The 57,671-nt window shown below is 64.4% G+C and carries 36 protein-coding genes, 1 tRNA gene and 1 riboswitch (2 of these 38 cut by a window edge); of the genes, 16 read left to right on the top strand and 21 right to left on the bottom strand.

Annotation, left to right across the window (positions count from 1 at the left end):
• The 4 genes from ACPDIT_RS10620 to ACPDIT_RS10605 form a co-directional block, all read right to left on the bottom strand.
• Positions 1 to 2,384, bottom strand: partial view of an SBBP repeat-containing protein gene (locus ACPDIT_RS10620; protein WP_423443309.1) — the 5' portion only. It extends 70 nt beyond the left edge of the window; only the first 2,384 of its 2,454 coding nucleotides appear in the window; it begins with the start codon at positions 2,382 to 2,384; its stop codon lies beyond the left edge, outside the window.
• Between the two features lie 21 nt (positions 2,385 to 2,405).
• Entirely contained in the window at positions 2,406 to 4,937 is a 2,532-nt protein-coding gene (gene bamA / locus ACPDIT_RS10615) for an outer membrane protein assembly factor BamA (protein WP_423443307.1), read from the bottom strand.
• A gap of 2 nt (positions 4,938 to 4,939) precedes the next feature.
• The gene (dnaB, locus tag ACPDIT_RS10610) at positions 4,940 to 6,430 is read right to left on the bottom strand and encodes a replicative DNA helicase (RefSeq protein ID WP_423443305.1); all 1,491 of its coding nucleotides are present in this window, start codon (positions 6,428 to 6,430) and stop codon (positions 4,940 to 4,942) included.
• A gap of 140 nt (positions 6,431 to 6,570) precedes the next feature.
• Positions 6,571 to 6,867, bottom strand: a complete 297-nt coding sequence (locus tag ACPDIT_RS10605) for a hypothetical protein (RefSeq protein WP_423443303.1) — start codon at positions 6,865 to 6,867, stop codon at positions 6,571 to 6,573.
• A gap of 1,056 nt (positions 6,868 to 7,923) precedes the next feature.
• Between ACPDIT_RS10605 and ACPDIT_RS10600 the strand changes: the two genes are divergently transcribed.
• Both ACPDIT_RS10600 and xylB read left to right on the top strand, forming a co-directional pair.
• Positions 7,924 to 10,755: an HYR domain-containing protein gene (locus ACPDIT_RS10600; RefSeq protein WP_423443301.1), complete on the top strand. Its 2,832-nt coding sequence runs from the start codon at positions 7,924 to 7,926 to the stop codon at positions 10,753 to 10,755.
• Positions 10,756 to 11,682: 927 nt separating this feature from the next.
• The gene (gene xylB, locus ACPDIT_RS10595) at positions 11,683 to 13,245 is read left to right on the top strand and encodes a xylulokinase (protein ID WP_423443300.1); all 1,563 of its coding nucleotides are present in this window, start codon (positions 11,683 to 11,685) and stop codon (positions 13,243 to 13,245) included.
• 130 nt (positions 13,246 to 13,375) lie between these two features.
• Here xylB and ACPDIT_RS10590 read toward each other — a convergent pair.
• Positions 13,376 to 13,453: transfer RNA gene (locus tag ACPDIT_RS10590), tRNA-Pro, on the bottom strand.
• A 1,466-nt stretch (positions 13,454 to 14,919) separates the two neighbouring features.
• Between ACPDIT_RS10590 and ACPDIT_RS10585 the strand changes: the two genes are divergently transcribed.
• Positions 14,920 to 15,807, top strand: a complete 888-nt coding sequence (locus ACPDIT_RS10585; protein ID WP_423443298.1) for a DUF1559 domain-containing protein — start codon at positions 14,920 to 14,922, stop codon at positions 15,805 to 15,807.
• A gap of 238 nt (positions 15,808 to 16,045) precedes the next feature.
• Here the strand turns inward: ACPDIT_RS10585 and ACPDIT_RS10580 are convergent, their stop codons facing one another.
• On the bottom strand, positions 16,046 to 19,978 hold the full coding sequence (locus tag ACPDIT_RS10580; RefSeq protein ID WP_423443296.1) for an autotransporter-associated beta strand repeat-containing protein: 3,933 nt from the start codon (positions 19,976 to 19,978) through the stop codon (positions 16,046 to 16,048).
• 861 nt (positions 19,979 to 20,839) lie between these two features.
• Between ACPDIT_RS10580 and ACPDIT_RS10575 the strand changes: the two genes are divergently transcribed.
• Entirely contained in the window at positions 20,840 to 21,382 is a 543-nt protein-coding gene (locus tag ACPDIT_RS10575; RefSeq protein ID WP_423443294.1) for a hypothetical protein, read from the top strand.
• A gap of 839 nt (positions 21,383 to 22,221) precedes the next feature.
• On the opposite strand, the gene ACPDIT_RS10570 is transcribed toward ACPDIT_RS10575, so the two are convergent.
• The 4 genes from ACPDIT_RS10570 to ACPDIT_RS10555 form a co-directional block, all read right to left on the bottom strand.
• Entirely contained in the window at positions 22,222 to 22,641 is a 420-nt protein-coding gene (locus ACPDIT_RS10570) for an ExbD/TolR family protein (protein ID WP_423443292.1), read from the bottom strand.
• 49 nt (positions 22,642 to 22,690) lie between these two features.
• A complete protein-coding gene (locus ACPDIT_RS10565; protein ID WP_423443290.1) occupies positions 22,691 to 23,365 on the bottom strand; it encodes a MotA/TolQ/ExbB proton channel family protein in 675 nt (224 codons plus the stop codon).
• 110 nt (positions 23,366 to 23,475) lie between these two features.
• Positions 23,476 to 24,192 (bottom strand): energy transducer TonB, encoded by a 717-nt coding sequence (locus tag ACPDIT_RS10560; protein WP_423443288.1) that lies wholly within the window; start codon positions 24,190 to 24,192, stop codon positions 23,476 to 23,478.
• 592 nt (positions 24,193 to 24,784) lie between these two features.
• Positions 24,785 to 25,123 (bottom strand): DMT family transporter, encoded by a 339-nt coding sequence (locus tag ACPDIT_RS10555; RefSeq protein WP_423443286.1) that lies wholly within the window; start codon positions 25,121 to 25,123, stop codon positions 24,785 to 24,787.
• A 1,329-nt stretch (positions 25,124 to 26,452) separates the two neighbouring features.
• Between ACPDIT_RS10555 and ACPDIT_RS10550 the strand changes: the two genes are divergently transcribed.
• Positions 26,453 to 27,499: a serine hydrolase domain-containing protein gene (locus ACPDIT_RS10550; protein WP_423443284.1), complete on the top strand. Its 1,047-nt coding sequence runs from the start codon at positions 26,453 to 26,455 to the stop codon at positions 27,497 to 27,499.
• 26 nt (positions 27,500 to 27,525) lie between these two features.
• On the opposite strand, the gene ACPDIT_RS10545 is transcribed toward ACPDIT_RS10550, so the two are convergent.
• Positions 27,526 to 29,034, bottom strand: a complete 1,509-nt coding sequence (locus ACPDIT_RS10545; RefSeq protein ID WP_423443282.1) for a glycoside hydrolase family 10 protein — start codon at positions 29,032 to 29,034, stop codon at positions 27,526 to 27,528.
• 739 nt (positions 29,035 to 29,773) lie between these two features.
• On the opposite strand from ACPDIT_RS10545, the gene ACPDIT_RS10540 reads away from it, so the two are divergent.
• On the top strand, positions 29,774 to 31,471 hold the full coding sequence (locus ACPDIT_RS10540; protein ID WP_423443280.1) for a hypothetical protein: 1,698 nt from the start codon (positions 29,774 to 29,776) through the stop codon (positions 31,469 to 31,471).
• A 78-nt stretch (positions 31,472 to 31,549) separates the two neighbouring features.
• On the top strand, positions 31,550 to 32,560 hold the full coding sequence (locus tag ACPDIT_RS10535) for an AAA family ATPase (protein ID WP_423443278.1): 1,011 nt from the start codon (positions 31,550 to 31,552) through the stop codon (positions 32,558 to 32,560).
• A gap of 64 nt (positions 32,561 to 32,624) precedes the next feature.
• Here ACPDIT_RS10535 and ACPDIT_RS10530 read toward each other — a convergent pair whose 3' ends face one another.
• Positions 32,625 to 34,772 carry a tetratricopeptide repeat protein gene (locus ACPDIT_RS10530; RefSeq protein ID WP_423443276.1) on the bottom strand — a complete coding sequence of 716 codons (2,148 nt, stop codon included), beginning with the start codon at positions 34,770 to 34,772 and terminating at the stop codon, positions 32,625 to 32,627.
• A 464-nt stretch (positions 34,773 to 35,236) separates the two neighbouring features.
• On the opposite strand from ACPDIT_RS10530, the gene moaA reads away from it, so the two are divergent.
• Together moaA and ACPDIT_RS10520 are read left to right on the top strand one after the other, a co-directional pair.
• Positions 35,237 to 36,208: a GTP 3',8-cyclase MoaA gene (moaA, locus tag ACPDIT_RS10525; protein WP_423443274.1), complete on the top strand. Its 972-nt coding sequence runs from the start codon at positions 35,237 to 35,239 to the stop codon at positions 36,206 to 36,208.
• Positions 36,209 to 36,415: 207 nt separating this feature from the next.
• The gene (locus ACPDIT_RS10520) at positions 36,416 to 36,859 is read left to right on the top strand and encodes a rhodanese-like domain-containing protein (protein WP_423443272.1); all 444 of its coding nucleotides are present in this window, start codon (positions 36,416 to 36,418) and stop codon (positions 36,857 to 36,859) included.
• 261 nt (positions 36,860 to 37,120) lie between these two features.
• Here ACPDIT_RS10520 and purQ read toward each other — a convergent pair whose 3' ends face one another.
• Together purQ and purS are read right to left on the bottom strand one after the other, a co-directional pair.
• Positions 37,121 to 37,843, bottom strand: a complete 723-nt coding sequence (purQ, locus tag ACPDIT_RS10515; RefSeq protein ID WP_423443270.1) for a phosphoribosylformylglycinamidine synthase subunit PurQ — start codon at positions 37,841 to 37,843, stop codon at positions 37,121 to 37,123.
• A 63-nt stretch (positions 37,844 to 37,906) separates the two neighbouring features.
• On the bottom strand, positions 37,907 to 38,152 hold the full coding sequence (gene purS / locus ACPDIT_RS10510; RefSeq protein ID WP_423443268.1) for a phosphoribosylformylglycinamidine synthase subunit PurS: 246 nt from the start codon (positions 38,150 to 38,152) through the stop codon (positions 37,907 to 37,909).
• Positions 38,153 to 38,444: 292 nt separating this feature from the next.
• On the opposite strand from purS, the gene trpA reads away from it, so the two are divergent.
• Entirely contained in the window at positions 38,445 to 39,245 is an 801-nt protein-coding gene (trpA, locus tag ACPDIT_RS10505; protein WP_423443266.1) for a tryptophan synthase subunit alpha, read from the top strand.
• A gap of 42 nt (positions 39,246 to 39,287) precedes the next feature.
• Here trpA and ACPDIT_RS10500 read toward each other — a convergent pair whose 3' ends face one another.
• On the bottom strand, positions 39,288 to 40,595 hold the full coding sequence (locus ACPDIT_RS10500) for a bifunctional folylpolyglutamate synthase/dihydrofolate synthase (RefSeq protein WP_423443264.1): 1,308 nt from the start codon (positions 40,593 to 40,595) through the stop codon (positions 39,288 to 39,290).
• Between the two features lie 252 nt (positions 40,596 to 40,847).
• Positions 40,848 to 40,929: riboswitch (Fluoride riboswitch) on the top strand.
• Positions 40,930 to 41,497: 568 nt separating this feature from the next.
• Here ACPDIT_RS10500 and ACPDIT_RS10495 point away from each other — a divergent pair.
• Both ACPDIT_RS10495 and ACPDIT_RS10490 read left to right on the top strand, forming a co-directional pair.
• Entirely contained in the window at positions 41,498 to 41,950 is a 453-nt protein-coding gene (locus ACPDIT_RS10495) for a hypothetical protein (RefSeq protein WP_423443262.1), read from the top strand.
• Positions 41,947 to 43,644 carry a dynamin family protein gene (locus ACPDIT_RS10490; RefSeq protein WP_423443261.1) on the top strand — a complete coding sequence of 566 codons (1,698 nt, stop codon included), beginning with the start codon at positions 41,947 to 41,949 and terminating at the stop codon, positions 43,642 to 43,644. Before ACPDIT_RS10495 ends, ACPDIT_RS10490 begins: the two co-directional genes overlap by 4 nt.
• A gap of 1,417 nt (positions 43,645 to 45,061) precedes the next feature.
• Here ACPDIT_RS10490 and ACPDIT_RS10485 read toward each other — a convergent pair.
• From ACPDIT_RS10485 to ACPDIT_RS10470, 4 genes are all read right to left on the bottom strand, one after another.
• Positions 45,062 to 46,807 carry a S1C family serine protease gene (locus ACPDIT_RS10485; RefSeq protein ID WP_423443259.1) on the bottom strand — a complete coding sequence of 582 codons (1,746 nt, stop codon included), beginning with the start codon at positions 46,805 to 46,807 and terminating at the stop codon, positions 45,062 to 45,064.
• A gap of 126 nt (positions 46,808 to 46,933) precedes the next feature.
• Positions 46,934 to 47,227 (bottom strand): hypothetical protein, encoded by a 294-nt coding sequence (locus tag ACPDIT_RS10480; RefSeq protein ID WP_423443257.1) that lies wholly within the window; start codon positions 47,225 to 47,227, stop codon positions 46,934 to 46,936.
• Positions 47,228 to 47,902: 675 nt separating this feature from the next.
• The gene (locus ACPDIT_RS10475; protein ID WP_423443256.1) at positions 47,903 to 48,679 is read right to left on the bottom strand and encodes a hypothetical protein; all 777 of its coding nucleotides are present in this window, start codon (positions 48,677 to 48,679) and stop codon (positions 47,903 to 47,905) included.
• A gap of 335 nt (positions 48,680 to 49,014) precedes the next feature.
• Entirely contained in the window at positions 49,015 to 50,448 is a 1,434-nt protein-coding gene (locus tag ACPDIT_RS10470) for a cellulase family glycosylhydrolase (RefSeq protein WP_423443254.1), read from the bottom strand.
• 2,024 nt (positions 50,449 to 52,472) lie between these two features.
• On the opposite strand from ACPDIT_RS10470, the gene ACPDIT_RS10465 reads away from it, so the two are divergent.
• From ACPDIT_RS10465 to ACPDIT_RS10455, 3 genes are read left to right on the top strand one after another with little or no spacing between them, the layout of a single operon-like run.
• Positions 52,473 to 53,024 carry an ArsR/SmtB family transcription factor gene (locus ACPDIT_RS10465; protein WP_423443252.1) on the top strand — a complete coding sequence of 184 codons (552 nt, stop codon included), beginning with the start codon at positions 52,473 to 52,475 and terminating at the stop codon, positions 53,022 to 53,024.
• Positions 53,006 to 54,079 (top strand): permease, encoded by a 1,074-nt coding sequence (locus ACPDIT_RS10460; protein ID WP_423443250.1) that lies wholly within the window; start codon positions 53,006 to 53,008, stop codon positions 54,077 to 54,079. The genes ACPDIT_RS10465 and ACPDIT_RS10460 overlap by 19 nt, the downstream gene beginning before the upstream one ends.
• Positions 54,080 to 54,111: 32 nt before the next feature.
• Positions 54,112 to 54,345: a thioredoxin family protein gene (locus ACPDIT_RS10455; protein WP_423443248.1), complete on the top strand. Its 234-nt coding sequence runs from the start codon at positions 54,112 to 54,114 to the stop codon at positions 54,343 to 54,345.
• 681 nt (positions 54,346 to 55,026) lie between these two features.
• Here ACPDIT_RS10455 and ACPDIT_RS10450 read toward each other — a convergent pair.
• Together ACPDIT_RS10450 and ACPDIT_RS10445 are read right to left on the bottom strand one after the other, a co-directional pair.
• Complete coding sequence (locus ACPDIT_RS10450) at positions 55,027 to 55,821, bottom strand: sulfatase-like hydrolase/transferase (RefSeq protein ID WP_423443246.1); 795 nt, start codon at positions 55,819 to 55,821, stop codon at positions 55,027 to 55,029.
• Positions 55,822 to 56,238: 417 nt separating this feature from the next.
• Positions 56,239 to 56,925 (bottom strand): hypothetical protein, encoded by a 687-nt coding sequence (locus tag ACPDIT_RS10445; RefSeq protein ID WP_423443244.1) that lies wholly within the window; start codon positions 56,923 to 56,925, stop codon positions 56,239 to 56,241.
• A 317-nt stretch (positions 56,926 to 57,242) separates the two neighbouring features.
• Between ACPDIT_RS10445 and mgtA the strand changes: the two genes are divergently transcribed.
• Positions 57,243 to 57,671 carry the 5' end (the start) of a magnesium-translocating P-type ATPase gene (gene mgtA / locus ACPDIT_RS10440; protein WP_423443242.1) on the top strand. 2,235 nt of this gene lie beyond the right edge of the window, so 429 of the gene's 2,664 nt are visible here — the first part of the coding sequence; it begins with the start codon at positions 57,243 to 57,245; its stop codon lies beyond the right edge, outside the window.

Below are 57,671 nucleotides of genomic sequence, written 5' to 3'. Positions count from 1 at the left end.
ACGGGCGCCGGAGCGGGGCCGACGGATTCCCATACCGGCGCAGAATCGGGCAGGGCCCGGAACAATTCCCACTCATGGGAGGGCGCGGGCCAGAACAGCTCCACCAAACCGGGCCCCGCGAGACGGATTTGCAAAGCGGGCGGTTGCAAAAGCCGCGCCAGAAATGCATCGCCGGGCCCTCCCGCAAACACGGGTTGCAAGGGGCGCTCGGTCCATAGATTCGTGGACGTCGTGGTGCCTGCGATCCACAGGTGTCCGGCCGGATCCAGCGCCAGTGCATACCCATAATCTTCGCCGCTGCCGCCGTAATAAAACGCGTACTCGAGGGCTCCACCGCGCGGATCCAGACCCGCCAGGAACGCATCCAGCCGACCCGCCAGCGTCGCACTGCCACCCGAGGGAACCGCCATCACCGGAAAGTTCGTCGAGCCGGTGACCCCGATCAAATGGACGCGCCCCACACGGTCCACTGCAAGATCCCAGGCCTCGTCTCTTCCCCGCCCCCCAAAGGCCACCGAGTAAACCCAGCCGGTCGGGGCCCGACCATCGATCTTGGTGACGAAAACATCTGCCAACGCGCGATTGGTCCACGCCGTGCCCGTGAGATTTGTGATGGTCACCGGGAAGTCGATGGACTCCGTGCTCCCGGCCACGTAGGCGTTGCCCTCGACATCCGTCACAATGCGAAAACCGACGTCGCTGAATGTCCCGCCCAAAAAGGTGGAGAACTCCGGCGCGCCCTCGGACGACAAACGCGTCACAAACGCATCCGGCATCGTGTTTACGTTCGTCGCCAGGCCTGTGGGATCGTTGATGCGGGCTTGAATCGCGTTGGTGACCCAAAAGTTGGTGGACTGCGTCAGGCCCGTGATCCAGACCCGGCCCTCCCTGTCCACGGCCACGCCGCTGCCATAGTCCAGTCCGCTGCCTCCCAGATAGGTGCTGAAACCCAGGCCCTGCCCATCCGCCGTCAATTGCGCCACAAAGCCGTCCCGCCCGCCGGCCGGCACCGGCTGAAACGCGTTCACCACCGGCAGGTTGGTGGAGTCGGTCAAGCCCGTGAGGTAAATCCGGCCCGGGGTGTCCACGGCCAAACCGATGCCCTCATCCAACCCGGACCCTCCGAAAAAGGTGCTGAACTCCACGCGGTCACCCTCCGGACTCAACTTGGCCACAAAGGCATCCAAAGGATGCACGCCCAATGCGGGATCCGGTTGCCCTCCGATGGCCGCTTGCAAAGCCCGAACCGTGGGAAAGTTCGAGGAGGCTGTAAAGCCGGTCAGGTACACCGCCCCCGCGCTGTCCACCGCCAAGGCCAGCGCTGCATCATGAGCCCGGCCCCCCAAATACGTCAGATACACCAGGTTCGAACCCGACGGAGTCAGTTTGGCCACAAACGCGTCCCCACCGACCGCCGTGCCTCCACCGTAATTCGTCTGAAAAGCCCCCGCCGTCGCCAGCGCAGTTGCCGAGGTCGTTTCACCTGCCACGTACACGGCCCCCGTGGCATCCGCCGCCACGGCCCAGATCACATCGCCACCCGCGCCCCCGAAATAACTCGCATACCGAAAGACCGGATCGATCGTGAGCGGCAGGGACGGGTCGTAAAGGCCCAGACGGAACCCAACGCGCCGGGCCCCGCGCAACTCGAACGCACATTCAATCTCTCTCCGGCCCCCTTCGGCGTGCTGATAAGCCACGGGCCGGTGCTGGCGCAGTTCCAGACCCGCCACGCGCACCACCAGATCCCCGTTGGCCTCGACGCGGACCTCCTCGGCGCCTTCGATCCGCATCTCGATGCCTGCAGGATTCGCCCCGGGAGCCAGCACGAAATCCATTTCGAGCTGCCGGTCCGACGCGTAGTACACCACATCCACGCCCCGGTACACCTGCTCGAAGCGAACCGCACGGGTCAAGGGCACGTCGAGTCGCCAGCGATCCGGCCGATTTCCCAACAGGTAATGCACCCGGCCCGGCAGCGGATCCAGCGCCCTTGCCGGAGCCTGCGGATTGGCTCCGACCCAGTGCAATCGGACCCACCGGGCCGGCGCCACTGCACGCGGTGGGACGGTGCTTCGGGTCCGGCCGTCATCGGACGGCGCGGTCTCCACGGGTCCGGGCGGCACCAACGCCACGGCCACCTCGTCCGCCGCCACCAGATAGAGCGCGGCCCGGCCCTGCGCCACGAAGGCATACCGCGCCTCCACCTGGCCCACATTGCGTTCGAAGTAAAAGGGCAGCTGCACGGTGCCGGCCGGCCCCCCCGGGGTCAGCCCCAGCGCGGCCACGGTCGCCACCCACCAGATCAGCAGGCCTCGCGCAAGATCCCGCCCTCCGGCCGGTGGCCGCGGGATCGGATCAGAACCAGGAGCAGGCAGTTTCATCGGGCAAAACGAATGCCGGGCTCAGAACTCGCGCGTGTAACCGACGCCAAACTGGAAGCGGCCCCGACCGCTGCTGAAGCGTTCGTCATAGTTGATCGGGATGCCATAATCCAGGCGCAGCGGTCCGATGGGCAGATCCAGCCGGATCCCGAAGCCCCAGTTGTCGCTTCGGTTGGCAAAGTCGAAGTTGAACGAGTCGGCCATGACGTTGCCCACGTCATAGAAGACGGCAAATCGCAGGCGCTGGATGACCGGGAGGCTGTACTCGATCGAGCCCATCCAGTACGTGTTGCCCCCGATCGGCTCCGAAAAGCCCGGCTCGCGGGGCGAGACCTCGCGATATTTGAAGCCGCGCAACGAATAGAGCCCGCCAAGGTAAAACCGGTCGTAAAACGGCACCACCTGCGTGTCTCCCCAGGTGTCCGCCACGCCCACGCGTCCGATGACCTCGATGATGTGGCCCTCGAACAGTCCGGGGAAATACCAGGCCGTGCGCAGTTCGGTGCGCCAGTAGTCCTTCTCCCCGGGCCACGGGCCGGCCGCTTCGCCGTAAAGCTCCGTGCGCTGGCCGCGACTCGGCAGCAGGGTGCTGTTGCGCGTGTCATACGCGAGCGACAAACCCAGGCGCGAAACGAGCGAGTCGCCCTCCTCGGCAAACAACGCCCCCGGTGCATTGGCGGGGTCCACCCGGAGGATCTCCCCGCGCCCCGGCAACGGCTCGCGCACCAGCCGCGCCGGATGCAGCCCCGGGTCCAGATCAATGCCCACGTTTTCCAGCGTGTACGTCACGCCCCCGATGAAGAAGTCACTCCACAGCGTCCGACGCAGTCCCAGGCTGAGGCCCGTGCGCCGCTCGTCGTACAGCCCGCCGAAGCTTTGATAGGCCAGATCCCGATGGTACAAATCCACGCTCAGGCTGAGTTTCCGTCCAAACAGCCAGGGCTCCACAAAGCTCAAAATGTAATCCTGCCGTTCGGTGCCGACCTGGGCGCGCAGCCGGAATTTCTGACCCCCGCCGGTAAACGTCGGCGGCTTGAACAGATCAAAGTTGCCCTGGCTGAATTCCACAAACCCCACCAGGGCATCCACCGAACTGAAGCCGGCCCCGAGGCTGATGTTGCCCGTGTTCCGCTCCTCGACCGCCACCAACAGGTTCCGCCGCGTCGGGATGTCGGTCGGCTCCGGCTTCAATTCCACCTTGTCAAAGTATTGCAGGCCCTTGAGACGCGCCTCGCTCAGTTTGACCCCCACCATGTCGAACACCTCGCCCGGCGCCACCGCCAGTTCCCGTCGAATCACGCGATCCTTGGTCTTGGTGTTGCCCCGGATCTCGATTTTTTCGATGAACACCTTCTGGCCCTCGTTGATGAGAAACTCGAGGTCCATGGTGTTGCTCTCGGTGTTCGGGATGCGACGGACCCGCAGATTGGGCGAGGTGGCATTCACGTCAATGTGGCCGCGGGCCCCGTAAAAATTTTCGATGGCGACCAGGTTGTTGGACAAGCCGGCCGGGGTGAACACGTCGCCGGGTTTCATTTTGAAGGCGCGACGAAACGCCTGCACCTCGTACCACTGGCGCCGATCCTCCTCCCCGCGGGGCGGCTTCGGCTCCGGCTGGAAGTCCGGGGCCACGGCATTGGTCGGCAACAACGTCGTGCCACTGAACCGGATGCTGCCCACCTTGTACGGCTGCCCCTCGAAGACCTCGAACCGCACGATCATGCGATTGGGCCGGGGATACTCGATCTTCACGTCCTTGATCTCGAAGTCCAAATAGCCCTGTTGCCGGTAAAAGTCCGTCAGTCGCTCCCGATCGTCCTCCAGTTCCTCATCCTTGTAATAGCCGCTGCCCGTCAGCCACGAGAACATCCAGTGCGGCCGGGTCTTGATCACATTGCCCGGCCCCTTGCGGCCGGGACGAAACAGGCGCTGATACCACGCCACGCGCGGGGGAAAGGCCTGCACGCCGGCAAACTCCACGCGCTCGATCTTGATCTTGGGGCTCTCCGCAATCTCGAAGGTCACCGAGCCGCGCCCGGCCGCCTCGTCGATGTTGACCACGTATTTGACCCGCGTGTTCGGGTAGCCCTTCTTCTGATACAGCTTTTGGATCTCTTGGCTGTCGGTGAACAACTTTCGCTCGATCAACGGCTCGCCCACCTTGGAACTGATGAGCTTGCGCAACCGCGCGTCCGTGAACTTCGTGTTCCCCTGGAACTTGATGTCCGTGAGGCGGGGATTGCCCTGCACAATGTACGTCAACACGATCCCTTCCGGCGTGCGATCGGCCGTCACCCGCACATTGTAAAACTGACCCGTCGCATAGAGACTGCGGATGTCCTCGTCCACGCTGGCCGGGCGATACACATCGCCGGGCTTGACGCGAATGTTGGCCCGCAACAGCGCGTCACTGGCCGCCGGCGGGCCCACATGTCGCACGTCCACCCGCACCACCTTGACGTCCTCCTGGGCCAGGGGGGAAAACTGGGCGCGCACCACCCCCGGGGCGCTCAGCAGGCACAGGGCCAGGAGAAACCGCAAACACCAGTGCATGTTCAGGCAGGGCTCGGGAGATCTTCAGGCTCGACCTTGGTGACGCTTTCAAAACGGGTGTAGGGCCGCAGGAACACCAGGTCGATCTCCCCGGTGGGCCCGTTGCGTTGCTTGGCGATGTACAGTTTCACAGGTACGGCTTCCTCGTCAAAATCGCGCGCCGGATCGTCGTCGTCCCGGCCCTTGGTGTCCCGGTACAGCAGGCCGACCACGTCTGCATCCTGCTCGATGGCGCCGGACTCTCGCAAGTCGGACAGCCGCGGCGCCTCCCCCGCGCCGCGCTTCTCCACATCCCGGTTCAACTGACTCAACACGATCACCGGCACGTTCAGCTCCTTGGCCAGCGCCTTCACCCCGTTGGAAATGTCGGCAATTTCCTGCTGCCGGTTCTCCGCACGCCGGGAAGTGGAATGCAGCAACTGCAGGTAATCAATCACAAACAGTCGAATCCCGTGCTGCTGCGCCAGCCGACGCGCCTTCGCCCGCAGTTGCAAAATCGACAGACCCGAGGTGTCGTCGATGTACAACGGGGCCGACGCCAGCTTCCCGGCCGCCGCCGTCAACCTCGGAAAATCCCGCTCCGCCAGGAAGCCGTCCCGCACATTGCGCAGGTTGACCCGGGCCCGCGAACAAAGCAGCCGCATCACCAACGACTCGGCCGTCATCTCCAGGCTGAACACCGCCACCGGCAGCCGCAGATCAATAGCCACATGCTCGGCGATGTTCATCGCCAGCGAGGTCTTGCCCACACTCGGCCGGGCGGCAATCACAATCATCTCGCCCCCGTGCAACCCGGTGGTCAAACGATCCAGATCCGGGAACCCCGTCGGCAGGCCGCTGAGCATGCCCTTTTGCGTGTGGAGCTTTTCGATCTTGCCGATGGCGTCCCGCACCAGCTCCCGAATGGGCACCGTGCCCCCCTCGACCCGTTCCTCGCTGATGTGCAGAAGGTCCCGTTCCACCTCGTCCAGCAGCTCCTGCACGTCCCCCTCGTACTCATAAACGCGGCCCACCACGTGGGTGCAGGTTTGCACCAAACGCCGCAGCAGATACTTCTCGTAGACGATGTTGGCGTAGTGCGCCAGGTTGGCGGCCGAGGGAACCGCGTCCGGTAACGTGGCCAGGTACGCCAAGCCACCCGCCAGGTCGAGCCGGTTCACCGGTGTCCCCGCCCGACCGTCCTCCCAGGGCGGCGCATCCTTCAGCCGTTGCTGCAGCGTGATCAGGTCAATCGGCTCCCGCCGCTCGAACATCTCGATGAGCGTGCGGTAAATCACCTGGTGACGCAGATCGTAAAACACCTCCGGCCGCGCCTTCAGCAACTCGAGGCTCTCGCCCATGCACGGGTTGGGCGACAGCAGAATGCAACCCAGCACCCCCCGCTCCGCTTCCAACGAATGCGGGGGAAGTCGATCCGCCCGCGGCTCTGTCACCGGCCCGCGCCGCCGTCGAGCGCGCTTCAAATCCACCCCGGCCTCGCTGTTCTCACTCATGGTTTCCCCGCAGAGCAGCCACGTTTCACCCTCTTCCGTCGCTGAACCGCTATTCAACCCCACCCCGGCCACGCCGACAAGCGGAGAGTGCGCCGCCCAGGCTTGGGGGTAGTGTTGGTCAATTCTCCGTTGGGGTGGGATTAAGGCGGTTTCCATTTGGGGGTGAATTGGGGTGGGTATTGCCCCCGGCGGGTCCACTGCAGCGGTTGGGCCAGCAGCCGTTGGAGCTGCAAGAGCCGCTCGGCCCGGACCGGATGCCCGCTGCGAACCTGGCGTTTGAACCGCCGGTGGATTTCCATCTTCTTCTCCACCGCGCCCGAACCGGCTTGACCGCAGGCGCCCGACGCCCTCGACCGGCGCGCAGGCGGGCCGGGATCTGGCGCCAGGCCGTCGGTGCCGTGGCCGTTGGCCTGCCGGTAGCCGACCAAGGCCTCCAACGCCTTGGGCCGTTGCTAGCGCAGGGGACTGGTGCGCAGCGTTTCCAGGGCGGCCTGTCTGTCGGCGTTCCAGATCGGGCGCATCCAGCCGGTGGTATTCGTCCTGGTTGGGGCCGGTGAAGGCGCGCACCGCTTGGGCCAAGTGCCGGCGGTCCAACCGCCAGGGCCGGTGGTGGAAATCATCCTGCCGCAGCCGCCGCAGCCCTTCGTCCCCGTCGCTCCACAGCACCTGAAAGTCTGGAGCCCAGACTCGGTGGCCTTGCAGTTGGAACTGGCGACCGAACAGGGCCAAGGGCTGGGTGGAAACAAGCAGGTGCTTGTTTTGGAGGCCCAGGCTGCGGGAGCCCCGAGCCCGATAGCGACGCTGCCCGCCGGTGGAATGTAACCCCAGGTGGAGCAGGAAGTGTCGGACAAGACCGCGCCGGTTCCGCTGCTGGGCTTTCCGCCAAGTGGAATCCAGTTCGCTGCTCCGAGCCGGGACCTTCTTGGGATGGGCCGCTGGGGGCGGGCTTTTGTCCCGTTCCACCAACAGGCGGTCCCCGTGGTGCTCGACCGAGGCCCAGAGCACGCAGGCGCTGAGGCAGAGGCCGATCCAGCGGGAAACACTCCGCGGGGCTGGACAGTAGGTCTGTCTGACGGCCGCCTCGCACGCCGTTGAAAAAGCCCGAGATTTCCAGTAAGCGCCTGCGCGACTGGTTGACTTGGACGCGCGGGTTTCCGATCAAAGCTTTCCAACATTCTGTTTGTTCGGGTAGCGACGGTGCCCGAGGAGACCATGTAACTCCCCATGTGGCAGCGAACTACTTCCACGTGTTGTCGTTTGCGTACATCTCCATTTTTTGCTGTCGCCATGACAATGTACGAACATGCTCTCGTTTGCCGGGCTGCATAAACGCTCTTGACAGTCGCGGACCGCCAGCATAAACAACTTGTATTAGCTGGTGCGACGCCAGCATTTGGGCAACCCTTGACCCAATGTGCTTCGGCGCTTCACCTACAGACTACCGTCACTAACCGCCTAAAGTCACTACGTTATCGAGACCAGGAGAGCCCATCATGAAAGCAAGAGCTCAACTCACCGCCGCCCTCCTCGTCTGCACTGCTACTGCTGCGGTCTCTGCAGCAACCTTCACGGTCACAACCACTGCCGATAATGGCCCAGGAACACTCCGGTGGGCGATTGAACAGGCCAACGCCACGCCCGGTTTCGACACGATCGCGTTTAACATTCCAGTGGCGCCGTATACCCTTCAGCCGCTCACCCCTTTGCCGCCGATCACGGATCCGGTCGCCATTGACGGTACGACGCAGCCTGGCTTCCTCGGCACACCAATCGTGCATCTGGACGGAGCGCTCGCCGGCCCTGGGGCCAATGGTCTGCTCATAGTGAGCGGCTCCAGCCTCGTCCGGGGGCTCGTAATCACCAGATTTCACCTCAGCGGCATCCGCCTCGAGGGAACGTGGGCCTCGCCCAACGGCACCAACAGAATACTCGGGAACTACATCGGTCTCATGCCCGACGGCCTAACCCCCGCGGGTAACGGCATCGAGACCAGCCCCGAATACCCGGCTCACGCGGGCATTCTAGCGTTTCACTCTGACGGCAATGTGATAGGCTCGCCGGAACCAGGACAAGCCAATGTCATCTCCGGGAATAAATGGAACATCAACCTAGAGTGGAGCGCTCGCACCACGGTCCAATACAACAAGATCGGGACGGACGCCACCGGGACTCGAGCGCTTTCGAACCCCACCGGCATTATTCCGCCCGAGGGCCTAGTAGGCTATCATTATGCCGGAGGGATCAAGGCCGAGTACGCCCCCGACACAGTGATTCGCAACAACTTGATCTCCGGCAACACGACCGAGCCACTGGGCTTCTGGCAGCAAGCATGCGGCATTTTCTGCTCCTGGGAATGCCACCGGACTCGAGTCGAAAGCAATTTTATCGGCACTGACCTCTCGGGCCGCATGCCTCTTCCAAATCAATGGGGTGCCTGGGTGGTCGGCGATGATTGTGTAATCGCACATAACCTCATTTCGGGGAATGTCCTGATTGGCTTGTTTGCCACAGGACTGAGACATCGTATCGAAAACAACTTGATAGGTACTGACATCACCGGCCAGACGGCGTTAGGCAACGGGCTCGTGGGCCTGCAGCTCTACTTCGGTCATCAGGCTCTCGTGCGACGGAATGTCATTTCTGCCAATGGCTATCGAGGCATCAGCGTCACAGCGGACGACGTCGCTATTGTAGGGAACTATATCGGAACGGACAGCACGGGCACGAAGGCTTTGCCCTACCAACACGAAGGCGTGTTCGTCTTTAATCCCAATGTTCGTATCGGCGGCACCAACGACGCGGACCGCAACATTATCTCGGGAAATGATACTGGCATTAGACTCATGAGCAGTGGGGGGCGTGTTCAGGGTAACTTCGTGGGTACCGACGTATCGGCTACGGTTGCGCTGCCCAATGGCGTGGGAATGTATCTCTCCGATTGCGCCCAAAGTAACCTTATTGGTGGTACGAGCGCCAATGCGCGCAACGTTATTTCGGGGAACGCGCGCCATGGTATCCTTGTTCTCCACACGGAGACCTTCGGCAATCGCATCCAGGGAAATTACATCGGCACCGACCGAACGGGGCTCTCGCCGCTGCCTAACGCTGATGGGATAGCGATTGGTGCCGGAGCCCATGACAACACGATCGGTGGCGAGGAAACCGGAGCCGGAAATGTGGTTGCGTTTAACGTGCACTGTGGGATCGGCGTTGGCCACGCCCCGTGGGAAGCTGGCCCTTATGCGGTCCGCAATCGGATTCTGGGTAACAGCATTCATTCTAACGCCGGAGCGGAAGACCATCCAGTCTATGGTATCTTCCTGACCATGCCGTACATTCGCTGGGAAATGATTGAGAATGATCCTCTGGACATGGATGAGGGGGTCAACAAGCTGCAAAACTTTCCGATCATTCAAAATGCCTCCAGCACGCCCACGGGTACAAGGGTGCAGGGCTTTATTCACAGCACGCCCCAGACCACATTTCGGATTGAGTTGTTCGCGAACCGAGAGTGCGACGCGTCGGGGTATGGTGAAGGCGAGCGTTTCCTTGGCGCGACAGATGTCACCACGGATCAGAATGGGAATGGCCGGATTGATGTCTGGTTGCCGGTGTCTGTTCCAGTAGGCTGGATTATTACGGCAACCGCTACCGACCCGGAGGGGAACACATCTGCTTTTTCGCCCTGCGGGCAACCAGTCGTGCAAGGGGATGCGGAACCGCCCGTGATTCATTGTCCTGGTGAGATTCGGGTGCATTGCAGTCCAGATCCACTCGTGCCTGTAACGTTCGCTGTAAGCGCGAGCGATGGGGTGGATCCCTCGCCGCTCGTGACGTGCGATCCACCATCCGGCAGTGGTTTTCCGGTTGGCGAGGTTGTGGTCACGTGCACGGCGAGCGACGCAGCGGGCAACGTGGCAGCGTGCTCGTTTAAGGTCATTCGCGCCCCACTGGAGTTCGATGGCTTTCTACCGCCAATCGGTGGCTCGGATGCCACAGGCGGCAGCTTCTTTGCACCCCTTCAGACGTTTAAGTTCGGCAGTACCATCCCCGTGAAGTTTAAAGCGTTCTGTGGCGGCACGCCGGTGGTGGCAGGGGTGCATCGGCTCCAAGTGGTCAAGTTTAGCGACGCGACGACCGCAGCGGAGCCGATTGATGCGACACCACAAGACGCTGCCACTAGTGGAAATCAGTTCGTATATAGCGACGGCGTGTGGCGGTTCAACCTAGACACGCGCCAGAGTGGTATGAGTAAGGGTATCTGGCAGTTGGTTGCCACGTTGTCTGACGGAAGCCAGCATCGGGCATGGATCCAGCTGAAGTAGGGGAATGACAAGGGAAAAGCCGGGGCATTCTGCCGCTTTGCGACAGCTATCGGCAGCCCCCATGACATGTACTGGGGGGCTTAAGTGGCGTATCAGGGCGGTGAGAAAACGCACACATCCTCGGAAAAACGTCAGCGCGCAGGGGAGGTATAAGAGGAAGTCATTACGGACGCTCATTTTGCCACGGTAGTTGAGACAAGCGGCTGCAGAACGAGGGTGGCGGCGGGCCGGCTCCCGTGGGAGAGCGGATAGGTGTTGTGTGGCGTGAGCGCGGAGCGCTCAAGCCGTCACCTTCGAAAGGATATCCTCCGAGACTTGGTAGCCGGGATAGGGGGAGAGTTCTTTGGCCGCGGCCTCTGGCGGGTCCGGCTGACCATGGGCGGTGCCCTGTGCAACCTATGAAGACGCGAACGCGCGGAAGCGCTGGGACTGATGTGCTGGTCGTAGTTCTCTGGGGACGGGGAAAGCACGGGGATACAATGGCGGCCGTGCGGCGCAAGTGGAGTCTGCAATGCTCCGTTTGAGGGGGTTTGGCATTTGGGAAGCCAAGGAGTGTGCGGAGGGGGCGGTGGCGAAGATCTAGGAAAGTGTTTTTAAGCGAGCTCATCCTTGGGATCGCCGGTTGGATTTGGCCTCAACTTCTCTAGGGGCTTGACGGGCAAGAAAGTATAGCAGGGAGTGGGAAAGGCAGTTCCCAACGGAACACGCTCCAATCTCCTCATAAGACCGAAGCCTATTCTCCGAGCTCGAGTTTTTCCACACGCTTCCGGGCGGGCCGAAAATGGAAGGTGCAGGGGGACCTTCATTCCTGATGGCGATCCGAATGGGCCATGCAATCGCCGGTGGCACTTCCAAAAAACGGCCATCCCGCTCCCGAGGCTTCCGGCCGCGAACTCCTTGGGGCCGACCGCTAAAAAAAGGCGTGAAATGTCGCCCTGGCCGCGCTACACAAGCCGCATGCGCTCTTTGCTCATCGGCATCGACAGCGGAACCCAATCCACCAAGGCACTGGTCGTGGATGCACGCAATGGTCGCGTCCTGGGCGCGGGTGCTCAGGCCTATGACCTGATTCCCAACCTCCCCCCCGGCGCCAAAGAACAACATCCCCACACGTGGCGCGACGCCACCATCAAGGCCGTGCGCGCCGCCCTGCGCCAGGCGAAGGCCCGCCCGGCCGAGGTCGTCGCCATCGGTGTCTCCGGACAACAACACGGGTTTGTCCCTCTCGACAAGGACGGCGAGGTCATCCGACCCGCCAAGCTCTGGTGTGACACCTCCACGGCGGCCGAATGCGAGGAAATCATGGCCGCCCTCGGCGGGTTCAAAGCAACCCTCCGCCTCCAGGGATTGGCCATCCTGCCGGGTTTCACCGCCTCGAAAATCCTCTGGCTCAAAAAGCACGAGCCCCACAATTACGCCCGCCTGGCCACCGTCCTGTTGCCGCATGATTACCTGAACTTCTGGCTGACCGGCGAACGGGTCATGGAATATGGCGACGCCAGCGGGACGGCCCTGCTGGACGTGCGGCGACGTCGCTGGTGCGAGGCCACCGTCAGGGCCATCGACCCGGACCTCATGCAAAAACTGCCCCCGCTCATCCCCAGCGATCAGCCGGCCGGGCGCCTCCGCCCCGAGGCGGCGCGACAACTGGGCCTGGAACCGGGCGTGCTCGTCAGCGCCGGCGGTGGCGACAACATGATGGGCGCCATCGGCACCGGCAACACCCGCCAGGGCATCGTCACCGCCAGCTTCGGCACCAGCGGCACCATCTACGCCTGCTCCGAAAAACCGGTGGTCGATCCCGCCGGCGAGATCGCCGCCTTCTGCGACTCCACCAACCGCTGGCTGCCCCTGCTCTGCACCATGAACGTCACCGTGGCCACTGAAATGATGCGCCAGGACTTCGGTTACACCCACGCACAGTTCGAGAAAAAGGCCGCCAGCGTGCCCCCGGGCGCACACGGCCTGCTGTTGTTGCCCTACCTGGAGGGCGAACGCACTCCCAACGTACCCGAAGGCACCGGCGTGCTCCTGGGCGTGACCCCCCGCACCTTCACCGCCAGCCACTTCTGCCGCGCCGCCATGGAAGGGGTCACCCTGGGCATGAACTACGGACTGCGCCGCCTCGCCCAGCTCGGGGTTCGGGCCGGTCAGATCCGCGCCACGGGAGGAGGCTCCAAATCCAAACTCTGGCGTCAGATCATGGCCGATGTGTTCAACGCCGAGGTCGTCACCCTGAAAGTCAGCGAAGGCGCCGCCTACGGGGCCGCGCTGCAAGCGCTGTGGTGCTGGCGCCTCCAGAAAGGCGAGAAGGTTGCCATCCACGAGATCACCGATGCCTTCGTGAAGCTCAACCCGGCCGAGACCACCCAGCCGCGTCCGGAAGCCGTGGCGGTGTATCAGGAACTCCAGGCCCTCCAGGACGAACTGTCGCAACGGCTCCGACCGCTGTTCCCACGCCACCGCCAGTTCGTCTTGCGCGGAACCTGAGGCGGCTGCATCGCCTCGCAGTTTCCCGAATCAACCGCCCGAGATGCGCGCCGGCACCGACGTGCGCCGCCCGCCGTCGCCTGCCCCGGTCCGGAACCGCCCCTGGAAAAACCGAGCCCGGAAAAAGGAGTGGTCGGGGCGGCGAGATTTGAACTCGCGACCTCTTGCACCCCAAGCAAGCGCGCTAGCCAGGCTACGCTACGCCCCGACCGTTCTCGAGTGGAGGCAAGGAACGCCGTCCGCAACCACACTACCACCGGTGGACCCGTCAACTCAACCCCGATTTCCGAGCCCTTTGGGTGAGCGGCGCATTTCCGTTTTCGAGCTGCGACTTTAGAGGTCCCCATGAAATGCCTCTTTCCGTCGGATCGCCGAAGACGTCTGAGGTTGCGCAGAGCTTTCGGACAAGTCCTCAGCTTGAAAAGCGCCAAACATCGGGTCTGCGGGGATGGTGAGCTCCGCCTGAGTCGATGTTGCAAGCGTTCCTGCCTCCGAGGCAGCGCCTGCCCTTTACATGCCAACGAGCCCCATCAAGAGCCGAAAACGTTGCGTGCCCTCGATGCACGGCGGGATGACTCCACCCGGGCGGTGATTGTGCCGGCACAAGAAGGCACCCAGGACAAGCAGAGGGCTTCGATACCGGGTCCATCGTTGCGCCTTTCGGCGCGTTGCGGGTCCGCCCCGACGGCGCGGCGATTCACCAGCCCAGTGCAACGCCGTGAGCAGGCAGGCCAAACGGATTCATCTCGCCCTGAAAGGGCGGAACTCGGGGTGGCTATGCCCGCCCCTTGTGAAGGGCCCACGGAGGTACGCCCTTTCAGGGCGTGATCAGGTTTAGCGGGCCGAATGCCCGGGGCGCTGCCCCGCGCTTACAAATGGAGGCGCCTTCGGCGCGTTGAGTGTTCCGCGCCACCTGTGGGCAGTGGCGGGCGCGATTCGTTTATGCACCCAAACTCAGAGATCCCCACCGAATGCCATGGTCCCTCGGCTTTCCCGTGCCCGACAGGCGCCCAATGCCCCCGCTTTCGCGGTGTCCGAAGGCGGAAATTGATTGAGCCTGAATCAGTTGGGACTCACCGGTCGCAAACCCCAACGTCACCACGGAGCCCCAGCGCAGCAAGGCCCTGCTGCGCCTCCCGGCTGCCGGCCATGGCACCCCAAAACCCGCGGGGCCATCCTCGCGACAGGCTCACGGACTCTGATGCAGGCCACCGCGTGCGCATCGGTGGGCACGGGCTCTCCCACTTTCCATCGCCCATGCTTCCTTGAGGTCCTCCACACCGTTGCCACCTCCGCGGCTTTCCCAATGCATGCCCAATAGCCACTCGTCGCCAGACCTGTGGACTTCTGGCGCACCACCACGTGGCGTGGCTCCGTTCGTGCCGGATGCATTGCCAACCGCGCCAAAGAGCGCCAAAATCTTCAGCGAGGGTTGCAGACTCCGGTGGCCGGTCAGGCCGGGGCCCTTTCCTGACCGGGTCCCTTGGACTTTTCTCAACCGGAAGATCCCTTTGGGGGCTTCATCTCCGGTGCCGGAGGCGCGGTCTGCTCGGCCGTGCGCGGTGGTGTTCTTCCCGGACGGTTCGTCTCCGGTGCGCAAAACGAGATCCCCCGGCCGCAGGCGGGGCCGCAGCAGCATTGACGAACGTGCCAAACAGGAAGAGAGTGGCGCCGATGTCGGACCGGACCGGCCAGCCCGGAGTTACCCGTCGGCTGCGGCACCTCCCGTCGGCTGTGGCCATGGGGTCGTGGTGTTTCGTCCGGGTGGGGGCGGCCGACCGCCGGACAGGAGAGCGACGGTCCGGGGTCCGCGCCGCGTTCACACTGATCGAACTGCTGGTGACGCTGCTCGTGATCGCAGTCCTGGCGGCTCTGTTGCTCCCCGCCCTGAGCCGCGCCCAAGATCGCGCCCGGCGCATTGCCTGTCTCAACAACCTCAAGCAGTTGGGCCTGGGCAGCGCGATGTACGCGAGCGATCACGAGGGACACCTCTCCGGGGCCACGTGGCGCGAACCCATGGCCGGCCAGGTGCGGGGCCTCCGGACGACGGACCGCCACGTGGCCGACGACGATTTCAACTGGCTGGTTCCCGCCTACGTCCCGGCCGCGTTTGGCCGATCCACTTTCGTGTGCCCCGCCACCCGCAATTTCATTCGCACCAACCTGGTGCCCCACCCGCAAAAACCCGGTCAGTGGCTGGTCCAGGATCTGGCAGACAACGGGGCCAACCCCCAAGCGCCATCGGGCAGCAGCTATGAGGTGTTCGGGAATTTCTCCGGCAACATCAAGAAAACGGAGCTTTCGGTGTTGACCTACGCCATCTCTCGTTACAGTCGCGTCCCGAGGGGCACCCGGCCCGGCCCGGCCCAGATTCTGCTCATGACCGATGCCGACGATACCAGTGGCGCCAACGACGCGAACAATTATCCGGATCCGGCCGACAACCACGGAGCCATCGGTGCCCAGGCGAACTTCTGCGACGGCCACGCCGAGTTCATCCCGCGCCGTCGCTGGCTGCACGTTTGGAATTTGGCCCATGACAGCAACCGTCTGGGCCCGTGAGCCGGGCCGTTCTCGGACCGCCGGCGCGCCGTAGCGGGTGGCGCGGATCTCCCGCCCGAGACGCCAGGGCGCATCGAGGAATCAGCCCGCCCTCGGTTCCACCAGGAAAGCCAAGGCTTCCGTGCCTCTTGCGAGACGATCGGGCGCCGCGTCGCCGCGCCGACCTGGCGTGGGGAAAGCTGCCGGAGAGGCTCTCGCCCCACAAAGGGTTGGTGCCGCCGCGCCGAGCCGCGGCGGCTCAAGGCACGCTCAGGCGATAGAAGAGCGGCGAGACCCCGGGCTCCACCGGGAGCACCTCCTGGAACGCGCCAGTCGCGTCGAACCGGTTGGTTCGTACCGGCCACCAGGCCGCTGCCGGGAGCGCCACGTTCGTGCTGGCCCAGACGCGATACGTGCCCCCTGCAGAGCCGCCACTGCCCGTCAACCGAAGTTCGCTTCCCAGCCAGGTCCAGCCGTCGATCCGCGGCTGTGCCGGAGCGGGCACCGTCACGCGCAAGGTGCCATCGCGCGCCAACCATGTAGTGTCCCATGCCAGATCCGGCCCGGGCGTGGTCGGTTCGATGGCCCCGAAGCTGCCGCTGTACTGTTTGGCTTCGAACAACGGCAGAACGTCGCCTGCCTGCAGGGCGGTTCCCGTGAGATTCAAGCGCAGGGTGCCTCCGAATTGCACCGCCTCGAGCCCGCGGATCTGGTCCGTCTCCAGGGTGCCGCTTCCGGATCGGAAGACATCCATCTCGACCGTTCCTTCCAGGACGAGCACGTTTGTGGCAGTGAGGGAGCCTCGCTTGGCGCCCGCGGGTGCCAGGGTTCCACCCGGCAACACCCGGATCGGGCCGGCGATCACCCCGGTCCCGGTGAGCATTCCTCCGGCCACCCACACTTGTCGGGTCCGTTCGAGTCGGCCTTCGACCTGCAATGTCCCGTTGCTCACGATGGTATCGCCCGTGTGCGAGCTGACGCCGCCCAGGCGCAGAGTGGCCCCGCCCAGCTTGATCAGGCTGCCGTCGCCGCGGATGGGGCTGTCCACGATCAGGAGGTCACCGCCGGCGTTGAACCAGCAGGGCCCGACCAGAGTGATGGGCCCCACCAATCGGTTGGTCCAACTGGCGTTGTTGACCGTGAGGTTGGTTCCGGAACCATGGAGGACAAACTGTTTGTCCCAGGCATTGGTGGTGCGATAGAACTGCAGCGTGGCGCCCGGGAACACGGTCAACGTGCGTTGAGGATTGCCCATGGAGGTCGTCGTTCCTTCGAACGCGAGGACCCCTTGCCGAACTTCGATATCTGCCAGGGCCGGATCCACTGTGACACTGACGATGTACACGCCGTTGGGCCCCACCTTGTAGAGGTTGAGGGGGCGGCCTTCGGTGCTCAATCGGGCCGTGGCCGGATCCCCGGAGCTGCCTCCGGGCGAGCGGATGTCCAGCCGGCCGGTGCCGCCCACGGCCGTGTCGCCTGCCAGTGTCACATCCCGCACGTGCGGGCTGACGTAATTGGGATTGCCGGTGTTGTTCACGAGCGCGCCCTGGCCATTGGCACCCCATCCGGAAAGTGTGACCGGCAGAGCTCCGAGATTCACCCCGTTGACGTCCAGAGTGCCCGCGTTGGTAACCAGCACTCCGGTTGAGGGCAGGCTGTTGGCCGAGAGCACCTGGAGGACCCCTTCGTGGACCTCCACTGCGGGAGTCGCGGTCAAGCCGCTGTTATCTCCGGCGAGGGTCAGCTGCCCGGCACCTTGTTTGAGGAAACGGCCGGCCCCGCTCAGGCTCGCTGCCAGGGTCCCGTCGGTGGGCTGGGCCCACACCAGTGTGCCGTCCAGGGCAACGGACGGTGGCAGCAGATTGGGGCCTGCGTTGCTGAAGACAAGCAACGCGCCCGCCGGAACGTTCAGGAGGGTGCCCCCGATCTGGTTTGCCTGGGTGCCGGCAAAGACCAGACTGCCCCGCAGCAGCGTCAAACTGTCGAATCGGTTACTGCCCGTGTTCTCGATTCGGACAAGGCCGTCGCCTTCCAACACCACACTGCCGCCATCCCACTGACCGGGCCCGACGAACCGATAAGATTTCGTGCTGTTGCGAAACGTGAGGGAGGCGGGCACCAGGGCTTCCTCGACCGTCACCGGCTGAGCGGCACTGCCGGAATCGTCGAATACCACGCCATCCAGGTTGTAGAACCGGTCGGGACCCGTGCCGTTGTTCCAGTTGGCGTCCCCTTGGACGTTCCAGCGGTTGGCCGCACCGTTGCCCACCCAGGTCAGCGTACGGGGCGGGGAACCGCCCACCAGCAATCGGACGGTGCCGGGTTGGCTCGTGTCGAACTGGAACGTGTATCGACTGCGTGCCATCGGCCCGGCCACGTCGAAGCGCGCATCCTCCAGAACCACCTGGGAGGCCCCCAAAAGGGTGTAGGGTTGGGACGTGTCGAAGGATCCCTCCAGAGGGGTCAGCCAGACCTGTTGGGGGCCCCGCACGCGGAGTTGATCGAACGTTTGCACGAAGTCATTTGCGCCGCCCGCGCTTGCGCCCAAGTCGAAGCGGAGCTGTCCCTGATCCAGAGTCAGGCCATGGGTAAGCATCAGTGTTCCAACATGCGCAGGCCCACCGGGCTCCAACGTGGAACCCGGATTCATGCGGACTTCGCCCACGAGCGTGCCGGCACCGGAGAGACGGCGGGCAACGACGAGTCCACCTTCCAACCCGCTCAGGTCCCAGGAGGCCGTGCCATGGATGCCCATGTCGAAGGTGTGGGCCCCGTGCCAGGCACTCCCGTTGACGGCCACCAGTTGGTTGCTGACCGATATCACGGCGGCATTGGTCAACCGACCTCCATCAAGATTCACGGAATCTGCGAACAGTTCCGAGCCCTCGGGCAGCGTCACGCTCCCGTTGGTGATGTTCACGAATACACGCCCGCCCCCGCTGAGAAAGCGGCCTGTGACCAACACCTGGCCCAGGGTGACATTCAGAGTGCCCTCGACCTGAGCCGCCCCGGTCCCGCCACTCACGTGCGCAAGCTCCAGCAACTCGTTCACGCGGATCACGGCCGGACCCACCACGTGCACGGTGCCACGGGCACCATTGGCATCGGGCCGGCTCTGATACCCGGCATACAGCCGGTTCACATCCAGAATTCCATACTCCATCATCCAGTAACCCGCCGGGGTTCCGGTCCCGCTGCCGGTGGTGCTCTTCCCGATGAACAGCGTGTCTACCAGGGCATCCACCAGACCGCCGACAAACTGGGCCGAACCGCGGGCCGGCACGGTGCCGCTGATGTTCTCCGAGTCGGCAATGTTCCATGAAGCGACACGACCCTGCCCGTCAGCTGCACGGAACACCGCCCGGGGTTGGGCAAACGCGTTGGTATGAAACAGAATCGAACTGTCGCCCCCCTGCTTGCCCCGGCCAATCATGATGGAGTCGGTGAAGATCCAGTTTTCTTCGCCCAGGTAGAGGTAACTGGAGTTGCCCCCGTTGTTGTTGCCGCCGCGGCCGCCGATCGCCAACGCCGGGGCTGCCCCGGTCAAAACCAACCGATTCGTTCGCCCCAGCCAGACGGTCCCCGAGGGCCGCGGCGCCACGGGGGATTCCGACCCCACCAACAGGCGTCCGGCAACCCACGTAACCTCCTCGAGGCCGGACAGGTCCAATCTCGCCCGCAGGTTCGGGCCGGCATTGGCGCTGGCTTGCCGCACGGCCACCACCGCGGCGGGATTCGAGATCACCAGCGAGGCTCCCGTGCCGGTGATCGCAGCTGCCACGCTCTGGCCGTTGCCGTTGTCCGATTCCGTGCCCACCAACAGCGCAGTGACCGAACCGGAGCCGCCCAGGACCAGCTGTGCCCGGTCCTGCAGTTCCAGCCGGTGGAAGCCATTGGTTTGACCGAACCACAACGAGCGCACCGTCGCGTTTCCCGGCAACACGACGGTCGTCGAACCTTCCTCCGTTGCTGCGCCCGGATCGAAAAACCGAACGTCGTCTGCCTGGCCGGGCAGTCCCTCTGGCAACCAGTTGGCCGGATGGCTCCAAAACAGGTTCCCGCCGCTGCCTGTCCACTGGTACACGGCCGCCAGCCCGCCGAGGGGCAGCCATCCGAGGATGGCTCCCGCCATCACGACGGAGGTCATGGTGGAGGCGAGAAACCGACGCTGGCCCGACGCGTTCCGTTTCATAAGCACTCTCCAGTTGGGGAAGGGAATGGATTCGGATGCATGCTCCTCTTGGCAATGTCCTGTCCGATTCGGGCCGGCGCGTCGCCCAACGTTTCTTCCCGCCAGGGCCGCACGCGCCGAGCCGCTGTACCCGCCGATAACATTGCCGTACTCAGCCTGCCCCGATTCGTGTCGGCGCGTCCATCCAACATTCGTTCGACGCGGCTCCCGGATCCCAAGGGACCGAACCAACGAGGAGTCGGGCACCGGACACGCGAAACACCCACCCATAAGAACACTTGCAACGCCCGCAGGTCAACCGAAGCGGTGGACACAGCACGTCGCTACAAGGGAACCTTCTGCATGTCCCGTCATACGGGAGCAATGCTTTGCACGCACACGCCCGGCCCTGCTCCGCATGGCAGAACCGGTCCGACCGCCCCTCGCGGCGGCCGATACGTGCCCAGCGACACTAACCCGGCGGACATACCGACACGTCCGCAGGGACATCCCCCTCTTCCGCCAAGTGGATGTCGATCGCACCCGGCCGGCGGGACCCGGGAGCTGCCGGACGCTTCCCCTGCCGCTTGGTGACATCGTGGCTCTTCGGAAATTGGCAGCCTGAACCGCCGGTTCCCGAATCATCGACCCGACCTGCCCGCAGCACGCCTTTCCGGCGCAATGCCGCCCCGCCACCCGACATGGTCCCTCCTTCCCCTTGGGCGGGAAAAGTCAGCAACCGACGCCCCCCGACCCGGCCTGCTCCGCAACCCCGAAACAGTTGCGGCTCCTTGCCTGTGGACGTTTCCTGCTTTGACTCGAAACAGGGAACCTGCGATGCTGCCCTGCACGCGCGCCCGCAGCGCGGTGTCATAAGAAACTATGAGATCCTTTTTGGTCACGCTGTTGATGGTGTTTGCCCTGGGCCTGTGCGGTTTGGTGGCGTTTCAATGGACCCGTGAGGTTCGCTTGCGCCAGCGCCTCCAGGAATTGGTGGACGAGGTGCAAAACCAAAAAGAGGCACTCCAGAACCTGGACGGATTGGTCCGGCGTACGCAGGAGGAGGTGGATCGCTTGGAGGGGATCCGGAAGAACCTCACCCAGACCATCCAGACCAACATGGCCGAGCTCAGCCGACTGGACAAGGAACTGGACAAGGCGCTCCGGGAGAACGAACGACTACAGCAACAGGTCGAGGTCTACAAACAAGCCCTGGCCCAGGCCAACGAAAACATCGAACGCCAAAACCAGACCATCGCCCAGCAAAACGAGGAAATGAAGAAGCTGGCCGAGGAACGGAACGGCATCGTGGCCAAATACAATGAACTGGTGGAGCAGTTCAACGACCTGGTCCAGAAATGGAATGCCCAGCAAGAAGCCCTCGCCGCCTCCGCCACCAACGCACCGCCGGCCGGCCGCCGGTGAGCTTTCGCCATCTTCTCCGTGCCGACCAGGCCGGCCCTGAACCGAATTCCGCTGCCCCTTCCGCGTGAGTTGGCGCGCTCTCTGGAATCGGGTTCGATAACGCCTCTTTGTCTTCCCTGCCTTTCGTGGGACACGGGCCGACTCTGGCCGGGCTCACTGCGTAATGGCCCGTTGGGCCTGGCGATCTGCCGGGGGAGAACAAGCTCGCGATTCCTTTGCCGGGACTCCACCCGTTGTTCCAACCGGCTTCCGATTACCGGGTGTCCGCCGCGGTTTCACGCGCTTCTCGATGCCGGGCGATAACAGCAGGAAGCGGCCTTTCAAAAACGGCAAGAGGAGCCCTGCGATACCGGGAATGAAACCGCTGCGCGAAGGTCCCCGGGCAGCGCATGAGGATTCGCTGCTGTCCGGCCAACGTCCGGGTATGGACATCCGAGACGCGGCGTGCGGGCACCGGCGTTTGGAGGTTCCCTCCTCCGCCGTGGCGGCGATCCCCTTGCGTGTGGGCAGCGGTGGTCCCGGCGGTTGTCTTTCTCGAACCGCTGCAGATGCGACCCCGCAGACGAGCGCCATTCCCGCCGTCCCGTGGCGAAAGCCGGGGGCTGACCTTGCGGTGCAAGAAGCACCAGCCCGGACCCGCGTCGGGGCAAGGGCACACGCGGGATCAGGCCCTTGGGGCTGGAGACTGATTTCTCCGGCTCGCAGGTGCGCCTGCTGGAACGCTCAAGAGGGTTGCTCCTCGAAGCGCCGGTTGCCGTGCATTCACTGGCAACCGCCTGCTGAGGCGTCTTGGTTGTTCCACCCGCTGCCCGGCCGCCCGCCCGCGTCAAGGAGAGCGGCTATTCCTTGGTCTGTTGCGGGGTGATCGCGAAGGAGACTTTCTGGATGCCCTCCCGGCGGACCAAATCCAGCACGCGAATGACAGCGCCGTGGGTGGCGTCCTTGTCACCGCTGATGTAAACCGGCACGTTGGTATTCAGCCGGTATTTGTTCGAGAGGTAGACGTGGAGCTCGGCGAGCGTCACCCGCTGCTTTTCGATGTACACATCCCCCAGTTTGTCCACGGCAATGTTGATGATATCCGGCTTGAAATCGCGCGTGGCGGCCGTGGCGGTGGGCAGGTCCATCTTGATGGACTGCATCCGGATCATGGTCAGGCTGGCCATCATGAACGAGGCCAGGAGAAAGAACATGATGTCGATCAGCGGGATGATCTCGATCCGGGCCTTTTTGTGGGGCAATGGAGAGCCGATTCTCATGGCCGTCCCGGCGCTGCGCTGGCGGCAGACAAACTGCCAGTCCCAAGGTTCAAGCCGTCTTTTCCTCTTCCGCGGCCGCCTGATGGAATTCGAGGGTGTCGAATCCGCGTTTCTTGGCCGCGGCGACCATGACCTCCAGATTGGTGGCAGCGGACTCGAGTTCGAACTGCAGGCGGCTGACCTTGCTCGTGAAATAATTGAAAGGAATCAACGCAATGATGGCAATCGCCAGGCCGCACATCGTGGCGATCAACGCTTCGCCGATACCCCCGGTGACCTTCTCCACGGCCAATTCCACATCGCCAATGGACAGGAACGTGCGGAAGATGCCCGACACGGTGCCCAACAGGCCCAACAGGGGGGCCAGCGTCACCATCGTGTCCATCACGGTCAAAAACCGGCCCGCCCGTTGGAGCTCGGCACCCGCCGCCACTTGCAGGGCCCCTTGCAGCGAAGAATGATGATGGTTGAGGCCGTGCCAGATCATCCGGATCACCGGATCGGTCGAGTCTTTGGACAGCCGGGCTGCGCTCCGGAAGTCTCCCTGTTCGATCGCCGCAAAAATTTGCTCCAAACGCTCCGGATCCCGTCGGAAGCCCTCGCGGATCCACCAAATCGTGCGTTCGCCCACCACGGCCACGGCCACGATGGCAGTGACCAGAATGGGCCACATGATCCATCCGCCCTTTTCGAAATACTCGACCAGAATGTTTGCCAGCATCATAAACGTTTTGCGGTTTCGCCTACCGGAACCTGCTCATGCTTCACTTGCCCCGGGCCCCTTCGCACCGGGTTTGACCAGATTAATCCGGGCCAAGGGGCTTTGTCCATGCTCTACTTTGGCAGCTGGTACACGAACGGCACGTAGTAGGCCCGGGGTGGCCCCGGCGGCCAACGCCAGTTGTCCCGGACCCATTCCAACGCATGTCGGTCCAAGGTGCCGTAGCCCGAACTTTCATGGACGGTCACCGACGTGGGCCGGCCATCTTCTCCCACTTGCACGAGGAGCATGACCGTTCCCTGCTGCCGTTCCAGCAAAGCCTGTCGCGGGTAGGCCTTCGGCCATGGGAAACTGCCGGCCTCCCTGCCGGTCGGCACAAACCGCGTGGGTGCCGGCGGAGGCGGTCGGGTCACGCGCGGTGGGGGAGCCGCAAACCGGGCCGGGGCCAGGATGACCGGTCCCTGAACCGGCACGGCAAAGGCCACCGCAGAAGGATCCGCAGCCACGACGGTCGCCACCACGGGGGTGTCCAAACTGGGCTCCGGCAGGTCCTCGGGCGGTTCTTCCGGGGACTCCTCTTGCGTGCTGGGTGGCGGCTGGTCCGGTGGAGTGAACACGACCGGCACAATTTCGACCGGCTCGGGGATCGGACGCACGTACGGCTCGGGCATCTTCAGACCGACCAGCCCCACAAGCAGAAAGGCGGCGCAAATGGAGTTGACGTAGGCCAGCTTGCGGTTCGGATCCCGGCTGGCCGACGGCAGGCACAGTTTTGCCAACTCCGATTGCAGCTGATGCGGGCCGGCCATCGATTCTACTGCGGTTTCCATGCAACGCGGCGAGTGACCATGCGGGCCGGACGGCGAACATGCGGCTCCTGACGGGCCAAGGGCGCATGCCTCGGGGGCAAGCGTTGTGGCCTTGGGCGACTGGACAGCTCGAGTGGCATCGTGTCCGGACTCTTGGTTTCCAAACCGGGCCATAAAGGTATCCGCAATCCGCCGCGTGGCAAGCTCGCAACCCCTGTCGCTGTCCAAGCCCATGGACCGCAACACCTTGGATGCGACTCCAACCGGGCCCTCAGGCTTTTGAAGCCCCGGAAATGCAGATTGGCGAGCCTTCGGCCGCACGGGCCGGCACCTCCCGCCCGCATCTCCGCCACAACCAAGCCTGCCCAAATGCCCGATGTGCCCGCGGCATCGGTAACGCTGTGCCCGGCGCCCGCACCCTCTGCCCGCCTTCGCGCGGAGGCCGTGTAACCCCCGAGCGAAAAACCGGCTGCCGGCGTGCGGAATTCGCGCTCCCGGGCTCGATGCCCCCTGCGGACTCCCAAGAGGCCATCGCCTGCGACTTCGTGCCGCTTTCCGGCGCGCAGAGATCGGGGCAGGGGGGGCCATCCTCGATGGCAGCCGGCCTGATGCCCTAGCCAATCCCCTGGGCAGACTTGGAAAAGAATTGCAGAACCACGATGCCCGCCAAGATCAAACACAGCCCGCCCAGAGCCGCCACATCCAGGGCCTGGTCGAACAAAAACCACGCTGCGACCGTAATCAGGGCCAGGCCCGCCCCTGACCAGATCGCATAAACCACGCCGACGGGAATGGCCTTCAAAGCCAGCGAAAGGAAGTAAAAGGCCGCTCCGTAGCCCGACACCACGATCAGCGTCGGGCCCAGGCGCGTGAGCCCCTCGGACGCCTTGAGGGCCAGCGTGCCGGCGACTTCCGACACAATCGCTATCCAAAGCGCAATCCAGGGATTCATACTGCGTTGTAAAAGGGCACGCGTTCAGTTTCGCCCCGCTCCGGGCTTGTTTCTTTGCACAGCCGGCTTTCCCTGTGCATCGGCCCGGTGTCCCGGGACCTCCACCAAGGCCGTTGCCCTGGCAGCCTGTCCCCTACTGGCGAGGCAGGCCCGTGTTGCTTCATCTGCTGCATCCCACAAGTATCCGCGGCCAGGAACCCAGGTCGAGCCCGGAAAAACGGCCTGAGAAATGCCCTACCCGGCCTCTGCCCAACGGGCGCACCCCGAACTCTGGCCCCAAGCGGCATTCCGGCGGACGCACCGCGCGTTCGGAGTCCGGAGTCGGAGAATTCCCAACCTCACGTCCTTCACCATGGCAGTCCCCCGCGGATTCGCCACGAGCCGTCCGCTCGAGAGGAACACATGCGGACGCTCGCGCGCCAGCCAGCACCCGTTCGTACCCCCGAACTCCATTTTGCAGCATGGAGGCGTCAAAAGCAGGAGTGAGCGGCTTGGCGCCAGTGTATGGAGTGTCGGGCTTCGGCCAGCCCGGTCCCGCTGCAGCGCGGCCGGACCAACAGTCTCCGACTCAGCATCGAAGCCGTTTTTTGGCTGAGGAACTGCACTTTGAAACCAGCAACGTGCCCGCGGCGCTTGGAGAAAGCCCGGCTTTTTCACCACCCGGCCAGGCAGCCCAATGGCACCACTGCGCCGACCAGGCTCAATCGCCCTCGAAGCCCCGAGGGGCAGCCTGCCCACAGCCCGAACGCCGCGTCGGAGCGACTGGGCCTTCGATTCCCGGGATGCGGGCTCGGCCGGGTCGGGAGCAGAGCGGCCGAGCGCCCAGTCCCTCCCAGCTGCGACCTTCGGAGCGGCTTGCCAGGCCCGAGGGACCGGGTGCCTTCCCCGAGCGCGACACACCGCGGGGTTCGGATGTGACCCGTTGCGCAAGCCGATGCCGTCAGGCGCCACTGTCGGAGACCCTCGCGACAGAAACGGGTTGTCCCCGGAGCAGGGAACGGTTCGGGCTCGTGCGTTCCGCGCAACGAGAATTACCGCGGATGCCGGGTGCCCGGTTTGCCCCCGGTAGCTTCATCCGGTTTGCGCGCTCTCTGAAGACCGGCCTTGCCCCGCCACGGATCCTGCATCAGTCTCGGTGGAATGGCGCTCAAGGCTCACAACCTCGCCTTGCGTGGGCGGATCGGACTGCCGGGGCCCGGCCGCTCCATGGGCCTCGCTTGTTTGCTGGCCTGCCGGTTGTTGGGAGGATGGACCAGCACGGGATTCGCCGACTCGTTGACAACCGTTTCGGAACCGGGCCCGGCCGATTGCGCGGATCTGCTTGAACGCGTGCGTGCGCAGTTTCAGTTGCCCGCCCTGGCTGCTGTCGTGGTCCGAGGCGATCGCGTGGTCGCGCTGGGCGCCGTGGGGGTCCGACGTCTGGGAAGCGACATTCGGGTCACCCCGCAGGATAAATTCCACATCGGCTCCATCACGAAGTCGATGACGGCCACGCTGGCCGCCCGGCTGGTGGAACGGGGAACAATCCGGTGGAACGCCACATTGGAAGACGTGTTCCCAGACCGTGCGGCACGTTTTGACCCGGCCTTTCGTCAAGTGACCCTCGAACAGCTCTTGGCCCATCGCGGCGGCGTGCCGGCCAGCCTGGATGCCGACGGGCTGTGGGCCAGCTTGTGGGAACGTTCGGAACCACCGCGCGAGCAACGACTCTATCTGCTGGAGCGTGTGACGGCCCGAGCTCCGGCGGTGCCACCCGGCTCGAAGGCGCTCTACTCCAACGCCGGGTACGCACTGGCCGGTGCCATGTTGGAACGAGCTGCAAGTCAGACGTGGGAAGACCTGATCCGCGCCGAGTTGTTCGAACCGCTCCGGATGAGTTCCGCCGGCTTCGGCGCACCCGCGGCTCCCGGACAACTGGACCAGCCCTGGGGCCACGCCTCCCGGGATCAGACGTTCCGCCCGGTCCCACCCGGTCCCCGCGCCGATAATCCCCCGGCCATTGCCCCCGCCGGTGCCGTTCATTGTTCCCTGCCGGACCTGGCCCGCTACCTCCGGTTCCATCTCCGCGGCGCACAAGGGAAGGAAGCCGGCCTGACCCGGGCTTCGTTCGAGAAACTCCACGCGCCCGTGGGTGAGGCGGAGTATGCGCTCGGCTGGGTGGTCGTGTCCCGAGATTGGGCCGGTGGGCGCGCCCTGACGCACGCCGGTTCCAACACCACCTTCTTCGCCGTGGTCTGGCTGGCACCTGCGCGCGACTTCGCACTCGCGGTCGCCACCAACGCGGGTGGGGCCAAAGCCGAGGAAGCCTGCGATCGGGCAGCCTGGTTGCTCATCCAACAGTGGCTGTTAAAAGAGGCGTCCAGTGCCCCGCCGTGATGCGCCGGCCGGGCATCAGCAGAGAATCACGATCGTGATCCTGTTCCCCCCGTCCCAGACCGGCGCCAGATCGCCGGCGGGCTGACCGCGCCGTTGGGAGCGACCGCGCGGACGGCTACCGCCCGGGCCTCTTCCGCCACCCACGAATGCGTCTCGCCTCCCAACCTTCGACTCGTCCATCCCCCCGGCTGCAACACCTGCACGTACCAAAACGCCACGGGATCCCTGGAAGTGCTCTTCCAGTGCAGGTGCACACGCCCGGTCCCCGATTCCGTACCCACCTCCAGGCGGGGTCGCGCGGGCACCGGCCCCGGCATCCATGAACAAACGGGAACTAGGGCTGCCTGGGCATAGGGCCCCGTGCGCAACGCGCGCACCAGGTTCGTCTGCCCGAGCAACGCCGGCAGATGCCAATGGATGTGCCCGGCACTTACCCGTTGTTGTTGCGTGGACCGGATTTGACGCATCAACTCCTCCTGACCCCACTGCCCGGCCATCGCAGTGTTGAGCCCAGGCCACACATGACGACGCTGGATGTTCTGACTGTTCCACCAATCCAGCAGTGCCGGAAAACTCTGTGCCTTGGCGGTGCTGGGCCAGTACAGTTGCGGAGCGCAGTAATCGAGCCAGCCCTCCCGTAACCACTTGCGCGCATCTGCATGCAAAACCGCGAATGCGTCGAGGCCCCGAATGCCCGGGGGATGATCCGGCCGCCAGATGCCGAAGGGACTGATGCCGAATTTCACCGTGGGCCGCGTCTGTTTCAGCGCCTGGTGCATTCGCTGGATGAAGCGGTCCACGTTGCGCCGACGCCAACTGTCGCGGTCCAACCCGCTCTCCCTGCCGTACCGCTGCCAGGTCGACTCGTCGGGGAAGGGAAGCGTCCGCCCCTCGGGCCCTTTTTCGGGATAGGGATAGAAATAGTCGTCGAAGTGCACGCCATCCACGTCGTAGCGGCGCACCACGTCCAGCACCACCTGGATCACGTAGTCCTGCACCGCCGGCTCGCCCGGGTCCAGCCAGAGATACGAACCATACGACCGGACCCACTCGGGTCGGGTTCGAGTAATGTGCTGCGCGGCCACGGGCCCCGTCTTGGCCGACCGGACGAGGGCCCGAAACGGGTTGAACCACGCGTGCAGCTCCAGTCCGCGCAGGTGCGCCTCCCGCACGGCAAACGCCAGTGGATCGTAGAACGGCTCGGGCGCCTGCCCCATGCGTCCCGTCAGATAGGGCGACCACGGTTCGGTCTTCGAGGCATACAACGCATCGCCGGCGGGACGCACCTGAAGAATGACCGCGTTCAGACCCAATTCCGCAGCCGCATCGAGCAACCGCCGCAACTCCGCCTGCTGTTCCGCTGCCGGGAGACCGGCTCGGGAGGGCCAGTGCAGATTGCCCACCGTGGCGATCCAGGCGCCCCGAAACTCCCGCACGGGCGGCGGTGGCTCAGGAATCGCCGGTTGCCCGTCTGCGTCCCCGGCAACCCCCGAGGCCAGCCACCCCAACCAAATCCAGCGGCCCACTCCACGCATAAGCCGATCGCGCACGTCCAGCTTCCAAAGCCATGCAGGGTCGCGGCAAGTCCCAATGCGGCCAATCGGCTGCGCCCGCGGCCACGTGGGGGCCCTTCACGCATGGACCTAACCGCCGCGATCGTGCCGCCGAGCCTCCGCGGGAGGACCTTCCGCCGACTTCCGTCGGTGGCCGCGGGGTTTGATAGTGCGGGATTGGCGGTCGGTAGCCGCCGCCGTAAGTCGGCGGCCCCAGATTCTCATTCCAAATTCTCGCTCCGGAGGCCGGCCAACACGATGAGGCAGTAGATCCCAAGGTGGCGCGAAGACTTATAACCGAGACAACTTGATTGAGATCTGCCGACTTCGGTCGACGGCATCTCATCCGTTTCGTGCCACCTGTTTGAGCGAAGATGGGGATCGGCAGACCGGGTCGTGGTCTACAGGCCGCATGGCGATGTCCCGGATCGACCGGCCCGCCTTGGGAGCTCCGGCCGCCGACCAGGGAGTTGGTTGCGGCTTGGCCGCGAGCCGCGCAGATTGAACCTTGCCAGGAACACTTGCCCAGCTCGTTGGCCTGGCTCGGCCGCTTCCCGACGAAACAGGCCCTCCAGCGGCCTGGTGGCGACAAATCAGATTCCCTCTGCACAACGGCACTGCCAGCCCTGAAACCCCCGGCCCACCTTCTGGCCCTGTCCCGGTCCATCCCTGCGGCCGAACCGGACGCCTTTCCCACTGGCCATCGGTTGGACTTTGAGGCATGGTTGGGGCGGGAAAGCCGGGCTTTGTGAACGCGGATTTCCAATACCTCGAGCAGGCTGCACGGCAGACCAGGCGCCGCTTGCGAGCTGTCCAGCTCTGGCAGGGCCTCTGGCAAGGGCTGGCGTTGGGGGCCGCGATTTGGGTGGGCGTGCTGGCGGTCTATAAGCTCCTGCCTGTGCCCGATGTATGGCCCCGGATGGCCCTTTGGGCCGTGCCCACGCTCACCGTGACCGGGGCTCTCCTGCAGTGGTTGGGGCGACGTACCCTGGCTCAAACCGTCCACTGGATGGATGCGCAGCTCGCATTGAAAGAACGGCTGGTGACCGCATGGGAGTTGGCCCTGCACAAGGCGCAGCATCCGTGGGCTCCGTTGGTGATCGGTCGGGCTGCGCAAGCGCTGCGACAAACCCCCTGGCAACGCTTGGTTCGCCTGCAGCTCCCCCGCCAGGCTTCGTGGGCCGGCGCCTTGCTCGTGGTTGGCTTCGCGCTGCTCTGGGTCCCGGAATACCGAACCCATGCCTGGCGCGAACGACAGCGCCAGGCCCAAGCCCAGCGCGAGGCGGGTCGCGAATTGGTGGCCTTTGCCCGCCAGGAACTCCGGGCCCCGGATCTGACCCCTGACCTTCAGACAGCTTTGCGGGAAATCGAAGCCATCGGGCGCCAGCTCTCGGAACTCACCTTGCCACCAGAACAGGCACTGCAGGCTTTGGCGGAATTGGCACGCCGACTCGAATCCCAGGCCCGCACCACGGCAGACTCCCGGGGCACAGAACAACAGGCAACCCGAACCGCCGGCAATTCAAACGCATCCGCCGACTCCACCCGGGCGGCGTCCGTACCCGCGCTCTCCTCGCAACCAGCCGGTGAGCGGGCGACCGTGGCCAAGTCCCAAGCCCTCGCTGCCCAGGACTCGCGATTGTCCCCCACCGCCGGCGAGCTTCCCCAACGCTCGGACCCTGCCCGCTCGACCTCGGAGGGAGCTCGGCTCGGTTCAGAAACCGACCGTCCAACCGCCTCGGGTTTGGCGATGTCGGGTCTCGATGCAGCCGACGCCGCGGCTCTGACAGCCCTGGCGCAACGGTTGGACGAGCTGGCCGGCGCCCTGGAGCAAGCAGGGCTCAACCCGGCCGAACAACAGCGCCTCGCCTCCGAACTGGAGTCGCTCCTGCCCGGCGCGGCCACGTCCCGGGCCGCCCGGCAATGGTTGCAGTCCGCGCTGAAGGATTTGAAGGCCGGGAACTGTTCGTCCGCCAGCCGGGCATTGAGCCAGGCAGCGTCGGCCTGCCGCGGAACGGGTCAGAGTCAAAGACTGTTGGCGGCATCGCGGAAAGTGGCCCAAGCGGCTGCCTGCGTGGGCACGGGTCGATCTTGGATGGAATGCTCGTCGGCCATCTCCAGCGCCGGGGGCAGCAGTGCCGGCACGCAACCCGGCGGCGATCTTTACAACGAGTCGCTGAGGGCCATGCCGCGACCTGCCGGACTGGCTCCGGAACGCCTCGTCGGGCCCTGGCTCCCCGGGACACCGATGCCCGTGCTTCGGACCCGGGGTGAGGCTCTGCAAACCCCCGCCAACGTGGCCATCGGCGAAGTCACGGCCGCTGCCACCCCGGCAAATCCGCAAGCCGTCAATCTGGACAGAATTCCCCGTGCGTATCGTCAAACCGTGCGGTCTTATTTCGATGAATCGCAGCCGTAAGCCTGGCACGCCGCCGCTCGAGCCGCGCCGCTGCCGGGCCGGGCCCTTTGTCGGCAGCACCGCCGAGGGTTGGGAGACATGAGTCCATCAGAACTGGAACAGCAGATCGAATCGTTTCATCGCGCGGTCACCGCATTGCGAGCCGAAATCGGCCGCATGCTGGTCGGCCAGGAAACCGTGGTGGAACAAACACTCATTGCGCTGTTTGCCGGCGGGCACGTCCTGCTCGAAGGCGTGCCCGGCCTGGGGAAAACGCTGCTGGTACGGACGCTGGCCCAGGCTCTGGATCTCCGATTCCAGCGGATCCAGTTCACGCCCGACCTGATGCCCGCGGACATCCTGGGCACCAACCTTGTCATTGAAGGCCCCGACGGCCGGCGCAGGTTCGAATTTCAGGCGGGTCCCATCTTTGCTCAGCTCATACTCGCGGACGAAATCAATCGCGCCACTCCCAAGACCCAGTCGGCCCTCTTGGAAGCCATGCAGGAGCGTCAGGTCACCGCCGCAGGCGAACGGCGCCGCCTGGAAGAACCCTTTTTCGTGTTGGCCACCCAGAATCCCATCGACCAGGAAGGCACCTACCCGTTGCCGGAAGCCCAACTGGATCGCTTCTTTTTCAAAATCCTGGTCGGTTATCCCGACGAAGCGGAGTTGGTCGAAGTACTGGATCGCACCACCGGCGAGGAACCGGAACCGGTGCGCACCGTTCTGGACCGTTCCACCCTCCTGGCCCACATGCGCCTCGTGCGCCAGGTGCCCGCGCCTCGCCCGGTCAAAGACTACGCCGCCCGACTCGTCCTGGCCACTCATCCCGACCATCCCTCGGCCGTGCCGCTGGCCCGACAATACCTCCGCTACGGCAGCAGCCCGCGCGGCGCGCAGGCATTGGTGCTGGCGGGGAAAGTCCGGGCCCTCCTCCACGGCCGGCTCAATGCCAGTCTCGAAGATCTCCAGGCCGTCGCCCCGCCCGCCCTTCGGCACCGACTGATCCTGAATTTCGAAGGCCAGGCCGAGGGAATTACCCCCGACCAAATCGTCTCGCAGCTCTTGGAACAGGTTCCCCGGCTCCGTCCCGAAACGGTTGGATGAGTCCGCTCGGGCTGCACCCCCGCAGGCCCTGAGCCCGGCCTTTCGGTCCAGCGGCCGCCCTGCTTCAACTCGAAGGCCCGCCGGTCCTGGCTGCCAGGGCCGATTCCAGTTCCGGATTCGGCGGATGCCCGCCGGCCCGTGCCCTCTGGTAATGCCACCGCGCCAGCTCCACCAGCGGCGGGGTGCGATGCAAATAAAACACCGCCAGATTGTGATGGGCCACCGCGTAACCGGGCTGCAAGAGAATCGCCCGTCGCAGAGCCGTCTCCGCAGCCTGTCGCAACCCCTTGTGCGCCAGCGCCAGTCCCAGAAAGTTCTGAACCTCGGCACTTCGCGGATCGAGCGCCGCCGCGCGACTCAACGCCTCCACCGCCTCATCGTACCGCGCCTGCCGGAACCGAACCTGCCCCAGTGCGAATCGGGCCAACGCCAGCTCGGGCGCCGCCTCCACAGCAGCCAGAGCATGGCCCTCGGCCCCCGCCACATCCCCCATTTCCAGCTTCACCAGCGCCAGATCCGCCAGCACCGAACCTCGTCGGGGATCCGTCTCCAGCACGGATTGGTACAGTCGAACCGCCTGCTCGTATTGCCCCTCGGCAAAGGCCCGACGTGCCTGCGCGATCCACGCTTCCACTTGCGAGGCCGGGGGCGGCGCGACTCCGGTCTCCGCCGACCCCTCCGGTTTGGCCACCGAGACCGGGGCTGAACGCGCGGGCCCCGGCCCGGAACCCGCCTCCGCCACGGCGACTTCCTGCGGTCGGGGTGCCGGCACCCGCAGCAGCGCAAGCTCCTCCGGTGTGAAGGGAACCGGCTGAGCCTCCAGGGCCGCCAGACGGGCCTGAAGATTCGCCACGGTCTCCGCCTGCGCGCGCGTCGCCGCCAGTTCGTTGCTCCGCGCAGCCTGCAGCCGCTGCTCCAACGCCATCTTCTCCAGCCGCAGGATCTCGAGATCCGACTGCAGGGTTGCCAGCCGGGCCTGCGCCTGCTGCAGCGCCTGCAACGTGTTGGTGTCCGGAGCAGGCGTTGCGTTGAGGGCGGCCAACTGCTGTTTCAACAGGGCGTTCTCCGCCCGCAGGGCTGCCAGCGTTCCGGCATCGGCCTGCCATTGCTGCATTCGTGCCTCCAACGTGGCTTTTTCCGCCGCCAACTGACGGTTCAGCGCCTGTTGCTCGGCAAGCCGGCGTTGGGCCTCTTCCAACCCCTGCCGCAGCAACTCCAGTTCCTGCGAATTCACGGCTGCGGCACTGGAAGCCTCCAGACGCGCCGCCAACTGTGCCTTCTCGCGCGCCAGCGTGTCCGCACGCTCCCTCTGCTCGGCCAGTCGCTGCTGTGCCTGCTCCAACTCCCGACGCAGCGTTTCGAGCGCCGCCGCATCCGCCGAACCCGTTCCGGAGACCGGCGGCGATGCCGCTCCCTTCCGCAGCTCGGCCAGCTCCTGTTCCAATTCGGCGATGCGCTGACGCGTTCGCTGCAGTTCCTGCGCGGCCGCCAGGCTGTGCGCCGTAAGCTGCTCCTCCGCGGAGGCCTTGTCGCGCGCCAGGCGCCGTGCCAACTCCTTCTGCTCCTCCAACTCCCGCCGCGTCGCTTCCAGTTCCCGTCGCAACTGTTCCACTTCGGCCGATCGATCCGGCGGCATTTTGCGCTGCCGTTCCTGATCCAGGGCCACACGCAACAACTCGAGCTCCTTTTCCAGGTCGCGAATCCGATTCTGCGCCCGTGCCAGTTCCCGAGGATCCGCGGCGGCCGGCTGAACCGAGAGCGCCTCGCGCAGCCGCGCTTCCAGCAGCGCCTTGTCCGACTGAAGCTGAGCCACCTGCTGCCGCAGCACCTCCAGCTCCTGCAAAAGCGCCGGGTCCGCCCGTACCGTGGTCGGGGACACCTCCGGACCCGGTGTGGGCTTCGCCGTTTCCGGCACCGGAGCCGGTCCTGTCCGGCCGGAAGCAGCCGCAATCCGTTCGGCCAGGTAATTCAGGCGAAACCGGACCACACGGGGATTCCAATCCGGGAAGGCACTTTGCAGCCGTTGCAAAGCCGTCTGCGCCTCGAGATACTTCGCCAGAGCCGCCCGTTCCTGACCGGCGGCCAACAATCGGTCGCCCTCTTGAATCGCTGCGTAAATTCCCACGTACTGCTGGTCCGCCCCCTGGCCGGGCAGGGTCACGAGCCCTCCCAGCCAACCCAGCAGCCAGCACCACGCGATGAGCCGTCTCATGGCCCTCCAACCTAGCGTCGGACGCAACCTGCGGGCAACCTCCCTTTCCTCCGTTCCTCCGGCGCACGAGGGGTCGTTTCCGGCACCAGACCGAATCTCTTCTCCGGCCAAAAGCCTCCGAAACAATTCCGCCTCGCAGGAAACGGATCCAAACGTGGCACGGGGCCGTCTCTCTGATGATTCGTCGCCCCAGCCTTCGGTCCGGCGGCCTGTTTACCACCCGCTCCTGCCCCCCTGCCGCCTCGCAGGCACCGTGCAGGGGCGCGGTCCCCGGTCCGGGGCAGCGGCCGGGCCTTCCTACCGCTCCGCCGGGCCGAGTGTTGGACTCGACCGCCAGCCGTCTCAAACCGGACTTGTATCCCTCATCAATCGGGTTTACGTTCGGCCAACGTCGCCGGACCCGGCGGGGTCTTCTTGGTCGCAAAGTGACCGGACAAGCGCCCGGAGCCGCGCACGTCGGAGCCATGGACGCCTTTGGCCGAACCATCGACTACCTGCGCATCTCGGTCACCGACCGATGCAACGAACGCTGCGTCTATTGCCGGCCCCGTCAGTACGCCGGCTGGATCGCTTCCGGTGAGGGTCTCACGGATCACGACCTGCTCCGCATCGTGCGGGTCGCGGCCGGCCTCGGTTTCCGGAAATTCCGGCTCACCGGCGGCGAGCCGTTGCTCCGACCCGGCCTGGTCGAGCTGGTCCGCGAAATGGCCCGCATCCCGGGCGTCGAGTGCATCGGCCTCTCCACCAACGGGGTCAAACTGGCACCCCTGGCCACCGCCCTGCGCGAGGCCGGCCTGCGCACCGTCAACATCAGCCTGGACGCCCTTGACCCGCACCTCTACCGGCGAATTACGGGCGGAAACCTCGCGCCCGTCCTCGAAGGCATCCACGCGGCCGTCCGCGCCGGCTTCGAACGCGTCAAGCTCAACACCGTTTTGATGCGGCACATCAACGAGCAGGAGATCTGGCCCCTCATCCGATTCAGTGCCGAACATCAACTGCCGTTGCGCCTGATCGAGCTCATGCCCCTGACCTCCCGCGATGTGTTGACCCCCGAAAACTTCCTCTCCGTCGAGGAAGTCATGGAGCGCCTTCGGGAACATGACGAGCTGGTGCCCGCCCCCGAGGCCCGCCTCGGACATGGACCGGCCAAATACTATCGACTCGTACGGACCGGTGCCGTCGTGGGCTTCATCGGCGCCATCACCCAGACCCACTTCTGCGACACCTGCAACAAAATGCGTCTGACCGCCGACGGCCGCCTTCGCCCCTGCCTCGGTCATCACGACGAAATCGACCTCCACGCCGCCCTCCGGGAACCCGACGACGAAGCGCTGCGCAAACTCTTCCTGACCGCCCTGGCCATCAAACCCCGCGAGCACGCCTTCCGAAACTGTTACCAACCCGGCCGCCCCATGACCGCCATCGGCGGCTGAGCGCGAGACTCTTTCCTCGAGGCGGTCCGCGCCCGCTTCGACCTCCCATGCCCGCCCCGGACGTCTGCATCCGGCGGCAATGCCGGGCCCCATCTCCTCACGACGTTTGTAACTTTCCCCCGCCTCTCGGCTCGGCAATCGCGTGGCGCGCACGCGGTTTGCCAGCGGGGCGGCGCCATGCCAATCTGAGGCAACATGCTCTCGCGTATGAACAGTTCGGCAACATCGGTGCTCTTGTGGGTGGCCGTGGCAACCGGCATCTGCATCGCTTGGGGCCTGGTCCGTCGCGCCGCCGTGGCTCAGGAATTCAGCCCGGAGCAGTTGGGAGAACAGCTCCGGGCCGGCGCGCAAGTGGTGGACGTTCGAACGCCGGAAGAATTCCGCCAGGGACACCTCCCCGGCGCCACCAACGTCCCCCTGGACCAGCTCAGCCGCCTGGCTCCGAAGGTCTTCCCCGACAAAACCCAACCCCTCCTGCTTTACTGTCGCAGCGGCCGACGCAGTGAAATGGCCCTGCAGGAACTCAGAAGTCTCGGCTACTCCAACGTCTGGAATCTGGGCGGCCTGACCCGCGCGCAGAAAATCCTGAAACAAGCCGGTCCGCCACCCGCTCCGGCAACCAACGCTTCTCCTGCACCACCGAACTCTTGAACCCCCCGGCGTTTGGGAGACAGAAAGAGCCGTTCACGTCAGCTCGCGATAAGCAGGCCGGCGCGGCTCGGTGTGGACCGCGGCCTTTGCGCCCCCGTCCTTGAACGCGCGAGCCTGCCGAAGTTCGCTGAAAAAAGTGGGAACCTGGAGAGGGTTCTCCGGAAGCGCGGCTGATGCATGGGGCGCGTTCTCTCCGAAGGATCCGCTTCTCCCGGGGCCGGCGAACCCTGAGCCACCGCCTCCTCGGAGGCCGATTCCCAATCACGCGGCCACCGGCCTCGACGCGATCGCCGCCTGCCGCTCCCGCCAGCTCAACATGCTTTCGAGAATGAACCGGCCGTCCGTGCTCCCCAAAATCGCCTCGCAGGCCCGCTCCGGATGAGGCATCAACCCGGCCACATTGCCCCGTTCGTTGCACACTCCGGCAATGTTCCGCAGCGACCCGTTGGGATTGGCCGACTCCGTGACCGCGCCCGTGGCATCACAGTACCGCCACAGGATCTGACCCCGCGCTTCCAGCGCGTCCAGGGTCGCCTCATCCGCGTAATAACAGCCCTCGCCGTGCGCGATCGGGATCCGCAGCGGCCGCGCCGGGTCCGCCCTCCAGGTAAACGGCGAATCGTTGTGCACCGTCCGCAGAAACACGTGCTCGCAACGAAACTGCAAGGACCGGTTCCGCACCAGCGCCCCCGGCAGCAACCCCGCCTCCGTCAGCACCTGGAATCCGTTGCAAATGCCCAACACCAGCCCGCCCTGTTCCGCAAACGCCCCGACCGCCTGCATGACCGGACTGAACCGCGCAATCGCACCGCACCGCAGATAATCGCCGTAGCTGAACCCGCCGGGAATGATCACCGCATCCGCAGGGCCCAGGCTCGTCTCCCGATGCCACACCAACCACGCCGAATGGCCCAGGACACGAATCGCATGCACCGCGTCCTGGTCACAATTGCTGGCCGGAAACTGTACGACCGCCACGTTCATCGTTTCTCCTCCGCCGCCGATCGCCGGCATCGGTCGGGGCGACACGCATCGCCCCCGCGCCGTTCAATCGACAATCTCCAAGTGATAATCCTCGATGATCGGGTTGCTCAAAAACTTCCGGCACGCATCGTCCAGCGCCCGTTGCGCCGCCGCCCGGTCCGTGCCGGGTTCTAACTCGATCTCGATGTACTTCCCCACATGCACGGCGCGCACGCCCGTGTACCCCAGATGGGCCAGAGCGCTCTGCACCGTCTTGCCCTGTGGGTCCACCACCGCCTTCTTCGGCGTCACAATGATCTTCGCCTTCATGCCCAGATCTCAGTCCGCGTTCGCTGCAACCGCGCCGGAATCTTGTCGGGCCTATCCGGCCCGTTCCAGAAAATAGTTTCCGCACGCCCCGCCCGGCCGTCGCCGGAGAACCGGTCCGCGTGCCGCGGCTCCCGAATTCGGCACACAGTCCCACAAGCCCGTGACCGCATTCGATCGCGGCAGCCCGGCCCGAGCGGAAGGATTCCGCACAAGTACGGCCACGCCTCGGGCCGAACGGAAACCCGTCTCCGTCGTTGAAGCTCCGGGCCGGTCCAGTATGCTGCAGCCCCGCATGAATCGCATCGAACAACGATTCGCCGCGCTGCGCCAGGCCGGCCAAAAGGGCGTGATCATCTACATCGGCGCCGGCGACCCGCACCTGGAGGCCACCCGCCAGTTGGCCTTGGCCTTCGACCGAGTCGGGGTGGACGTCCTCGAACTGGGCGTGCCCTTCAGCGATCCCCTGGCCGATGGCCCGGTCAATCAAATGGCGGCCCAGCGCGGGCTGGCTTCCGGCACCACCCCCGCCGGCGTGCTCGACACCGTCGCCGCCATTCGCCGCGAATCCCAAATCCCCATCGTGCTCTATCTCTACTACAACCTCATCCACCGCATGGGCCTCGAGCGCTTCATCGAGCGCGCCCGCACCGCCGGCGTGGACGGCTTGCTGGTGCTCGACCTGCCGCCGGACGAAGACGAGGGCTACGAAGCGGCCATGCGGGCCGCCGGGCTTTGTCCCATCTACCTCATCGCCCCCACCACCCCGGACGACCGCATCGCCTTCATCGCGCGCCACGCAGCCGGTTTCATCTATTACATCTCGCGCGAAGGGGTCACCGGCATGCGTGACCAACTGGCCGACGGCATCGGCACCATGACGGCCCGGATCCGCGCACACACCCGGCTGCCCATCGCCATCGGCTTCGGCATTTCCACCCCCGAACAAGCCCGGACCGCAGCAGCCTGGGGGGATGCGGTCGTGATCGGCAGCGCCGTGGTGAACCGCATCGGACAGCTGGGTCCCCATCCCGACCTGGTCCCCCAAGTGAGCGAATTCGTGAGTCAATTGGTCCGGGCCGTGAAAGCCCCCTGACGACCCACCACGCCGGCTGCTCGGAAGCGGTGGCAAGGATCCTCAACGCGGGCTCACGGCGGTCGGCGCCACGGGGCCGGTCCACGTGTTCAATCCCTTCTCGTCCCGGACGCCGCCCGCCTGACCCTCGAGCAGCTCCAACGCCTCCCCCACCAGATACAGCGACCCCGTCACGACCGCCAGGGCCTCTCCCTGAACGCGATCCAACGCCTCGCGCAAGGATCCACATGCCTCCACCGGCAGCGTCGGGGCGGCGGCACGACAGACCGCCACCAGCCGCGCAGGGTCGGCGCTCCGCTCACTCGGCACCGGCACGCACAGCACCCGCCCGGCCCGTTGCACGACCCGCGCCGCGATCCCCTCCAGATCCTTGTCGGCCATCACCCCCAAAATGAACGCCGGCTGCACTCCGGGGCACTCCTCCTGCAGCGTCGCACACAGCACCTCCATCGCGCCCACATTGTGCGCGCCGTCCAGAATCAACTCCGGCCCCGTTCCCAACCGTACCCGCTGAAACCGGCCGGGCCAGCTCGCGCGGGCCAAACCCTGCTCGATCGCCTCTTCGCCCACGGGCAACACGCGGCTCACCGCCCGGACCGTCGCCGCCGCCAGGGCGGCGTTCATCCGCTGGTGTGCCCCGGGCAACAACAGCTTGATCCGATCCAACGGCGCCGCTCGCACCGCCTCGGGCCCCAGTACGTACAGCGGGCAGCCCAGACTCAAGGCCGTGGCCCGGATCACGTCCAGCGCTTCCGGGGCCTCAGTGGCCGTCACACACGGCACTCCCGGTTTCAGAATCCCTGCCTTCTCCCGGGCAATTTCCGCCAGGGTATGGCCCAGCCAGCGCTGGTGATCGTAATGGATGTTGGTAATGACACTGGCCAGCGGCGTCACAATGTTCGTGGCATCCAGTCGTCCCCCCATCCCCGTTTCCCACACCACCACGTCGCACCTTTGCTCCTCGAAATACCGCAGCGCCATCACCGTCACGACCTCGAAAAACGTGGGATGATGATCCGCGGGAAACGTTCTCAGCCAGGGCTGCATCTCCTCCACCAGCCGGGCCACGTCTGCATCGGAGATGAACTGTCGATTGACCTGAATGCGTTCGCCAAACCGGACCAGATGCGGCGAGGTGTACAGCCCCACCCGATAGCCGGCCTCGCGGTAAATCCTCTCCAGAAACGCGCAGACCGACCCCTTCCCGTTGGTCCCCGCCACGTGAACAAACCGTAATCGCCGTTCCGGATGCCCCGCCAGCGCCGCCAATCGGCGCGGGTTCTCCAGGCCAAACTTGGCCCCGAACCAACGCAGCCCGTACAGGAATTGAATGGCCTCGTCGTACGTCATCCCGCGGTCTCCTTTTCGAGCCTGTATGTGGATCTTGTCCGCAACCCCTCTCCCCGCGCGCCCGCCCACGTCTCCTCTCTGCCGATGCCTCTACATAAGGCCACCAGGCAGTTGTCCACCAACCGTTCCGCTCGGCTCGAACCCGGCCGCCACAATGGGTCACCGATGCCCCTCGTGCAAGCGTCGGTGCGGCCCGCATTCGCACTCCGGGCCCGGGCACCCGCTCTTGCGCACCGCTCCACGCTGCGGCAGATTCGTAACGGCAATGGGGTTTGCCGTCTCGCCCTGCGAGAGAACCGCCTGATCATCTCGGGCTGATAACTCCTACCGACGCTCTGAAATCGGTAGAGCAGCGATGAGGTGGCTGGACGATTGCACGAAGGGCGGTTCAAATCCTGCCGGGCTGACGGTGCCCGCGGGAGGCCCTGCCCGCCGTGCGGTTTTCCTCTCCCCACAGGGCGCCCGGGTGAAAAACATTTGTCACCGCTTCCCAATGCGACCTTCCGTGGAACCCATGAAGCTCGCAGCCCCGGGCCTGAGCACGCCCCAAAGGCAACAGCGTCAGTCGGGAAGCGTTCCCCGCCCAGAACTGCCAACCCGCGGACAGCCCTCTTTCATGCCCACCCTTTCCCGTGGAACCTCGCGGCGCCCGGCGCGTTTTGCCCGCCCCGCCCTCTTGCCGAAACACGGACACTCGTCGAGTCCCGTGACATCCTCGCCCCTGGCCTGCCGCACCGGGGGCGCCCTGCACCCCGGTCCCGACAAGACCTTCGTGGCTTGCCGCCGATCCCAGTGCGTCCAGCCGAAAACCTCGACGCTCCCCGCGGATCCCGGGAATCGCTGCGCCGACGGGCACCGGACCGCCACATCCGCCAACCGTCCCCGCACACCATGATCGCCCGATGAATCACGATCCTGCATTTGCCCTGAACGAGCCTCAAAGTCGTCGCATCGCGGCCGCCCTGACGATTCTGGAGAAGCACTTGGCGGCGCTCCGCGACGCCCTCGAGCATGGGGTACGACAGAGCCGGCTGGTCCGTTACGAAGATCCAATCGCTCCCAGCGAAGCCCAACGCCTTCTCCCCGCCCTCCACGAGGCCGAACATCGGTTGCGGCAGATCGCCGATGATCTTGCCCTGCCGGCTGGAAGCGAATCCGTACGACGCTCATTCCTGGCCGCGCTCGAATTGGACAGCATCCACTTGTACGAATGTCGCCCCCGCGGGGAGCTGGCTGGTTGCGGAACGCTCGCTCCCGCCACGGCGGCCTACCTCGACCGTGAAATCGAAAAACTCGACGCAGCGGTCCGGACCTTGATCGCTCTCCTGCAGCGAAAACCCCCTGGAGCCGAATGACCAGCCCGAACCACATCCTGGAGCAGCTCGCCCGTATTGCCAACGAATGCCGCCTGACCAGTCTGCAGCCACAAATCAGGGCCTGCCGACAACTTCTCGCACAACCCGGGACCATCGAGGTGGTGGTGTTGGGACGTTTCAAGGCGGGCAAAAGCTCGTTCCTGAATCACCTGGTGGGCCGCGCGATCCTGCCCGTCGGTGTGGTCCCGCTGACCGCCGTGGTCACACGATTGCGCGCCGGCCCTGCGGACCGCGCATCGGTCCAGTTCCTCGACGGCACGCGACGAGAAATCCCCCTAGCCGAGATCTCCGGCTATGTGGGCGAGCAAGAGAACCCCGGCAATCGAAAACAAGTCGCGGCGGTGGAGGTCGAATTGCCCGAGTTACTTCCCTTCGCCCCGCTGCAATTCGTGGACACACCGGGCCTGGGCAGCGCATTGCGGCACAACACCGAGGCCGCCCTCAACTTCCTGCCCCACATCGGCGCGGCCCTGGTGGCCATCCCCGCCGACGCCCCACTGTCCGAACACGACCTTGCCCTCCTTCAGGAAGTGCGTCGTCACACCCCGTGGATCGCCCTGCTCTTGACCAGGGCGGACCTGCTCACCGAGACCCAGCGCGCCCAGGTGCTCGCCTTTGTCCAACAGCGGCTCTCCGGGACGCAGAACGACGGCATGCCCGTGTTCTTCTACTCCATCCGTTCCGACGAAGCAGCCTTCAAAGCCCGGTTGATGAACCAATGGATCCGTCCGCTCCTCCAACATCACACCGCCGCGGGCGACCAAATTGTCCGACACAAGCTGACTTCATTGCGGGACCAGATTCTCAACTACCTGCACGTGGCTCTCGCCTCCGCCACCCGCGCCGACTCGGCTCGCAACGCCCTGCGAGACCGGCTGGCAGAAGAACGCCGGCAGTTCGAATGGTTCCGCACCGAACTGACCCTCTTCGTCCGCACCCTGGCGGCTGGCTCCCTGGAAAACTATCTCCGCCAGCTTCGTCCCGTGCAGCGAACCCTGCAGCACAGGGTCACGCGCGAGTTACAGGAGCAGTTCGCCCACTGGCACCTGCGATTGCCGCCCCTGCTGGATGCATGGCGGCGGTGGCTGTACGAATTCCTTCAGAGTGAACTTACCGAGCTGTCCCGCACGGAGCGACCGCGGTTTTGCACACCCTTGCAACAGGCGCAAGCCCATCTCACACGCATGTTGCAGGCCCTCCACGACCGGCTCGCGGCTCATGTCAGGGCCGCGCTGGATCTCGCGCTCGCACCCCGGGAATTCATCGTCGAGGTTCGGGCCCCCGAAAGTCCGCCGGTGGATGTAGCATATGCGTTCGATCCCGCGTTTGCCACGCTCGGTTGGCTGATCCCGATGCGGCTTTTCCGCCGCCCCATCCAACGCAGTCTGCTCGCCAGGGCCCGTTATGAAGTCGAAAAAAACCTTTCCCGCCTCGCCGCCGATTGGGCGGAGCGGATCGCCGCTGCCCTCGAGTCCATGGCCCGGCAGGCGGAAGCCCTGGCCCGGGAGGATCTGGAAACCCTGGAACGCATGGTCAGCCATGCGTCCTCCGACGTCCCCCGCCTTCGACAGTGGATCGCCGAGCTGGAGTCCGGAGAGGTTTCCCCACCCCACCACGCCAGTCCGAACGCACCCGATGCAAACGGGCGCGTCCCTCCCTCGAAGACCCGTTGACCTCGATTCCAAACCGTTCCCGGCTCTGCGCCGGGATCTCTCAGCATTTCTGGCCACCAATTCCCGGGCGGCCGGCCCGGCCTTTTCCAGCGACGCCGCATCCGCACTCTGCCCGCTGGTTCGCGCCTCGCGAGCGGACCGCAATCCCTCCTTCGGACGGTCCTCCGGCGCCGCCACTCCTGCCGGATTCTCCGACCCAATCCGCCACCCGAACCCCCGGAGCCCATTCGGAGACTCGTTCGCCTCGTTCGTGGTTCCTCGCGTCTGAGTTTCCGCAACCCTGTCGCGCAGCCGTCTTCGCAGCTTTGCTCCCGACCTTCCAACCTTCCGCAAGACAGCGCGCCCATGCGATCGCTCTCCCCGACGCGTCCGCCCGCCAGGCGTCACATACCCGGTCCGAACAATGAGATAGCCACGGTCCCCACGCAAGCGCGCCCTTCAACCGGGATACCACCGCAGCCGCCGTAGCCATGCTTCGCGGCCACCACGCAGAGAAACAACCCTCTAGGCCGAGTGTTGAATCAGAGTTTCCTGCAAAAGGGCGGTGCCTTCGGGCGGTTGCGCCGGCCCTCCTCATTCGTCCACTCTCGTTGAATCCCAGCGATGCTGCCTTGGTCGATATGCCGCCTCTGCTTGCAATTGTGGTTCTCCTTCCCCTTCCACTGGAGGTGCGAAACGCACGAGGTCCGGAACGCTTCCGTCGGCCAATCGGAGATCTGGACTTAAGACCCTTTATGTCCCGCCACGTCCGTCTGCCATATGGGATCCTGAATCGTATGCCATCCCCGCGGTTGGCCTGCTGTCACTCGCCTCCGGCGGTAGCTGCTTGAGAAACGCTTTGATGAGGTCTTACACAGGCCTTACATGAGGAAACCACCTCTAACAGCTCCTCTCCTCTTCTGCATCCCGGCAGGTCCGCTTCGGTTTCTCCGGTACGTCGGCCCTCGGAGCTACACTGGCCGTGCTCCACTTGCCCCTACGACTCCGTCCCTGTCTCCAAGCCTTCATCCGCCGCGCTGGACCTGCCTCTCCCAGGACCCGTCCCTCCGCGTGGCGGTCGGCGCCGGTTCTCTCAGGGGGCCAGACGTCGACCGCCCTCAAGCTCAATAGAGTGGTCAGTCCCACCCTGGCACTTCGTCGCGCGTCAGCGCGCGGCGCTGCTCTCACAGCCTTTGCCGGGAAGTCCTGCACCCGTCTTGCTTCTAGGTCTCTTCGTCCTGGACGGCGAGCGGACTGGACGGACGCTGGTCTCCATGCAAGGACCGGCGGCCTGGTCACCACGGCCACGCGCGGTGCCCGGAACTTCATCGTCAATAGCTAGCTACGATGTTTACGTGTGGGCTTTTTGACAATGACCACCGCTTTCTCGACATGGTTTGCGTGCCTTTTGAGCCCATACTTCGCTCTCAGCGACATGCTAATCGTAAACCAACACCAGCCCAGTCGCCTCTTCAACGAGCCGAATCGCCTCCTCACGTGTGCGTGGTGAGGACCTGCCGAGTCTAACGCCCGAGGCGAGCATCTTATTCTCGCTCAGGAATCGAATTAACGTCGTGCCTTTGATAGCGTAATTCACGTTCTGCGGAATCGTTCCTGCGATTGCTATGATTTTCAGGTCATTCAAACGCGAGGCCACCACTCCGACGACGTCGCCATTCATGTCTACGAGCGGTCCCCCTGAGTTCCCAGGCTGAACAGGAACGCTGATTTGCATTTGGTCCGGATCGTCCAGAAGTCCAGCAAGACCGCTGATGTTCCCGTCGGTGTACTTCGGCCGCGAGCCTTGCAACTCGACCATGGGATAGCCGATGGTGAATACTTGTGCCCCCAAGGAGATCGGGTTGGTGGCCACGTTTAAAGCTGGGACAGTTCCTTTTACAAGCTCCACTCGCAGCAACGCCAAGTCCTTGTCGTTATCGACGCGAAGCACTGTTGCATGCTTTTTGCCTGCCACTGTCTTAACTTGTATTCTCGTTGCCTCCTCCACGACGTGTGCACTAGTAATAAAAAGTCCCTCCTCGGATATGAAAAATCCTGAGGCGCTTGCGATCGGCTCCTCCGACACAGTCCGGGTTCGTGCGGAAGCCCGCGGCGGTCTCCCGCTCATTGTCACAACCCTGGCTCGCAAAGGTCCCACGGGCATCCCGGGATCATAAACCGGCACGATTCTAATCTCGTTCTTTTTGTTCACATAAGTGTATGTTCCGACTGACATTGCGGTGAGTCGAACACGGTCGCCCGTATTCAAGATGCGAGTCAGCCCGTTATGCTTTAGCTTGAACACTCTTGGTAAAAGATTCTTCTGAAGAGAGGCAACGTCTATCATTAGGTAACCATCCTCAATAATCTGAATCACTTCAGCTGTTGGAAGCGTCACCCAGCCTGGTGGCGCCGCTCGCAGGTCATAAATCTTGCCGTCCACTTCCCGGATCAACCCTTTTGCTTCGCCATCTTCTTTATGCTTTGCCAGGGCTGCTTGGCGCAGCCAGTGAGGCATATCCTCATATCTTGCCACAATCAACGCTCCCTTATGACTCACCGTGGCATCCATTGGGCGCGTCGCAACAATCCTGACCGCATTGCGGTCCGGCTCCTCCCAGAGCGCCCAAAGAGCCGGGTTGTTCGTTAGCCTCGCTTTCCGCTCTTGCTCTAATCGCGTTCTCTCCTCCTCATGCGTTGGAGCTTCGGCGGCTGCATGGGCCTCGCCGGCTGGGGCCGTTTTCCCTTGTAGATGCGCCTTCGCCTCCGGTTCGGACGAAGGCTTCGGAACCTCTGCTCCGGTTGCGGCTTCGTCCTGCTCAATCTTGACGACATCAGCGTCCGCTTTAGGACGAGCGAGCTCGTCTGTCGAATGGCGCTGTCCTTCGTCCCCGGGTCTTGCAACGAAGCGCAATCCCATCGCAGCGAATGTTGCCGCGAGAACAAGTAGAACGACAAAAAGAGCAAACCTCTGAGGTGAGATGTGCCTGCGCGCTCCAAGGTAGGCCCTATGTACCCACGCAAGAGCATCGGATAAGCTATGCCTACGAATGTCGGGATCAGAGCCGACGAGCGTGATCTCCTTGCCGCAATGGGGACAGGGGATATTCACACCTGCGTAGTGCGCGTCGTATGCAATGTGACCACCGCAGAACGCGCACACATGCTTGCATTCGCTACTCATGGTGGCGTTTGTGCTCTGGCACGCCAGGTTCAAGCTGACTATAGCACTTGTCGAGAGGCTGGCAAGTTCAAAAGCTGCAAAAGGGGCACCCCAGGAGGTGCTCGTCAACTGTCAGTTGGCGCGGGATTAAGGCCGGCTGGGTTCGATGAGGAACTGCGGCCCTAGCGCTTTAGGCGGCGGTTGATTTTTTAATTCCATGTTCTTCCCCTCCACGCCCGAGCTGCTCTTGATGCCGTGGGCTCGGTGGCCCCAATCAATACGCAAGCGGCCCCGGATGCGATGGCAGGTGTTTATCCCGTCGCGGTTGGCCATCAGGTAGCCGACCAGGGCGGAAAACTCCCTGGGCCCGTGCCGGAGCATGGGGCTGGTGCGGAGCGCCTCCAGGGGTGTCTGACTGTCCCCATTCAAGGTCCGGCACATGAGCCGGTGCAATTCCTCATGGTCCACAGCGGTTGAAGCCCGCCGCGCTGGAGCTAGCCCCCAGCGGTCCGAAACCTATGGCCGGAAGGCGGAATAGGTTTCCCCCTGACCGTTCTTTGCCCTCATCGCCATCGCGCAAGACGACGTAGAACTAAGGCGCCGCCGAGCTGGCCGTTAAACCGGCCGATCCAATGAGGGCCTAAGGCCTCGTACGGACTTGCAGGCTGTTGAAAATGCGGTTTTCCCGACTCAGAGGGTGCCATGACTACCTCTTCCAGGATCTACATGGGTGACTGCCCCTCCCGGATCAGCTGCGCCCCTCTGCCACGGGACGCTTCCTGATCGCCGCGCGGATGTTTGGGCCCCGCCGGACCCGGGATCTGAAACAAATCATCGCTTCGCATGGTAGCCACTGCCGGAATCCGGTGGGACATGGGACAATCCTGCGACTTGGGCCGGAGGCCACTTTATCCATGTCGCCGGCTGCCAGCCACCGACTGTCGGCTGCTCTAAAAGCCCCAAGCGACGTCGCGCAAGTTGAATTTGGCTTCCCTGCGGACCCTCAATGCGACAAGCCACCCAGGCTGTCGCTTCGCGGCAAGCTGGGCGGAAGGAATTCCCATGGTGTTCAAAAAAAAAAAAAGACCCTCTCCGAAAGACGATTGCACAAGTCGTTCATCTGGAAAGGGTCTTTGTTTTTTTGGAAGAAACACGTTTTTCACCAGACTGCCAAGGTTGCGTTTGCAGCTTTTGTGAGTTGCCCCGGCAGCGCGCACGTCGAACAGCCACGACTGCTCCAATCCCGGCCAGGAGGAGCCCAAACGTTCCGCCAGCATCGGGGACAGAGGTGCCCGGCGGTGGAATCGGCAGACCGCCTTGAATGATCTGAAGGTCGGACACTAACAGACCAGTCGGATTCCCACCCCATTCCTGATTCAATACCTTTACCACGAGCGTATTCACCCCATCCAGGAATCCGCCCTGAATCGAGAACCATTGCAAATCCACAAATCCCCAGAGGTCTCTGGCATAGCCTGTGTCCTCGCCGTTGAACCAGATTTCACTCCAGTTGTCCGAAGCCCACCTCCCAACAAGAGTCAACGTTTGCGGATCGATCCCGCCCAGATCGACGATAAACTCCAGTTTGTACGTATAAAGCCCGGGCGGGTCATGAGGCCAGGTGCTCTCGGTAGGGTTCGGCCCGATCCAGGCCGACCCTTCGGGCGGCGTCACCCAGGCTTGGTGCCCCGGGCTGTGATAGACAATCGGCACGCGATACACCGTGTCCACCGGGCCTTGCACCACCCAATGCAATTCCGCTGCATGAAGCGGGATCACCTGACCGGAGTCGTCCACGCCGGTGTTGTACAGGCCGCTGACGGAGATGGCCCGAGTGTCGATGCACACGCCAATCCCCAGGAGCATTGCTACGACGAGGGAGTTTGTTTTCATAGCTTGGAGCACGTGATTGATGGATGAGTGCAGCTTCTGTAACCATGGGGCGGAACCTGCCCGCCCCCCCTCGTCCCATATCACAGGCGCCCGCCACAGTCAACGCTGGTGCTCGTGGTGTGTGGGCAGAAGGAGGGCAATTGACGTCCCACCCGCGCTCGAGCCGAGGCCGTGCCCATCTGCCGCGACTGTGCCCGAAGAAGAGGAGCAATCCCTCGGAGAAGAGGTTCGTGTGGCGGCCTCGTGGACAGATGGGCAACCTTGACATCGCTCGCGATGCCGGCCGAGAGTCCCGCCGCCACTGTCAACTGCGTTTCAGCGATCCCGAGGCCGATTCATCTGATTCGCAACCGCAGCGCAACGTCCTCTTCGAAGGGCGGGCTGGCCAACGACGTCGGCTCGCCCACAGCCCGAACCGTCTCCCGCTTTTCGACCTGGCCGGTGCGCGGTTGAATCCATTCTGCCGTGTAGGTGCCCGGGGGCGGGCGCAGCAGCAGGGTCGCTTGCACTGGACCCGTCGGCGCCGCCTTGTCCCGTGGGTCGCGCCCCAGATACAGCGCGTAAGCCCGCCCCGGCTCCGCCAGAACATAGGCGCGATGGCCGGGCGGCACGCCGCCCACGAGCACCTCCGGCGCCGGGCGCATCCGCACAAAATCCAGACTTTCCAGGAACTCCCGCAGGACGCGCATCTGTCGGCGGAACACTGCGTTGCCGCCGCCCGGCTGGCTGGCCGGATACACGAAGGTGCCATCCTCGAATCCCACGGCGAAGGAATAGTCCAGATGACTGAACAACGCCCCGCCCGCCAGCAGGAAACTCCAGGCCTCGACCCTGTACGGCCCGTCGTTCGTCCCGCGAAAACCGGTTTCATTGTCTCCAATGACCTTGTTCAGCCCGTAATTCATGGCCACGGCGTCGGGCGGGTAGGCATAGTGAAAATTGAAGATCGAAATGGCCGGATGCGGGTTTTCCACTTTGGCTCTCTCGTTGGCAATGTTCATCGAGATCAACTGCCGCGCGCCCACGGCCTTTTGCGTTTCCACGATCACGTCGGCGATACGGTGTTGCCAGGCCATGCTCACGCCGCCGAAATAGGGCTCGTTGCAGATCTCGTAGTACAGGTTGTCGAAATCCTTCAGCTCGGTCACGAATTTGCGGACCAGCGCCTCTTGAAACGGCAGCAAGCCGCCATGGCGGTCCAGGGTGTACACGTTCGTGCGAGCCACCGCGCCGACGCCGTTGATGTTGTTGATCGCGTTCATCGGGCTGAGCTGCCACATGGCCTCCTCGTAAAAGGGGCAGAAGAGGTTCAATTCGACGACCACGCCCCGTTCTGCGGCCCGGGCCAGAAAATCCTTCAGCCGGGCGAAGTAGTCCGGGTCCCACCGCGTGAGATCGAACTTGTTGCCGCCGTTCCGGTAGCCGGGCTGATCGCTGCGGGCCCAGGGACAGATCAACCGGCCCGGGGCGGGGGCCAGCGTGTTGCGCGCGATGTTGAACGCGCCCGGGGGTTCGCAGTACACCCCGCTGAGGGTGCGGGTATGGTTGAGCCCGTCCCGGGCCAAGGTGTCCAGGTATTTGCGGTAGTCGAAGTCCAGGTTCAGCACGGCCCCGTAGTGTTCTCCCGAACCGATCAGCACCGTGGGTCGGCCGCGCCACACGAAATAATGCGGGTTCTCCGGGTGCAGCGCCAAGGGGGTTGCGGCGAAAAGCGATCCTCTGCAGACCATGAGCGCAAGTGCGGCGGAAACCAACCAATGATCACGCATGGCAGAAACCTACCCCCACGCGTCTCCCCGGGCAACGATCTGCGGGCCCCCGGGCCCGGGGTGAAGTCCTGGTGCATTTGTCGTGGCCGGAAACCCGCTGGCTGGAAGCACTCATTCCGGGCCCTTGGAGGCCGAGATTCATGAGGCCGGAGGCAGCGTGATGCCAATCTGCGTCCTTCCGCGACTCACGACTTCTTACTGGGCTCCGGGCGAAAGACACCGGAACTATTTCAGTCGTCCTCCGCCGAGTTCAGTATGGGCGTCAGAGCATGCTTCTCGTGCGGGTCTTAAGGTGGCCGACCGGGCGCCGAGGGCTTGCACGACCCTCGAGCGCCCGGCGCCCGTATCCCCCACGGTCCAAGAAGAACGCAGACCGAGCCCGTCATCTTGCATTTCGGATGCGCTTTGCACACCGGAAATCCTGCCCTACGCCCAGAAGCAGCTGATCGATCTTCCGGGGGCCACTCAGCAGCGCCACATTTGCCATTGAGTTCTCCGGCTTTGCGCCACATCACATCAATGAGCATCTCCGCGTCGCTCAAGGTGGGCTTGCAGACCTCCAGCTGGATGCTGTGTCGATGCTCCTGCAGATCCGGAATGCTTTGAAAGGCACAGACAACAAACCGATCGGCCGTTGCAAAACCTTTCGGGACATAGCACCACCAGCACCCCGGAGGCGCCCGCAATGCCCAAGGCCTGACACTGCATGGCAGCCTCATGGGCCTCGGCCATCGATTCATGCGCTTTTGCGAGCATGTTATTCCCGCGTTCCCGCAAATAGTGCATCCCTTTTACCATGCGCTGATTGCCCAACCGTCTTTGCTTGACTTTACAGTGGTTGCGAGTGGCAACCTTCCACGTGCAGGATTTGTTGCGAAGCCAATGGTACCACTCGTTTGCGCCCATTCAGCTAACCAGGGTTCCATTTGCCGCGCTGAGTTCTCTTTCCCATTCCTGATTGTGGGGCTTTATGAATGCCCAGCCCTTGAGGTCTACCTTCCGGGCTTCGGAGTCATGGGAATGCCATAATGATCCGATGGCCAGCGGTAGAGAACTGTCTCCAGTCAGAGGCATACGGAGCATGGATTTCGAAACGCCTGAAGGCAAGACGGGCTTCCTCGAGGGCTCGGAAAAGGTTTGTTGTGCTTTACGTGCACCTCGTCAAGCTGCCGCAGGGAAGCCCGGTTGACTGCGCTGGAAGACGGTGTTCCGCGAGGGGCCCGTGTCAACCCTCCAAAACCAAACATGCACGGTGCAGGGAGGAGCAACTTGTCGCAAGATGTTCGCGGACAAACTTGTGCTCGAAGAGGCCTTGTCGAAGGAACCGCCTGCAGGCGCGCCTTCGGGGAATGAAGGGGCATGTTTGAGCTTGTGCCCGGTCGCGGGCTGGCGGCGCTGGCGGATCCGCGGTGGCTGGCCCTGGAGGAGGCCTGAAGGGCTGGTCCCGCGTTAGGTGGTCAGGGGTCGTCGGAATTGTTAAGAAGTCTCATGCTCCGGTATGGCGGTGATCGCTGCACCGCGGGCGCGATGGCTTTCGAGGCGGGGGCGGCCAACCAGGGGGCCGAAGACATGGCTGGCGGCGTTGACCAATGGTCAGCAGTGCCGGCAGTGACACGGGGATGGGATTCGAAGCGACGAGCAATCCACCGCCCGGGGTCCGAAGGCTCGGGGTCGGCATCCGAAGGCGATGCGGAGGCCGACGCGGCCCGCGTCGAGTTCCCTTACCGGTCGGGCTGCCTATCACCACGCTCCCGGTCCGTCGGGCCGACAGGTCGACATGCCGGAGCCCAGTTCGAGGCCACATCCTCGTCGCGCCAGAACCTCGGAGGGACGGCGAGCAGGCGGGTCAATTCGGTTCGCGAAAGCGGTCGGGAAACAGAGAAAGCTTCTGCCGCCTCCACAGCACGGGATCGGGCCGAGTCTCTCTGAGCCCGGACGGGTAAGTCCCTCGGCTGTCTCCTGCAAACTACAGGAAGCGCCCCGGCGAAACCCACCCATGGGTGGACCTCTGGGTGCTCGATTGAATGCAGAGGCAGGGTTGGTGTCCGGGGCTCCGCCATCGGGTCGGGTGGTGTTGCGTCCGAAGCCCGGATCCGCCCGGAGGGAAGCGGCGGGGCGGCAATGCTCAGGGATCGCCGCGAGGGCGGGGATGGCGCGGGCGGTCGGGCAGGGGGGCTTTTCCGGGCCCGGGCCGGACCGCGGTTGACAGATTTAGCTACTTGGCTAAATTGCTTGCAGTCATGGCGGCGAAGCTCTCCAGCCCAGGACAACGAAAAGCCCGGGCCCGGTTCCCGGGAATGCCGGTCCATCCGTCCCGTTTGCACATCGTCGAGAAACTGGCGCGCGGGGAACGCTGCGTCGGCAAACCGGCCCAACTCGCCGGAGCCGAGAGACCCACTGTCTCGCGTCACCTGACGCTCCTCCCTCGGGCCGGCCTTGTGGCCGATCAGAAACGCGGAGCGCAGGTGTTTGATGGGCCGAACCCCTCGCGGGTGGTTGGACCTGTTCCGGTATCTGGAGCGGCTCGGGCGTGGCCGCGATCGAAAGGAGTCTTTCCATGGGATATGAATGGCTGAAAGCCGGTTTCCTGGCCGTTTGGGATTACGTGGCCCTGCACGTCTTGACCTGCCTGGTGCCCGCGTTCCTGCTGGCCGGCGCGATGGTCACGTTCATCTCCAAAGAAGCCATCATGCAGCATCTGGGCGCGGCGACGCGAAAACTCAAGGCGTTCGCCCTGGCGGCCGGCGGCAGTTTCTTCGTGGCCGCCTGTTCCTGCACGGTCATCCCGGTGAGCAGCGGATTGTACTACGGGGGCGCGGCCATTGGCGCGGCCTTCGTACTGCTGTGGGTGGCACCGGCCTCCAACATCCTCTCGCTGGTGTACACCGGCAATGTGCTGGGGCCGAAACTGATGCTGGCCCGGCTCGTAACCGCTCTGCTCATGGCGTTGGTCGTGGGATGGGTGATGTCCCTTGTGTTTCGCCGCGAGGACCGCGAACGAATGGCCGCCCTGACCGCCGCGCAGGCCGACCCGCCGCGCAACTCCGGGGCCACACTTCGAGTGGTCGAAGGGCGGGATCTCGTTCTGCTGGGTCTCCTCGTGATTTCCCTGCTGGCTCCCAATTATTTGATCCAGAAAGGTCCGTTTTGGGAGAAGGTCGTGGTTTGGGCGGCGGCCACCGTGGCCGTGTTCGGGTACGCCGTGCGCGTCAAGTCGAGGGAAGAGTTGAAGCGCTGGTTGGTCGAGACGTGGTGGTTCGTGCGCATCATTTTCCCTCTGTTGTTGCTCGGGGTGTTTCTGGTGGGGGTGATCGGCAAGGTGTTGCCGGAGGCGTGGGTGCAACGCTGGCTGGGGGGCAACAGTCTTCGGGCGTCTTTCCTGGCCACGTTACTGGGCAGCGTCAGTTATTTCGCCACGATGACCGAGGCGCCGTTCGTGGACACCCTGATGAAGATGGGCATGGGACCCGGTCCGGCGCTGGCGTTGCTGCTGACCGGCCCCGGCCTGAGCCTGCCCAACTGGCTGGCCATCGGGAGGGTGTTTGGTGTGAAGAAGGCGGTCGTGTACGTGGTCACCATTGTCATTTTGGGCACGCTGGCCGGGTGGCTGGCGGGCCAATTCGTGTTCTGAACGCCAACCCACTCCAACCTGCACCTCGAGCCATGAAAATCGAAATCCTCGGTCCGGGCTGTCCCCGGTGTCACGAAACCGAACGCCGCGTCATCAACGCCCTGGCCAAAGCCGGTAAGGACGCGGAGGTGACGCACGTCTATGACCTCAAGGAAATCGCCAAACGCAAGGTCATGTTCACCCCCGCGGTGGCGATCGACGGCGAAGTGAAGATCAGCGGGCGAGTGCCCTCGGAGGAGGAGATCTTGAAGCTTCTGGGAACTTGATTGCCAGGTCCGCGACCCGGCGCTCGTTGGGAGGGATACGCCGGTGTGCAAGACTCCTGGCCGGGTCGAGGCCAGCGCAAAGGTGAAAAGAGTCCCCAGAGTTGATGCGGGCCGGAGCGGATTACGATGCCCCGGGCGGGATGGCCGCTGCCGAGCAACCTTTGTGAAAACGCCCCTCTGAAAGCGGCCAAGTTATCCGCGAGTCCTCCGAACTGTGGAAGGCGAGCCTGCTTGCGGTGACCATGATCGTGGCAAGCGCTTCTCGCCCGGCTCACGTTGAACGGGCACGGGCCGTGGCCTTTCGGTGCAGGTCACCCTGGTGAGCAGCGCGACGGGTGAGGCGTCGCGGGCGGCCGGTGCCCCAACAGTGGGGCCAAAACCGCCCCTGACCTGATGCCGGCTTCGAGGCCGCGAGGTGCCGGTTCTGCCGGATGGGTGCACCGGGACGCGAACAGTTGAAACAGGAGCACGCGGTTCGGTTACAGGTCGGGTTCACCCGCATTGCCCAAAGCTCCGCGAGGGCCGGGAATCTCTGGGCGCGGACCCACACCAGCCGTCAACGCACGGAGAAGCAGATCGAGGTTGGAACCCCTGCGGGGGGGCTGAGGCATGCAGCAGGTGTTCGCGCAAGTCAGCCGCGCAGTGGAGGACGCTGGACATGCCGGGCGGGGTGGCCTCCGTTCACGGCACCTTGAACACGCGCTTCCGCGAACGGCAAACTGAAACCCGAAGCCCCTGCCCGGGCAGACAGGCAATGTCATGCGACGTCCGCTGCGGTTCGGTGGTCGCGGGAGCGCGGCGGAGGATCCCCGGCGAGTCTCCGCCGACTTCCGTCGGCGACCACTTCGCTGCATTCGCGCTTCCCTCGGAGCACATCAATGAAGGCCGGTGGCGTTCAGGTCGTGGACATTGCGCCCGATCATGACGCACCTCCGGGCTGTCAGGGTGGTGGGCCGGCACGCGCACCCGGGCCGGATCATGGATGAGAGCGTGTGGTCTCTTCCGCACCGGGCTCTTCTGCGTGACGGTGTGAGTGAAGATCGCGAAAAACGGCCGAGCCGGCGGGCGATTGGAGCAGTGCGCGCGACCGGAGGATTCGTCCCCAACCCGCCCGGGTTGGATCAGGTTGTAACCTTCCTTCTCGTTGTTGGTGCAGGAGTAACCCGCCTCGCGCAACAGTTGCGGGTACATGTGCATCCCCGGCGGCAGCGGCACCAGACCGCGCATATGCTCGGCCGCCAGCGTGGCCGAGTGCACTCCCATGATGATGGTCGTTCGGGCCGGTGCGCACACCGGCCCTGCCGACCAGACCCGCGTGTAGATCATACCGCGCCCGGCCAGCCGATCGAGATTCGGCGTCGCGGCATCGGAATTTCCGCAACCGCTCAAGTGCTGTTCAAGCTCCTCGCACGTAATCCATAGGATGTTTGACCGTGCCGCGCGGCCTGCTGCCCCCAAGGCAGCGGCTGCCGCCACCCAACCCGGCCCCGCCCATGTCGGCGAAACTCAGGTCTTCATGGATTGTGGCGACACGACGCAGCGGCGGCCTGGCACCCGACGACGCCAAAGCGCACGGCAGCAGGGGCTCGGTTGATCGCCCGAGGGGACCGCGGGTCGAGTGCAACCGTTCGCCCGCGGGCTGTGCTGAACCTGAAGCCGCAGGAGCAGCGTGCGCCTTCACCCCGCTCCGTTTGCGAGCGTTCAAATCGCGGTGCCGAACAAGTGCTTTTCCGAACCCCCACCGCCTGAAGGCAGTAAACAGGGTGGCATGGACCGTGGACGAGCACTGGATGCAACCGGTTCGCGACATTCTCCGATCGAGTCAGCGATCGCGCATGGTGGGCAGCTCCGCTGAGTCCGGGCGTTCTTGTGGGCGGCGGTCCGGGGCGATGGCTACGGCTCGCCGCCGCAACATCGCCCGCCTTTGCCCCCTTTCCCCATCTCAAACAGAATCTTGTCCAACAGTTTCAGGTCCGACGGCGAGTTCCCCTTGTCCACCTCTCGGGCACACGCCAGTGCATGCTCGTTCGCTAACAAAACCTCTCGAAAGGTGCTGCAGAACCTCGCGTAACGGCTCACGGGGTTGGACGCAGGGGATATCCCCAGCGCGCACTCGGCTCGGGAGTCCAAAATGGGAAAAACGTCCGGCCTCAAAAAGTGAAGCACTTTCGCTGCCCAAACGGGCCATCGCTTCGTAGCTGTGAAAGGTCTCAGGAGCAGCTCGAGAACACCCTCGTCGGGTGAATGGTATCGCAGGGGCCGAGACTGAGCGACTTTGGCGCCCCACTCGTCCAGGATGGGAGCCAAGTTTTTGGCAACGAGGCGAGCCTCGTCCACGATCGAGTGAGGGAGGAATCGCTGCTGAACCGCACCGTACTCTTCCGCAACAAACCGGAGTTGCTCGACCTGCTCGTTCTCGTCGTCGGAGAGGCCGCCTTGGAACAGTTCATAGCCCTCGTGATCCAAATCGATGTTTCGCCGCCCCTTGTAGCAGCCGGCGTTGTACTCTCGGATTGCCTGGATTGCGATTTCCACGGGGATGATCAAAGCATGAAGATGAAATTGTTGCGAACGGCTCATGCGCCAATTTCGGTGTCGAACATGTCATCTGGCTGTTCCCTCTGCAAGGACCTCCACGCAGGTGGTCCATCGGGCCGCCCTCCGAGCGGCAGTCGTGCGATGAGAACACAAGATCGCTCCGGCCCAAATGGGCTCCAGGGACGCAAACCGGCGGAGACGATCATGCACCCGTGCATGCTTCACACATGCTTCACCCGGCAGATACGCCTCCGCTTCCGAGACCAGGCACCGGCCGGCTGCCTCGCGTCCGTGCTCGCCGTCCGCGCTATTGCTGAGAGGCGCGGTGCCGGGTACGGTGCGGCCATTGCTGGACGAGGATGAGATCGGACCGGATTTCATTTGCGCAGGGCTTTCGAGATCTGGCGGAGGCGGCGGCCGCAGACGCCTCCGAGGTGCTTCGGCGTCTGGACAGCTCCGCGCACGGGCTGAGCTGGACGGAGGCGCGCCGGCGATTGGAGGAGTTCGGGCCAAACGAGGTGTCCGCACAACGGCCGCCGGGTTGGCCGGTGCTGCTCTGGAATGCGTTGAAGCATCCCTTCAACGCGATTTTGGCGATTCTGGCCGTGATTTCCTGGAGCACGGGCGACTGGAAGGCGGTCGTCGTGATGGTCTCGATGATCACCGCCAGTGTGGCGTTGCGGTTCTGGCAGGAGGCGAAGTCCCAGGTCCAGGTGGCCTTGCTCCGGAAACTGGTGCGCAGCGAGGTCACGGTGGTGCGGACCGAGAACAAGGGCGTCGAGCGCAAA

This window comes from Limisphaera sp. VF-2 (assembly GCF_049537125.1).
Lineage (GTDB): Bacteria > Verrucomicrobiota > Verrucomicrobiia > Limisphaerales > Limisphaeraceae > Limisphaera.
Note: the sequence above shows the minus strand (reverse complement) of the source record. Positions and strands in the feature narration are given on the sequence as shown.

Excerpts from the sequence above, each read along its gene's own strand:
- ACPDIT_RS10470 (WP_423443254.1), bottom strand. The coding sequence starts at position 50,448 with ATGCGTGATCATTGGTTGGTTTCCGCCGCACTTGCGCTCATGGTCTGC.
- dnaB (WP_423443305.1), bottom strand. The coding sequence starts at position 6,430 with ATGAGTGAGAACAGCGAGGCCGGGGTGGATTTGAAGCGCGCTCGACGG.
- trpA (WP_423443266.1), top strand. The coding sequence starts at position 38,445 with ATGAATCGCATCGAACAACGATTCGCCGCGCTGCGCCAGGCCGGCCAA.
- ACPDIT_RS10495 (WP_423443262.1), top strand. The coding sequence starts at position 41,498 with ATGAATCACGATCCTGCATTTGCCCTGAACGAGCCTCAAAGTCGTCGC.
- ACPDIT_RS10480 (WP_423443257.1), bottom strand. The coding sequence starts at position 47,227 with ATGTGCCGGACCTTGAATGGGGACAGTCAGACACCCCTGGAGGCGCTC.
- ACPDIT_RS10500 (WP_423443264.1), bottom strand. The coding sequence starts at position 40,595 with ATGACGTACGACGAGGCCATTCAATTCCTGTACGGGCTGCGTTGGTTC.
- ACPDIT_RS10600 (WP_423443301.1), top strand. The coding sequence starts at position 7,924 with ATGAAAGCAAGAGCTCAACTCACCGCCGCCCTCCTCGTCTGCACTGCT.
- ACPDIT_RS10445 (WP_423443244.1), bottom strand. The coding sequence starts at position 56,925 with ATGAGCCGTTCGCAACAATTTCATCTTCATGCTTTGATCATCCCCGTG.
- ACPDIT_RS10570 (WP_423443292.1), bottom strand. The coding sequence starts at position 22,641 with ATGAGAATCGGCTCTCCATTGCCCCACAAAAAGGCCCGGATCGAGATC.
- ACPDIT_RS10585 (WP_423443298.1), top strand. The coding sequence starts at position 14,920 with ATGTCGGACCGGACCGGCCAGCCCGGAGTTACCCGTCGGCTGCGGCAC.
- ACPDIT_RS10545 (WP_423443282.1), bottom strand. The coding sequence starts at position 29,034 with ATGCGTGGAGTGGGCCGCTGGATTTGGTTGGGGTGGCTGGCCTCGGGG.
- ACPDIT_RS10535 (WP_423443278.1), top strand. The coding sequence starts at position 31,550 with ATGAGTCCATCAGAACTGGAACAGCAGATCGAATCGTTTCATCGCGCG.
- ACPDIT_RS10485 (WP_423443259.1), bottom strand. The coding sequence starts at position 46,807 with ATGAGTAGCGAATGCAAGCATGTGTGCGCGTTCTGCGGTGGTCACATT.
- ACPDIT_RS10490 (WP_423443261.1), top strand. The coding sequence starts at position 41,947 with ATGACCAGCCCGAACCACATCCTGGAGCAGCTCGCCCGTATTGCCAAC.
- ACPDIT_RS10580 (WP_423443296.1), bottom strand. The coding sequence starts at position 19,978 with ATGAAACGGAACGCGTCGGGCCAGCGTCGGTTTCTCGCCTCCACCATG.
- ACPDIT_RS10460 (WP_423443250.1), top strand. The coding sequence starts at position 53,006 with ATGGGATATGAATGGCTGAAAGCCGGTTTCCTGGCCGTTTGGGATTAC.
- ACPDIT_RS10520 (WP_423443272.1), top strand. The coding sequence starts at position 36,416 with ATGAACAGTTCGGCAACATCGGTGCTCTTGTGGGTGGCCGTGGCAACC.
- ACPDIT_RS10555 (WP_423443286.1), bottom strand. The coding sequence starts at position 25,123 with ATGAATCCCTGGATTGCGCTTTGGATAGCGATTGTGTCGGAAGTCGCC.
- purQ (WP_423443270.1), bottom strand. The coding sequence starts at position 37,843 with ATGAACGTGGCGGTCGTACAGTTTCCGGCCAGCAATTGTGACCAGGAC.
- ACPDIT_RS10575 (WP_423443294.1), top strand. The coding sequence starts at position 20,840 with ATGAGATCCTTTTTGGTCACGCTGTTGATGGTGTTTGCCCTGGGCCTG.
- bamA (WP_423443307.1), bottom strand. The coding sequence starts at position 4,937 with ATGCACTGGTGTTTGCGGTTTCTCCTGGCCCTGTGCCTGCTGAGCGCC.
- ACPDIT_RS10540 (WP_423443280.1), top strand. The coding sequence starts at position 29,774 with ATGGTTGGGGCGGGAAAGCCGGGCTTTGTGAACGCGGATTTCCAATAC.
- purS (WP_423443268.1), bottom strand. The coding sequence starts at position 38,152 with ATGAAGGCGAAGATCATTGTGACGCCGAAGAAGGCGGTGGTGGACCCA.
- ACPDIT_RS10475 (WP_423443256.1), bottom strand. The coding sequence starts at position 48,679 with ATGAAAACAAACTCCCTCGTCGTAGCAATGCTCCTGGGGATTGGCGTG.
- moaA (WP_423443274.1), top strand. The coding sequence starts at position 35,237 with ATGGACGCCTTTGGCCGAACCATCGACTACCTGCGCATCTCGGTCACC.
- ACPDIT_RS10465 (WP_423443252.1), top strand. The coding sequence starts at position 52,473 with ATGCAGAGGCAGGGTTGGTGTCCGGGGCTCCGCCATCGGGTCGGGTGG.
- xylB (WP_423443300.1), top strand. The coding sequence starts at position 11,683 with ATGTCGCCCTGGCCGCGCTACACAAGCCGCATGCGCTCTTTGCTCATC.
- ACPDIT_RS10530 (WP_423443276.1), bottom strand. The coding sequence starts at position 34,772 with ATGAGACGGCTCATCGCGTGGTGCTGGCTGCTGGGTTGGCTGGGAGGG.
- ACPDIT_RS10560 (WP_423443288.1), bottom strand. The coding sequence starts at position 24,192 with ATGGAAACCGCAGTAGAATCGATGGCCGGCCCGCATCAGCTGCAATCG.
- ACPDIT_RS10565 (WP_423443290.1), bottom strand. The coding sequence starts at position 23,365 with ATGATGCTGGCAAACATTCTGGTCGAGTATTTCGAAAAGGGCGGATGG.
- ACPDIT_RS10455 (WP_423443248.1), top strand. The coding sequence starts at position 54,112 with ATGAAAATCGAAATCCTCGGTCCGGGCTGTCCCCGGTGTCACGAAACC.